Source organism: Variovorax paradoxus (assembly GCA_016806145.1).
Lineage (GTDB): Bacteria > Pseudomonadota > Gammaproteobacteria > Burkholderiales > Burkholderiaceae_C > Variovorax.
Genome location: CP063166.1, coordinates 5,743,545 through 5,799,229 on the forward strand (window position 1 = coordinate 5,743,545; position 55,685 = coordinate 5,799,229).

Below are 55,685 nucleotides of genomic sequence, written 5' to 3' on the forward strand. Positions count from 1 at the left end.
TCACGACCGGCACCCACGTCGCGCAGATCTGCATGTTCCTGCTGTCGGAGTCGCGCACCATCCCCGGCGTGCTGGCGCAGACCTCGCCGCCGCGGCGCCAGCGCGAGGGCGAGGCCGGCATGTGCGTGCTGATCGACCTCGACCTCTCGCGCTACGACGTCATCGCGCGCCGCTTCGATGCCGAGCAGCGCGATGCGGTCGCCTTCCTCAAGAGCGGCATCGCCACGCGCAACGCGCGCTTCAACGCACTGATCGATGAGATCGAGCGCGTGGCGGTGCGCTCGCGCGCGCCGATCCTGCTGGTGGGGCCGACGGGCGCGGGCAAGTCCTTCCTCGCGCGGCGCATGTTCGAGCTCAAGCAATCGCGCCACCAGGCCACGGGCGCTTTCGTCGAGGTCAACTGCGCCACCCTGCGCGGCGACGGCGCCGCCTCCACCTTGTTCGGCCACAAGAAGGGCTCGTTCACCGGCGCCGCGAGCGAGCGCGCCGGCCTGCTGCGCACCGCGCACCAGGGCGTGCTCTTCCTCGACGAGATCGGCGAGCTGGGCCTCGACGAGCAGGCCATGCTGCTCAAGGCGATCGAGGAGAAGCGCTTCTTCCCCGTGGGCGCCGACAAGGAGGTAGAGAGCGATTTCCAGCTCATCGCCGGCACCAACCGCGACCTGCGCAGCGACGTGGCCGAGGGGCGCTTCCGCGAAGACCTGTTCGCGCGCATCAACCTCTGGACCTACGACCTGCCGGGCCTCGCGCAGCGCCCCGAGGACATCGAGCCCAACGTCGACCACCTGATGGCGCTGCATGCGGCCGAGAACCACCGCGTGGTGCGCTTCAACGCCGAGGCGCGCGCCGCCTATCTGCGCTTCGCCCAGAGCCCCGAGGCGCCGTGGAGCGGCAACTTCCGCGACCTCTCGGCCAGCGTCACGCGGCTGGCCACGCTGGCCGACGGCGGGCGCATCCCGGTCGCCTTGGTCGAGGCCGAGATCGCGCGGCTGCGCTGGCTGTGGAAGCGCGCGCAACCGGCGCCGTTCGCGGGCGAGTCACGGGCTGTCGATCTCGACGCGCTGCTCGGCGAGGAGCGCGCCGCCTCGCTCGACCTGTTCGACCGGCTGCAGCTCGAGGCCGTGTTGCGCGTGTGCCGGAAGTCGCGCAGCCTGTCGGAGGCCGGAAGGCAGCTGTTCCAGGCCTCGCGGGCGCAGCGCAGCGTGGTGAACGATGCGGATCGGTTGCGCAAGTACCTCGCGAAGTTCGGACTCGAATGGGGTCTCGTTGCCGGCACCTGAGCGGCTATCCTCCGCCCGATGGCCATCTCCGCATTCGTCGTCAAGGTCCCCGCCGCCGAGCCGATGGTCGAGGACCTGCGGCGGCACCACGACGCAACGGTCGCGCTCGGCGTGCCGGCGCACATCACGCTACTGGTGCCCTTCATGGACCCCGCGCTGATCACGGCGGAAGTGCTGACACGCGCACGGCAGGTGCTCGACGGCACCCGCGCGTTCTCCTTCGTGCTCGGCAAGCTCGGGCGCTTTCCAGCGACGGCCTACCTCGCGCCCGAACCCGCGGCGCCCTTCATCTCGATGACATTGGCGCTCGTCGAGGCCTTTCCGGACTTCCGGCCCTACGGCGGCGAGCACCAGGGCGTGGTGCCTCATCTCACCGTGGCCCACGGAAGCGCGAGCAGCGCGGAAGCAGCCGCGGGCCAACTGCAGGCGCGGCTGCTGGCTTCGGGCGCCATTCGCGCGGAATGCACGCAGGTCGCGCTGATCGAGAACTCGACGGGACACTGGAAGGACCTGCATGTCTTTCGACTGCCCGGCCTCGCGCAAACCGCGCCTCCTAACGATCGAATCCCATGACCGAGATCTACATCAGCACCGACGTCGAATCCGACGGCCCCATCCCCGGCCCGCATTCGATGCTGAGCTTCGGCTCGGCCGCCTACACGGCCGACAAGAAGCTGGTGTCGACCTTCAGCGCGAACCTGCACACCCTGCCCGGCGCCGAGGCCGACCCGAAGACCGCCGCGTGGTGGCAAACGCAGCCCGAAGCCTGGGCCGCCTGCCGCAGCGACCTGCAGGAGCCGGCGCATGCGATGAAGAACTACGTGGCCTGGCTCAAGGGCCTGAAGGCGCGGCCGGTGTTCGTGGCCTACCCGGCGGGCTTCGACTTCCTGTTCGTCTACTGGTACCTGATGCGCTTCGCGGGCGAAAGCCCGTTCAGCCATTCGGCGCTCGACGTCAAGACCTTCGCCATGGCCCTGCTGAAGACCGACTACCGCGACAGCACCAAGCGCGCGATGCCGCGGCGCTGGTTCGATCCCGGGCTGCCGCACAACCACGTGGCGCTCGACGACGCGATCGAGCAGGGCGCGCTGTTCTGCAACATGCTGGCGGAAAGCCGCGCCGCCACGCCATGAGCGTTCCACGCCGTCTCGCGCGCCTGGCCGGCCGCGCGCTGCTCGCGCTGCCGCTGCTGCTGCTCGGCGGCTGCGTCGAGTCGATGTTCTACTACCCCGACCGCGTGCGCTACGAAACGCCCGACGCGCTGGGCCTGCGCTACGAACGCGTGCGCTTCCGGAGCACCGACGGCACCGCGCTCAGCGGCTGGTTCATTCCGGCCGCGGGCCGCGCCGATCCGCGCGAGGCCAAGGGCACGGTGATCCATTTCCACGGCAATGCGCAGAACATGTCCTCGCACTGGCGCTTCGTCGCCTGGCTGCCGAAGCAGGACTTCAACGTCTTCGTGTTCGACTACCGCGGCTACGGCGACTCCGAAGGCAAGCCCGAGCCCCGCGGCGTGTTCGAGGACTCGGGCAGCGCCATCGACCACGTGCGCTCGCGCGCCGACGTCGATCCCGCGCGCTTGCTGGTGTTCGGCCAGAGCCTCGGCGGCACCAATGCGATCGCGGCCGTGGGCGCGGGCAACCGCGCCGGCGTGCGCGCGGTGGCGATCGAGTCGACCTTTTATTCCTACTCGTCGATCGCCAACGACAAGGTCGCGGGCGCCGGCCTGCTCGTGGGCGACGGCTACGCCGCCTCGAAGTACGTGGCCGCCCTCTCGCCGATTCCGCTGCTGCTGATGCACGGCACGGCCGATGCCGTGATCCCCGTCGACCATTCGCGGCGCCTGCTGGCCGATGCGCGCGAACCCAGGCGGCTGATCGAGGTGCCCGGCGCCGGCCATCTCGAGCCGATGAGCGACGCCCGCTTCGGCACCACCTATCAGCGCGCGCTCGCGGAGTTCTTCGAAGCCGCGCTGGCCACCGCACCCATCGCACCCAATCCACCCGCCCGATGAAGCACTTCGACGCCGCCGCCACCCGTGCCCCGCTGGGCTTCGAGCACCTCGTGCCCGCGCTGCGCGCCGCCTTCGCGGCCGAGGCCCAGGTGCCGCCGCGCCACGTGCACGCCATCGACAACGCGAGCGGCGACAAGGGCACCGTGCTGATCATGCCGGCCTGGAGCGAGGCCGGCTTCCTCGGCATCAAGACCATCAACATCTTTCCGGGCAACGGCGCGCGCGGCCTGCCCGGCCTGCATGCCACCTACGTGCTGTACGACGCGCACACCGGCGTGCCGCTCGCGCTGATGGACGGCGACGAGCTCACGGCCCACCGCACCGCCGCGGCCTCGGCGCTCGGCGCCTCGTTCCTGGCGCGCGGCGATGCGCGGCGGCTGCTGGTGCTGGGCACCGGCCGTATCGCGCGCATGCTGCCCGCGGCCCATGCGAGCGTGCGCCCCATCGAGGAGGTGACGGTATGGAACCACCGCCCCGAAGGCGCCGAGGCGCTGGCCGCGCAATGGCGCGCGCAGGGCTGGAGCGGTGCGCGCGCGGCCGCGCCCGGCCCCGCGGGCCTCGAGGCCGCCGTGCGGCAGGCCGACATCGTCAGTTGCGCCACGCTGGCCACCGCGCCGCTGGTGCGCGGCGAATGGCTCGCGCCGGGTTCGCACCTCGACCTGATCGGCAGCTTCACGCCCGCCATGCGTGAGGCCGATGCGCAGTGCTTCGAGGGGGCGCGCACCTTCATCGACACGCCCGAGGCACTGATGAAGGCCGGCGATCTGCTCGACGCGATCGCGGCCGGCACGCTGCGCGCCGAGGCGGTGCAGGGCACGCTGGCCGCGCTGTGCCGCGGCGAATGCGGTGGGCGCACGAGCCCGGACAGCGACGAACGCACCGTGTTCAAGGCCGTCGGCAGCGCGCTCGAGGACCTGACCGCCGCCACGCTGGTGTGGCAATCGGCCGCAACCTCGCTGTAGACCTATGACTGCATGGCACGCCTAGTGCTTATGGCCAGTCGGCGCCTCGCGAGGGCGCGCGCATACGTCAAGCGACGGATGGCGCGCCGCGCGAACGGCCGTTAATCTGGCATTGCACACAGGGAGACCCACGCATGCTCACCATCGTTCAGAAAGCCGCCATCCTCGGCAAGGCCGGCATCGACGTGCCCGCGCGCCCCGAGGACGACCTGTCGACGCATGTCGTGACGGGCTCGCCGGTGAGGGCCGAGGGCGTTTCGCAGCAGGCCCACGACTGGGGCCGTGCCATCGAGACCCTGTACGTGAGCTACGTGGCGGCGCGCGCCGCCAAGAGCCTGCGCGACGCCGAGGAGGCGCGGCAGAACGCGATGCTGAGGCGCATGGCCTCGGGTTCGCCGCCGCGCGCCTCCTTCGCATAGGGAAGCACCGGGCCCTCGGCCCGGGCGTCCACTGCTTTGTCGCTTACTTGCCCTGCGCCGCGGTCAGCGCCGGGTTCTGCATCGTCGAGATCACCTTGCTGTTCACGCGCGAACCGCTCACCACGCTCTGGTCGGGCGCCGAGGCGGCTGCCACGGCGTCGTTGTAAACCTTCGCGGGGTCAGCCATCGGCTTCACCGTTTCCGGGCCGCGCGAGCCACGGGTCACGTTCTGGTCGGCCGCGTGCGCGGTGGCCACGGCCTGCTGGTACATCGCATCGACGTCGGCCATCGGCTTCACCGTTTCGGGGCCGCGCGAGCCGCGGGTCACGTTCTGATCGGGCGCGTGGGCCGTGGCGATGGCTTCGGCTTCGACGGCTTCGCGGCTGCGGCCGCCCGTGGTCTGGGCCTGGACGGAGGCCACGGCCATCACGGCGAAAGCGGCAGCGAGGGCGAGTTGGTAGGAAGTCTTCATGTCGGTTGGATGTCGGAGGAGTTGTTTGGACAGAGTTTTCTTCTAGGGGAAACCCTGGATCACGGTAGTCCTCCGGCAAGGCGGATTGATGACGACCCCGGGCGCGCGCAGGTTGCCGGGGAACGGCGAGCCGAATGGCGCCGGTTCTGCTAGTGGGGGTCGGTCGACGGCGAAAGCGGAGAATCGATCGTTCGCTTCGCATCGAAACCCCCATCCGCCTCGCAAGGAAAGCGCGCGCCATGCACCAGACTCAGACCTGCCATTTCTGGGTAGGCACCATCCCCGAGGATTTCCCGGCCTCCTACTTTGCCGAGGACTACAGCGACGAGCGTGGCGACGACGACCCGCTCTCGCCATTCGCGCGCGACCAGGGCGAGACCTGGTACGACCACGACTTCCTCGAATACGGCTGGGGCCTCGCGCCGACGATCGCGGAACTGGTGGCCGGCTATTCGTACAGCGAGCAATGGGCCGCGGAGTTGTCCCGCCGCGCCGAAGCCGCGGGCCTGCGCGGCATCAACTTCTTCGTGTTCATCGACGAGGCGCAGATCGCGGCGCCCCGCTCGGTGGAAACTCGCGATGGCACGCTGCACTACATGGGCACCATCGAATACAGCCTCTGAGACGCAGGCTCGTCGCGTCGGGCACCTCGGCTAGCGCGCCGCCTCCCGCTCACCCTTCCCGTACGTCGCCCGGCTCCCATACGCCGCCTTCGCCCGATCCACCTCCTTCTGCGGCAGCAACTGCAGCTTCTTGCAGTTCGCGCACTGGTACAGCCGCATCCAGGGAAAGAACCGCATCCAGCCCGAACGCTGGACCCGGCCGAGGTAGTGGATGCTGCAGTTGCAGGCGGAAAAGATGGAACTCATGAAAGCCTCGAGAGGTGCGCAATCGGTGATCGCGGCGAGGGTCGAATCGCACGGATCGCCGCATGTTTCGATGCTAGGAATCGAGCCCTCTCGATGCACGCGAGATCGCATTGCAACTGTGTGGCGGTTCACAGCTCGCACCAGACAACGCGGGAAAACAACGCGAACACGCAGCCTCACTTCGTGTCAGGTTCGTCCTCGCCCTCGGCCCGCAGCAGGTCGAGTTCGTCCGGCGCGATGAAGGGCGTGTCGCCCTCGCGCTCGTCGCCCGCCGCATGCGGCTCCAGCGACTCGAAACTGCCGTGATCGGTCGACGCGAAATCGGCCACCACGTGGATGCCGTGCTCGTCCTTCCACAGCAGGCCGCGGTTCTCCATCTCGCGCATGGTCTTGTTGACGACCTCGCGCGACAGCCCGGCATACGACGCGATCACGGCCTGCGAGATGCGCTTGTCGAAGCCGCCGGTGTCGGCCGGCGCGAGCTGGGTCAGCTCATAGAGCACGCGCGCGACCAGGGTCTCGGAGGTGAGCGAGGAGATGCGGCGCAACTGGCTGCGGATGATGGTCATGCGCTTGACCGTGAGCTCGAGCAGCTCGAGCGCCACCGACGGATGCCGGGCGCAGATGTCGTGCAGGGCCGCGGCGGGAATCAGGTAGACCGAGCTCGGCAGCGCGGCCACGAGGTTGGCCATCGACTGGTAGCGCGCCTCGTCGAGCGTGGGACTCAGGAACAGGTCGCGCGGGCGCACGAAGTCGGTGGTCACGGCCGCGGCGCCGCCATGGCCGCCGACCACCACGCGCAGCAGCCCCGAGGCGACGAAATAGACCTTGTCGGTCCACTCGTCCATGCGCAGCACGGTCTCGTTGCGCCGGAACGAGCGCAATTCGCTCTGCGCGACCAGCGCCACGCGCTCCGCCGCCGGGACGTTTCGAAAAAGGGAATGCAGATACATGGTCGGGAACGGGCTCCATCCGATTCGCTTCCTTCGGGCGGAACATGCGCGGCCGAAGGCGATGGCCTTGGGCCGGGGGATCGGCGCACCGCGCCATGGCGGATGCGGCGCTAGGCGAAGGAGTCGGGCACGCCATGAGGTCGCGCAGCTTCGGCGTCGGTGTCGCGCTCGGTCATCGCCAGCCCGGCCGGTTCGCGTGCATCCGCCTTGCACGCGGCGCAGGCCGAACGCGCGGCGCGCAGCGCGGGCGAGTCGCGCAGTTCCTGCTCGCGGATGGCGGCCTCGAGCGCCAGGTACTGGTCGCGCGCCAGCAGCTGCTCGCGCGCGCGCTCGCCATGCAGCAGGACGCCGTGGCGCATGACCTCCTGCAGCGTGTGCTGCAGCACGTCGATCTGCGCGCCCAGCCGCGCGAGCTGCAGCTGGAAGTCGGACGAGGCATTCACGCGCGCCCCCCGGGGCCGCGCGCGGGCGCGCCATCGTGCGGCGGTGCGACGGCGGACACGCCGCAGCCCTGCAGCCACTCGGCGCCGGCCTCGAGCGCCACGCGGATGTCCTCCTCGCGCTCGATGCCGTCGACCACGATCGAGGGCGCGAAGCTGCCGCACAGCGCGAGCATCTCCTCGAGCAGCTCGCGGCCGAAGCGGTCCTCGCGCGCGCGCCGGATGAAGACCGGGTCGAGCTTGATGATGTCGGGCCGGCAGACCTTGGCGGCGGCGAGGTTGCCGGAGTCGCCGCCGAAATGCTTGATGGCGACGCGGCAGCCGCAGAGCTGCAGCTGCAGGCAGAAGTCGCGCACCGCTTCGAGATCGGGCAGCGTGGGTTCGCCCGCGATCTCGACCACCAGGCGCGCCGCCAGCTCGGGCTCGCGCCGCAGCAGTGCCATCAGCGAGGCCCACCAGTGGTCGCGCCGCGCGCTCTGCGCCGAGATGCTCAGGCCCAGGCGCACGGTGCCGCCCAAACGCAGCTGCCGCACCACGCGGCCGGCCGCGAGATGGTCGAAGGTGCGCACCAGGCCCAGCCGCTGCAGGCAGGGCATGAAGAGCTCGGAGCGCAGCGAGGCGGCGGCGTGCGGCTCGCCCTCGGTGTGGAAGCGCGCCTCGTGATAGAGCGGCGCCGCGAAGGCGGCGGCCTGCGCGGGCGCGCCCACCACCGGATGCCATTCGATCGCGAGGCGCCGCGCATGCAGCGCGTCGCTGACCTGCAGCGCGACGTCCATGTCCTCGCGGTAGAGCCGCTGCCAGCCCTCGGTCTGCGCGAGCTGGAAGTCGGGCGCCGGTTGCGCGGCCCACAGCCGCAGCTCGACCTCGGCCTGGCTCATGCGCCCGGGGCTGGGCGCGTCGCTCCAGCCCACGTGCAGCTGCACCAGCGCGCGCGTGTCGCGCAGTTGCACCGGCATGCCGCCGAGGTCGGTGAGCAGGCGCTCGAGCCGGGCCGAGGCGCCCTGCCGCGCCTGCCCGTCCTCGACCGGAAACGCCGGGTTGCTCCACAGCAGGAAGCAGTCGTGCCGCAGCATGGCGAGATCGGCGTCGGCCAGGCTCACGAAGCTCGTCAGCAGGCGGTACTTGATCTCGATGCTGGCGTGCAGCGCGAACTCGGCGCCGTAGACCTCCATGAGCTGCGGCAGGTTCGCGATGAAGACGAAGGCGCAGGCGCGCAGCGGCGCGCCGGTGCCCGGCATGGGTGGCGCGGCGGCGGAGTGCACGGGAAGCTGTGCCGAGGGCCCGCCGCGCGTCAGGAACGGTGAAGAAGGCGCATGGCGCGGCACGGCCGGGCGTCGGCGCCGCATGCCGTCGAAGCCCGCCCGCAGGCGCGCGACCATGGGCGCGACGAGGGACCGCACGACATGACCAGGCCTTGGCGTCGGCAAGGCAAGCGCCACGGGGCTGGTGACGCGATCACGTACGGCCATCTGGTTTCCTCCGCTAGGTAAGTTCGCCGAAATCGCAACACGCCGGGATGGGTCCGCTGCCGACCCGAGGCCGGCCGTTGCACGTTCGCGAACGGGCGGTTATGCGAATTGCGCATGAGATGCTTAAACCGAAATGAATACTACGGATCACGGTAGCAACTCGCATTAACTTTCTGGTGACAAATGTGTCCTAGGTCACAGGCGCCGCGGGGCGGGGCCTCAAAAAACGGGCGGACCTGCCGAAAACACCGGGTCCGTGCGCGGACCCGCCCCGGCCGGGCTTCGCCGGCTGGCGCGATCCGCCGTTCGATCGGCGCGGTCGGATCGGCAGGCCCGTGGCGCGAGGTCGGCGCGTCGGCGAACCGGCGGCGCGCGGCAACGCGGCCGCCGCCGGCGCGGGTGAGGCTCGAGGAGGCCGGCACTAGCTACCAGCGCCTGCTCGACGAGGTACGCCAGCAGGCCGCGCGGCAACCGCTCGAGGACACGCCGCTCGAGGCCGGCGAGATCGCCTTCGTGCCGGGTTTCGGGGAACTGAATTCGTTCACGCGTGCCTTCCGCGGCTCGGAAGGGACGACGCCCGCGCGCTGGCGCACGGCGCAGGCACGCGCGTCCTGAGGTGCTAGAGCGCGCGCCCGCTCTCGCCCGGCGGCGTCACCACATCGCGCCGCAGGCTCCAGATGCAGGCCGCCAGCTTGAGCAGCCGCTCGACCTTGCTGTCGTGGAGCTCGTCCGCGGGGTTCTCCTGCGCGATCAATTCGGCGATCTGCTCGATGGCCATTGCCGGCGTGAAGCCCAGCCCCTTTCGCGCCATCTCCATCGCCGTCGCCATCACTTCTGTCTTTTTCATGGGCATGCGTAAGCAACGGCCGCGAGGCCGGATTCGAAATGTCCGTGTCCCGGTCCCGAGGTGGGCCGATGCGGCTCAGGCTCGGCGCTTGCGTACCGCCGTGCCCGAAGGCGTGAGCATCGCGGGTTCGGTGTCGAGGTCTGCCGCGTCGGTCACCCGGCCGTCGCGGTCGTGCTGCACCAGGAGGCGCCGCGCGCGCTGCCACAGCGTGAGGTGCTGCGGCGCGAGCGAAGTGTATTCGGCCAGTTGGGCCACGGTGCTGTCGGGCGAATGGCCACGACCTTCCTCGCCCGCGATGGCGCGCCGGCGCACGGGCGCGAGCAGCAGCATCACCAGCAGGATGACCAGCACCGAGGCCGCGTAGAGCGTGAGCAGGTCGGTGCCCTCCGCGGGTCGCCAGACCTGGAAGAAGTGGTGCCAGGCATAGAACACGACGCCGACCCAGAACGCGGCCAGCAGCAGCGGCCGCGCGATGCGCAGCCACACGAACATGAACACCGCGCCCTGCGGCGTCTTGTGGCGCATGAAGGCGCTCAGCGGCATGCGCGCGGCATCGAGCACCGGCACCTCGCCCTGCGGCTCGGCCCATTCGCGCTCGCGCGGCGGCGCCTTCTCGTTGGGGCGCGGCGGCGCGGCGCCCAGGCCCAGGTCTTCATTCATGCTCGATGGCACGGACGGATGCAGTCGATCGTTCATTCGCTATCACTCCTCTGTCGGGGCTGGTCCACCGGGCGCGCTTGCCCTTGCGCCGCAGGATCGTGGCCGGCAAGGCCACGACCGTGGTGAACATGTTGATCATCCAGAAGGCAAGCGGATACCAGATGGTCCAGACCAGGTAGCGCAGGATGTCGCGGTCGTAGTGGCGGTCGATCCACAGGCTCACGCCCATCTGCAGCATGCAGGTGATGCCCAGCAGCATCCCGTGCCACTCGGGCCAGAAGCCGACGTACTGCCACTCGGGCGGCAGGAAGCGCCGCACCAGCGCGAGGATCAGCACCGCGAACATCGCGTAGGCCCAGACCACGCTGGCCAGGTACTCGAGGAACACCGGCCACATCATGAAGTTGCGCGGCTTGAGCACCTGGCCCGTGTAGCGCAGCAGGGTCTGGATGCCGCCGGTGGCCCAGCGCTGGCGCTGGCGGTAGAGGCCGCGCACGGTCTCGGGCATCAGGATCCAGCACAGCGCGCGCGGCTCGTAGCGCACGCGCCAGTCCTTGAGCTGCAGCTTCCAGCTGATGTCGATGTCCTCGGTCATGACGTCGGGGCTCCAGAAGTCGACGTCGAGCAGCGCGTTGCGGCGGAACATCGAGAGCACGCCCGAGACCGTGAACAGCCGCCCGGCCAGCTGCTGGGTGCGCTTGATGAGGCCGATGTTGGAGGAGAACTCGCCCACCTGCATGCGCCCGAGCAGGGTGGTGCGGCCGCGGATGCGCGGGTTGCCGGTGACGGCGCCCACGCGCTCCGAATGCAGCATGTGGGTCAGCATCCAGGCGATGGCATCGGGATCGACCAGCGCATCGCCGTCCACGCCGAGGATGTACTCGCCGTTGGCCAGCACCGCCGCCGTGTTGAGCGCGACCGCCTTGCCCTGGTTGGTGGCGTGGTGCACCACGCGCAGCTGGCCGTAGCGCGTGGCCAGCGCATCGAGGATGGCGCCGGTGTCGTCGCTGCTGCCGTCGTTGACCGCGATGATCTCGTAGTTCGGATAGTGGCTGCGCATCAGCTGCTCGATCACCTCCTGCACGCGCTCGCCCTCGTTGAAGCAGGGCACGATCACGCTGACCAGCGGCCGCTCGGGCAACAGCGGCAGCGGATCGACCTTGCGGTGGCGGCCGCGCTCGAACACCAGCGCATGCGCGATGCCGCCGGCCATCCAGACGTAGGCCGCGAGGAAGGGGTAGTAGAAGACGTAGTTGAGCAGGGCCCGCACCACGTCGGAACCGAAGAAGTCGGGGTTCATCGCGCGGCTCCCGGTGCGGTCGGCGCGGAGGCGGCGGCCGGTTTGCTGGGCGCGAGCGCCGGCGGCGTCTCGAGGCCGTCGACCTTGCCGCCCGCGAGGTTGGCGCGCACCGAGAGGATGTCGCGCACCGTCACGAGCGGCGGCTGGCCCGCGAGGAAGTCGTCGGGATAGAGCGCGACGTGGCGCGCGCCCAGCCGGTGCAGCAGCGTCCACTGTGCGGCCAGCGTGTCCTTGTCGACCATGCGGCCGTTGCGCCAGTCGCGCGCCTGCAGCTCGAACACGGTGCGCGCCAGACCCTGCGGCTGCGCCGCCACCTGGTGGAACAGCGCGGTCAGCCAGGCCTGCGGATCGGCCGCCTGCTCCATGAACGGCATCGCCATCACGGCGGTGTAGTCGTAGGCCTGCAGCGACTGCGCGAGGTCCTGCGCGAACCACTCCTGCGCGGCCGGCTCGAGCACCGGGCGCGCATAGAGGTTGCGCGCGGTGAGGATGCGCGGCTGCCAGTCGCGGGCGCGCTGCGCGAGCTCGAGCGTGAAGTCGGTGAGCTGGCGCGTCTTCCACGCGGTCCAGCGCGCGCGCAGCGCCGGATCGGCGCGCACCGCGCCGAGGTCGGCCGGCAGGCCCTGCGCGGCGAGTTCGCGCAGCGCCGCGGGGCTCGCGTCCTCGTCGTCGCTGTAGGTGGCGTCGTCGTGGAACAGCAGGCCCGCGATCGGCGTGTTCTTCGCGAGGTCCTCGTAGATGTCGCCGATCAGGGCGCGCACGCGCGCATCGGCCGGCGAGAGGCGGTGGTAGCGCGTCTGGTCGCGCGCCGCGTCCGACGTGGGCGCGAGGTGCGTCACGCGCACGTCGGCCAGCGGGTTGTTCGCGGGCAGCTGGAACGCCAGCACCGGCATCCACGCATAGACCTCGACCCCGGTGCGCGTGCGCAGTTGCCAGGCGACGCGGTTGAACAGGTCGGCGCGCATCGGCAGGTGCCGGTTCGGGAAGTACAGCGCATCGGCCGCGCCGTCGCCGTCGGGATCGGCGAAGGCCTGCAGGTAGACCGCCGAGGGGCCGATGGCCTGCACCCGGTCGAGCAGGCGCGAGAGGTTGGCCTCCTGCTGCGCCGGATCGGGGTCGTAGATGTGGTCGAGGTCGATGTGCATCGCGCGGTGCAGCGCGCGCGGATCGGGCCGCGCGGGGGCGCGCAGCAGGCTGAGGTCGGGCACCGACATGTCGTAGGTGGCGAGGCCGCGGCGGATGGTCTGCAGCGGCACCTCGGGCGTGTTCGCGCCCTCGTCGAGCGTCAGGGTGATCGGCATGCCGGCGCGGTCGGCCGCGCGCAGCGCCTCCTTGTTGTAGGCGCCGTAGGGCCACACCATGGCGCGCACGCGGGTGCCGGTCTGGGCCTCGATCAGGCCGCGGCTGCGGCGCAGGTCGGCCTCGACGCGCGCGACCCAGGCCGCGTCGTCCTCGTAGCGGCCGGTGGCGCTGTCGTAGCGGTGCGTGACGGCCGCGGGCTGCAGGTTGCCCTGCGGATTGCCGGGCACGCCGGTGTGGATCGCGTCGCCGTGGCTCGCGAATTCGACCAGGCCCGAGGCGCCCATCTCGCGCGCCTGGCTCCAGGTGATGAAGGCCTCGCGCTTCAGGGGGTTGCGCGCGCCGTAGCCTTCGACCACCTGGCCCGGCGGCACTTCGAGCCAGCCCGTGACCAGCGCCATCACGGCTGGATAGCCGAATTGCTTCAGCAGCGGATAGACCTTCGAATAGAAGCTCTCGTAGCCGTCGTCGAAGGTCAGCAGCACGGCCTTCGAGGGCAGCGGCCGGCCGCCGGCGCGCGCGTCGACGATCTGCTGCAGGCTCACCGGGTGGTGGCCCGAGCTGCGCAGCCAGGCGAAGAAGTCGGCCACGGTGCGCTCGTCGAGCGCGGTGGGTTCGGGCTCGTCGACGAAGCTCTCGCGCACGTTGTGGCGCACGTCGTGCATCGCGATGGCGCGGAAGGTCTTGCCGTCGTCGACATCGGGCGCCGCCAGCGCGGTGGCGCGCGGCAGGCCCTGGGCCAGCGCGGCGCCGGCGAGCAGCGTGGCGAGCAGCAGCGCGGCCATCCGCGGGACCAGGCTGGTCGTCATGAACATCTTCTTCATTGGAACGGCACCGACAGATTGAGATAGACGAAGCGGCGGCGCTCGCGCACCCCGTCGTAGGGATGGCTCGCGATGCCCAGGCCGTAGGCCAGCGTGGCCGAACGGCCGAACACCCATTCGTGGCCGTAGCGCAGCGACCAGAGCGCGCCGCCGCCGAAACCCTGCTGCCGGTAGCCGCCGGCCTCGACGCCCAAGACATGCGAGAAGCGGCGGTCGTCGCGCTTCCAGCCCAGGTACTTGCCGGTCAGGCCGACCTGCAGCGCGCTCTCGCGGCGCGGCGCGAAGTAGTCGACGTCCTGGCGGTCATAGCGACCGGTCTCGCCCGAGAGCGTGCCTTCGAGCTGGAAGCGCGGGCCGCTCACGAGGCGCTCGCGCCAGCTCAGGCCGAAGCCGTCGCGCGCGTTGCCATCGCTGAAGTCCATGCGCTGGTAGCGGGCCTCGAAGGCGCGCGACTCGTTGACCACGTAGGTGGCGCCGAGCTCGGCCGAATGCGCGCCGACGTTCGCCAGCCGCGCCTTCCAGGGCGTGTCGAGGCTGTTCGAGTCGAAGCGCGCCGAGAAGCGCCAGCTGTCGCTGGCACGCCAGTCCACGCCGAGCGCGAGGCCGGTGCGGTAGCGGCCCTTGTCGGACTGGTGCAGCTCGGCGCTGGCGCGCCAGCGGCCCTGCAGGTATTCGACGCCGACGCCGGTGCGCGACAGGTCGATGTTGCCCAGCGAGGTGTCGCCGCGCGCGAACACCTGGCGGAAGAACAGGCGCCAGCGGTCGTCCCACAGCGGCGACGAGAGCTTGGAGTCGACGCGCCAGTCGCGGTCGGCCAGCACGCTGCTGCCGTGGCCCTGGCCGTAGTCGGCATCGACATCGAGCCGCGCCGCGTAGAGCGTGTCGCGCTGCGTGACGGCATTGCGCACGGCGATCGATTCGGGGGCCTCGGCCTGCAGGCTCTCGGTCAGTTCGCGGCCGGCGCGCATCTCGCCGGCATCGAACAGCGCGCCCGCGTAGCCGGCGCGCGCGGCCACGTCCCACGGATGGTCGACCAGCGTCTCGCGGTAGCGGCCCAGCGCCTCGTCGGGCTTGTCGCGCAGCTTCATGGTCTCGGCCAGGCCCGAGCGGAAGCCCGCGTTGAGCGGCGCGAGCGAGGTCAGTCCGCGGAAGCTGGTCTCGGCCTGCCAGGGCCGCTCGGTGTAGAGCTGGTAGAGCGCGCGCAGGTTGCGCACCTCGGCGTACTCGGGGTTGGGCCGGCCCTGCTCGGGCGTGAGCCGCAGCAGCGGCGGCGTGGCCTGCTCGAGCTTCTGCAGCAGGGCCTCGGCGTCCTCGAAGCGCGCGGTGTCGAGGTAGGCATAGACCAGGCCGGTGTGGGTGTCGCTGGGCACGGGGATGGCATCGCCGCCGCTGCGCAGCGCCTCCTCGTAGATCGGCACGGCGAGGTCGGAGCGGCGCTGCTGCTGGTAGGCGCCGGCCACGTCGGACAGCGCGTAGTAGGGCAGCGGCTCCTGCGGATGCTCGACCTGCCAGCGCTCGTAGGCGGCCGTCACTTCGGGGAAGCGGCCGCGCGCGGAGACGGCGAGCAGCTGGTCGGCATAGAGGCGCAGGTACAGCGCCCTCCAGCGCTCGAGCGCGTCGGCTTCGTTGGACTGCGTGGCGCGCTGCACCGCATCGGCGGCCCCCTGCAGCTCGTTCGGATAGAGCGGCAGCAGTGCGTCGATGGACTCGAAGCGCTCGGGGCCCTCGCCGCCGCGCTGGTCGCGTTCCGCGATGGCCCAGCGCAGCCGCTGGCCCAGGGCCTGCTGGCGCAGGCTCGCGAGTTCGAAGGCATTGAAGCTGCCGGGCGCGGCGCGCTCGGCGGCCTCGGCCTGCGCCAGGGCCTCGGTCAGCGAGCCCTGGTCCTCGAGCGCGAAGGCGTTCTCGCGCCGCACGATGCGCTGCGTGGGCTGCAACGCGGTGAGCTGCAGTTGCAGGATGCGGTCGTCGACGCGGCGCGCGGCGACGAACGCGGACTCGAAGGCATAGCCCGCGAGGCAATCGAGCGGCACGGCGCGCGCCCAGCCCACGGATTCCCGTGGGTTGTCGGCCTGCAGTGCCCACACCACGCCGTCGGACGCGATGCGCTCGCGCTGGGCCGCGGTCGCGGCGCGCGGGAACCAGGCCCGCAGCGCATCGAGCGCAGCGGCCGGTGTCGCGCTGCCGGCGCGCACCCGTTCGACGAGCGCGTCGTGGGCGGAGGTTTCGTAACCCGCGGCGGCGGCGTCAGCCGAGGGGCGGGAAGAGGATGTCGAGACACCGGGGCGCTCCACCACCTGTGCCCTGACCTGCGGGCTCGCACCGGCCCACCCCGCCGCGACAAGCAATGCCGCGGCGGAGAGGGGGAAGGTGGAACGAAGGAAGGTCGGGTGAGGTTGGGTGCGTGCGGGGTGTGTGACAGCGTGGTGAGGTTTCTTTCTCAAGGTCCAGATGCGATTGGTTATTCGGTTGAACCTTATCGCCGGGCCTCCGAGCCACGCTGTAGGAAATAGTCAAAAGACCTCGCCGATCCGTAAGGGAGCGTAAAAGGCCGAGGTCCCTGAATCCAGGGGCTTCAACGCTGCGTACGCCATGGGCGTACGCAGCGTCACGCGGCCTCGGTGCGGCGATACGTTCGCTTTCCGAATGACATCCATGAAACGGAAGGTGTCGGCTGCGACGAAGCCTTTGGTTTAACAGCGCCGGCCCTTCCCGGGCGCGCCCATGCGCCCCGGCCAAAAAAAAACCATCGGGCCGCGGGTGCGGCTGCCGATGGCGTCAAGTCGATCGATCGCGCGGTTGTTGTTGTCGGGTGTGGCCGATCGATCGACGGGGGTAGGGTTCAGGTCGGACGCGGGATCAGACGCGCTCGAGGATCAGCGCGATGCCCTGGCCGACGCCGATGCACATGGTGCACAGCGCATAGCGGCCGCCGCTCTTGTGCAGCTGGTTGACCGCGGTCGTCGCGAGGCGCGCGCCGCTGGCACCCAGCGGATGGCCCAGCGCGATCGCACCGCCGTTGACGTTGACGCGCGCGTCGTCGTCCGAAAGGCCCAGCAGGCGCAGCACCGCGAGGCCCTGCGCGGCGAAGGCCTCGTTGAGCTCGATCACGTCGATCTGGTCGAGCGTGAGGCCGGTGAGCGCCAGCACCTTCTGCGTGGCGGGCGCCGGGCCGATGCCCATGATGCGCGGCGCGACGCCGGCGGTGGCCATGCCCACGATGCGCGCGCGCGGCGTGAGGCCGTGCTTGGCGGCGCTGGCCTCGTCGGCCAGCAGCAGCGCGCAGGCGCCGTCGTTCACGCCGCTGGCATTGCCGGCGGTGACGGTGCCGTCGGGCCGCACCACGCCCTTGAGCTTGGCCAGCGCTTCGAGGCTGGTCTCGCGCGGATGCTCGTCCTTGTTCACGACGATCGCATCGCCCTTCTTCTGCGGCACGCTCACCGGCACGATCTCGGCGTCGAAGAAGCCGGCCTTCTGCGCGGCCACGGCGCGCAGCTGCGAGTTCAGCGCCATCAGATCCTGCGCCTCGCGCTCGATCTTGTAGTCGGTGGCCACGTTCTCGGCCGTCTCGGGCATCGAGTCGACGCCGTACTGCGCCTTCATGAGCTTGTTGACGAAGCGCCAGCCGATGGTGGTGTCGTAGACCGCGTTGTTGCGGCTGAAGGCGCTCTCGGCCTTGGGCATCACGAAGGGCGCGCGGCTCATGCTCTCGACGCCGCCCGCGATCATCAGGCCGGCCTCGCCGGCGCGGATGGCGCGCGCCGCGCTGCCCACGGCATCGAGGCCCGAGCCGCACAGGCGGTTGATGGTGGCGCCCGGCACCTCGATCGGCAGGCCGGCCAGCAGCGAGGCCATGCGCGCGACGTTGCGGTTGTCCTCGCCGGCCTGGTTGGCGCAGCCGTACAGCACGTCGGTCACGGCCTGCCAGTCGACGTTCTTGTTGCGCTCGATCAGCGCCCTGAGCGGCACCGCGCCGAGGTCGTCGGTGCGCACGCTCGAGAGCGCGCCGCCGTAGCGGCCGAAGGGGGTGCGCACGGCGTCGCAGATGAAGGCTTGGTTGGTCATGGTGTGTCTCTATGAAGGTGAAATGAATTCGGGTTGCCGGACGCAGAGGACGCGAAGGTTCCGCAAAGGACGCGAAAGAAAGACAAAATTATTTCTGAAGTTCTTTTCGCGCTCTTCGCGGAATCTTCGCGTCCTTCGCGTCCGGAAGTCCGTATCAGGCGGCGATCGGCAGGCCCACGAGCTTCTCGAGCTCCGCATGCTCGAGCCCGTCGACCTTGTCGACCAGCTTCAGGCCCTGCGGCGTGCATTCGAGCGTGGCGAGGTCGGAGTACACGCGCTTCACGCAGCCGATGCCGGTCAGCGGGTAGCTGCAGGTCTCGACGATCTTGCTCTCGCCCTTCTTGGTCAGCAGGTCCATCATGACCCAGGTCTGCTTGGCGCCGATCGCGAGGTCCATCGCGCCGCCCACCGCGGGAATGGCGCCGGCCTCGCCGGTGCTCCAGTTCGCGAGGTCGCCGGTGGCCGAGACCTGGAAGGCGCCGAGCACGCAGATGTCGAGGTGGCCGCCGCGCATCATCGCGAAGCTGTCGGCATGGTGGAAGAAGGCGCCGCCGGGCAGCAGCGTGACCGGCTGCTTGCCGGCGTTGATCAGGTCGTAGTCCTCCTCGCCGGCCTCGGGCGCGGGGCCCATGCCGAGGATGCCGTTCTCGCTGTGCAGGATGACCTCGCGGCCGGCCGGCAGGTGGTTGGCCACCAGCGTGGGCTGGCCGATGCCGAGGTTGACGACGGCGCCGTCGAAGATGTCCTGCGCCACGCGGGCGGCCAGCTGGTCCTTGGTGCGACGGGTGTAGCTCATGGTCATGCCTCCTTCTTGAAACCGCCGGCCTGCGTGGCGACGCGTTCGATGCGCACCACCTTGTGCACGAAGATGCCGGGGGTGACGATGGTTTCGGGGTCCATGGTGCCGAGCTCGGCGATGTCGTGCACCGTGGCGATGGTCTTCTTCGCGGCCATGGCCATCACCGGGCCGAAGTTGCGCGCGGCCTTGCGGTAGACCAGGTTGCCCCAGCGGTCGCCGCGCTCGGCCTTGATCAGCGCCACGTCGCCGTGGATCGGGTACTCGAGCACGTACTGCTTGCCGTCGATCTCGCGGGTTTCGCGGTTGCCCGCGAGCTCGGTGCCGTAGCCCGTGGGGCAGAAGAAGGCGCCGATGCCGGCACCGGCCGCGCGGATGCGCTCGGCCAGGTTGCCCTGCGGCACCAGCTCGAGCTCGAGCTTGCCGCTGCGGTAGAGCGCGTCGAAGACGTGGCTGTCGGCCTGGCGCGGAAAGCTGCAGATGATCTTGCGCACGCGGCCGGCCTTGAGCAGCGCGGCGAGGCCGGTGTCGCCGTTGCCGGCGTTGTTGTTGACCACCGTCAGGTCGCGCGCGCCCTGCTCGATGAGGCCGTCGATGAGTTCGCCGGGAATGCCGGCGGTGCCGAAGCCGCCGATGAGAACGGTGGCGCCGTCGGCCACGCCCGCGAGGGCGTCGGCGATGGAGGGCGCGATCTTGTCGATCATGGATCTGTCTCCGAAGAAGGATGGTGCAGAGGCGGGAAGACGGTTGTCGCTGCGCGTCTTTGGGAAATCTATTTTGTTCGTATATCGAACATCTGTTCGTATAATGAATTCTAGAGAGGATCGATACCCATGGCAACCCGCCCCCTTGCGCCCCCCGAGACGCCCGCCCCCGGCGACAGCTACGTGCAGTCCTTCGCGCGCGGCCTGCAGGTGATCCGCTCGTTCAGCGCGAGCGCGCCGCACCAGACACTCAGCGAGGTGGCGGCCGCCAGCGGCCTCACGCGCGCGGGCGCGCGCCGCATCCTGCTCACGCTGCAGACGCTGGGCTACGTGGTCAGCGACGGCAAGCTGTTCACGCTCACGCCGCGCATCCTCGACCTGGGCTTCGCCTACCTGTCGTCGATGCCGATCTGGAACCGCGCCGAGCCGGTGATGGAGGCGCTGGTGCAGCAGGTGCAGGAGTCGTGCTCGGCCGCGGTGCTCGACGCCACCGACATCGTCTACGTGCTGCGCGTGCCGACGCAGAAGATCATGCGCATCAGCCTCGGCGTGGGCTCGCGACTGCCGGCCTACTGCACCTCGCTGGGCCGGCTGCTGCTGGCCGACCTGCCCGACGAGGAGGTGCGCGCTCGGCTCGAGGCCTCGGCGATCGAGCCGCTGACCAAGCACACGGTGACCGACATCGACGCGCTGCTGGCCAAGGTGGCGCAGGCGCGGCGCCAGCAGTGGTGCCTGGTGAACCAGGAGCTGGAAGAAGGCCTGATCTCGGTGGCCGCGCCGATCGTCGACCGCGCGGGCCGCATGGTGGCCGCGCTCAACATCAGCGGCCAGGCCAACCGCACCAGCGCGAAGGTGATGCAGGACAGCATGCTGCCCGCGCTGCGCGAGGCGGCGCAGCGGATCTCGAGCCTGCTGTGAGCCGGCGCTGCGCTCTCAGGCGCCGCCGTCCTCCCCCTCCTCCATCTCGAAGGGCGCGACCTGCCGCCCGTCGATGTCGGTGAAGCCGTACTCGCGCGCGAGGTCGCCCACGCGCAACGCGCGGCCGGTCTTGTGCATCACGTTCGCGTCGCCGGCCAGCGCCACGATGGCGCGCCCGATGTAGCGCGGCGATTCGGTGCGCGCGAGCGCGGGCCGCTCGTGCCAATGCGCCTCGTCGGTCTGGTGGCCGGCCAGCACGAACTCGGTGCGCATCCAGCCCGGCGACACCGCCACCGAGGCCACGCCGTGCGCGCGCAGGTCCTGCGCCATGCCGAAGGCCAGCCGCGTCATCGCGGCCTTGGCGAGGTCGTAGAACAGGCTGCCGCGCAGGTAGCGGTCGCGGTCCCAGAAGGTGGTGGTGGCGATCAGGCCATGGCCCTGGCGCACCAGCAGCGGCGCGGCGCAGCGGCTGGCCACGAGGTGGTTGCGCACGCCGCGGTCGAACATGGCCTCCCAGTTCGACAGCGGATGCTCCCAGAACGGCGCCTCGAACACGCCGTTGAAGCTCTCGTGGCCGCCCCAGGCGTTGTTGACCAGCAGGTCGAGCCGGCCGGCCTCGCGCTCGACGCGCGCGAACAGCTCGCGCACCTGCGCTTCGTCGGTGTGGTCGCAGCGCACGGCCACGCCCTGCCCGCCCAGGCGCGCGACCTCCTCGGCCGTGTCCTCGATGCTGCCGGGCACGCGCTGCAGGCCCGACAGCGCGAGGATCTGGCCATAGCTGTCGGCGGGCTCGGCGCGCGTGCTGCGGCCCGTGACGTAGACGGTGGCGCCGGCCGCGCCGAGTTCGAGCGCGATGCCGCGGCCCGCGCCGCGGCTCGCGCCCGTGACCACGGCCACGCGGCCTTGCAGGGAGGGCAATGCATTCGGCTGGTCGTTCATCGTTCGGCTCGCTGAAAAGGAAAGAAGCGCCGAAGGTAGCGCCGCCTCAGGCCGGCGTCTTGGAAGAACCCGCAATCGCGCGGCCCAGGAACTCGGTGGGCGTGACGCCGCACAGCGCGCGGAACTCGTTGACCATGTGCGACTGGTCGTAGAAGCCGCTGTCGACCGCCACCTCGGCCCAGGCCGGCATCGGTGTCGCGCGCAGCGCGCGCAGGCAGCCATGCATGCGCGCGAGCCGGCGCCAGGCGCGCGGCGAGAGGCCGACCTGCGCATGGAACAGCTGCTGCAGCCGGCGCTCGCCCAGGCCCACCGCCTCGGCCACCTCGCGCAGCGGACGCCGGCCGGCCGAGGCCGCGATCAGCTGCGCGGCCTGCAGCGCGCCCGGATGCAGGCCCAGCCTTGACTGCGCGCGGCCGTCGGCCTCGGCGAGGCGGCGGCACAGCGCGGCATCGAGCAGCGCGACGCGCGCGGCGTCATCGGGCGCCTCGGCCATGCGCTCGAGCAACTGCGCGCCGGCGCCGCGCCAGAGTTCGTCGAGATGGAGCACGCGGCCCGCGAGCTCGCCCGCGGGCAGGCCGAGCAGCAGGGCCGCGGCACCGGGCCGCAGGGTGATCGACAGGCCTTCCATGCGCTTGCGCAGCCGCACCAGCACGGCCTCGGCCGAGGCGCCGATGGCCTCGACGGCCAGCCCCTCGGCGCCGTTGGCCGAGGGCGCGTCGCCGAGGTTGAAGACCAGCCGCGCGGCACCGTCGGGCAGCACGCGCTCGAGCACCTCCTCGCCCTCGGCGAAGCGCTCTCTGTAGACGAGGATGTTGGCGACATGCGGACGCAGCGGCGCGCTGGCGGCGAAGGAGCGCACCGCGCTACCGGGCGCGTCCATCGGCGGCCCCAGCACGGGGCCGTCGTCGAGATGGAGGAAAAGGCGCTCGCTCATGCCGGTCGGTCCGGTATCGGGCCGGCCAGCATGCCACAGGCGACGCTCAACCCTCGGCGTGGATGCCCTTCATCAGGATCACGCCGCCCAGCCGCGCGGTGTCGGCGCGCATGCGGCGCGCCAGCGCGTCGGGCGAACCGGGCTGGGCCTGCCAGCCGGTCTTGAGCAGCGCCTCGCGCACCTCGTCCGTGCTGATGACCTCGACCAGCGCGGCATTGAGCCTGGCCAGCGCGGCCTTGTTCATGCCCGCGGGCGCGGCCAGCGCGGTCCAGATCTCGAGGTCGGCGCCGCGCACGTCGGCATCGCGGATGGTCGGCAGATCGGGCACCAGCGGGCTGCGCTCGGGCGAGGTCACGCCGATGGCCTTGAGCTTGCCCGAACGCACGTGCGGCATCGCGAGCGCGGGCGGCAGCAGCGCGAGCTGGATCTCGCCCGCGAGCAGGCCCGCGATCACCTGCGGATTGCCGGTGTAGGGCTTGTGCTGCGCGGTGATGGCCGAGCGGCTCTTGAGCAGTTCCATGCCCAGGTGGCCCACCGTGCCCACGCCCGGCGTGCCGTACTTGCCGCCGCTGCCGAGGTTGCGCACCCACAGCAGGTGGTCGGCCGCGGTCTTGCCGGTGGCATTGCCCGACACGGCCAGCACCAGCGGCGCGGTGCCGACCATGCCGACCGGCGCGAAGTCCTTCTCGGGATCGAAGGAGATCTTGGGATTGAGCAGCTTCGCGATCGTGAGGTTGCCGTTGATCAGCGCGCCGATGGTGTGGTCGTCGGTGGCCTTGGCGACCTGGTCGGCCACGATGTTGCCGCTCTCGCCGGGCTTGTTCTCGACCAGCACCGGCTGGCGCAGGATCTTGGCGAGCGGCTCGGCGATGGCGCGCGCCAGCAGGTCGGGCGAGGCGCCGGTCGGGAAGCCGACCAGCAGTTTCACGGGCTTGGTGGGCCAGGCGGCTTCGCCGGCGCGCGGCTTGTCCTGGGCCAGGGCGAACGGGGGAAGCAGCGAGGCGGCCAGCGCGGCGGCGCCGCCCTCGAGCAGGCGGCGTTTGGTGATCGTCACGGGAGGAACTCCGGGTGGAAGCGGCGGAGTCCGAATTGTAAACAGATCGTTACAAGAATGCTGCATCGCAGCGCGAAATCACGGCTTGCCGGCGACCAGCCTGCGCTGCGTGGGAAACAGCGACCAACCCCAGCGCTGCTGCGCGAAACCCCAGAGCCCCTGCTTGAAGAACAGCGTGGTCACGATCGCGAGCAGCCCGAGCCCCAGCAGGTACCAGGTGCCGTAGTCGCTGAGGAACTTGTTGAGCGCCCAGAAGACCAGCGCGCCGACCAGCGGCCCTTCGATGCGGCCGATGCCGCCGATCACCACCATGAAGATCGCGAACGCGCTCCAGTTGACGCTGAAGGCCGCGTCGGGGCTGATGCGCAGGTTGCCGACGAAGTACAGCGCGCCCGCGAGCCCCGCGCCGAAGGCCGCGACGCCGTACACCGCGAGCTTCATGCGCGCCACCGGCACGCCCTGCGACTCGGCCGCCACCTCGTTGTCGCGGATCGCCAGCAGCGCGAGGCCGCGCTTGCTGCGCAGGAACAGGTAGACCAGCGCCACCGCCGCCACCACGCAGCCCAGCACCATCCAGTAGGTGACGCTCTCGCGCGTGGCCTTGTCGATGCCGCGCAGCGCCGTCAGCGTGGTGCCCGAGCCGCCGCCCACCGCCGACACGTTGGCGAAGCTCAGGCGGAACACCTCGGCGATGACCCAGGTGCCGATCGCGAAGTAGCCGCCCGAGAGCCGGAACGCGAGGAAGGAGACCGGTATCGCGACCAGCCCCGCGGCCAGCGCGCCGAGGGGGATGGCGACGAAGGGGTTGAGCCCCGCGAAGTTGCCGAGCACCAGCATCGCGTAGCCGCCGAAGCCGAAGAAGGCCTGCTGCCCGATGCTGACCATGCCGCCATAGCCCGCGAGCAGGTTCCACATCATCGCGAAAATGAAGTAGCAGGCGATCTCGACGAACTCGCGCATCCAGCTCGACTCGCCCCAGAAGGGCAGGCTGGCGGCGACGAGGACCAGCGCGATGCCGACGGCGAGCGCGCCGCGGCTCGCGGCGGTGGCGCGTTCGACCGCGACGAAGGAAGGGGTGGCGGGGGTCGTCATCGGCGTCATCCGCGTGTCTTGGGAAAAAGGCCCTGCGGCCGGAACACGAGCACCGCGAGGAACACGATGTGCCCGAACCAGATGCCCCAGCCCGGATCGAGGCGGAAGCCCACCTGCTGCGCGATGCCGAGGATCATGGCGCCGGCCAGCGTGCCCCAGAACGAGCCCATGCCGCCGATGATCACGGCCTCGAAGGCGAACAGCAGCAGCAGCGTGCCGTCCGACGGCGACACCGTGGTGCGCATGCCCTGCAGCGCGCCTGCCAGCGCGATCAGCACGAAGGCGATGGCGGTCGCGAAGGCATAGACCTTCTTCGCGTCGAGCCCCATGAGCTCGGCGATCTCGCGGTCGTCCGACACGGCGCGGAACGACCGGCCCAGCGCCGTGTGCGCGAACAGCCATTGCAGCGCGCCGGTGGCCACGAGCGCCACGGCCAGCACGATCAGCGGCAGCACGCCGAGCGACAGCGATTCGCCGAGCGCCAGGCCGCGCGTGCCGAGGCCGCCGGTCTCGATGGCGCGCGGGTCGGCCGAGAACAGCTCGAGCAGCAGGTTCTGGATCACGATCGACAGGCCGAAGGTGACGACCAGCGAGGGCAGCGGGTCCTTGCCCAGCGTGCCGTTGAGCACCCAGCGCTGCAGCGCGTAGCCGAAGCCGAAGGCCACGGGCAGCACCGCGAGCGCGACCAGCCACGGCGCCGCGGCGCCGGCCAGCGACACGCCCGCGATCACCGCGAAGGCGCCGAGGATGATGAAGTCGCCCTGCGCCGTGTTCGTGAGCCGCATGACGCCGAACATCAGCGACTGGCCGAGCGCGAACAGCGTGTAGAGGCCGCCGAGCAGCACGCCCTGGAGCAGGGTCTCAAGCATGGGCCGCCTCGATGCCGAAATAGGCCTGTGCGATCCGCTCGCGCGTGAGATCGGCCGACAGGCCCTCGAGCGACACGCGGCCTTCCTGGAAGCAGTAGACACGCCGCGAGACCTGGCGCGCCATCGTCACGTCCTGCTCGACGATCACCACCGTCATGCCCTCGGCCGTGATGCCGGGCATGGCCGCGTAGATCTCGCGGATGACGACCGGCGCGAGGCCCAGCGAGAGTTCGTCGCACAGCAGCACGTCGGGATTGCTCATGAGCGCGCGGCCCAGCGCCACCATCTGCTGCTGGCCGCCCGACAGCGAGGTGCCGGGCTGGCGGCGCTTCTCGGCCAGGATGGGGAACAGGCCGTAGAGACGCTGCAGGTTCCACGGGCCCGGGCGCCCCGCGGTGGCGCCCATCAGCAGGTTCTCTTCCACGCTGAGGCTGGGGAACAGCCGGCGGCCCTCGGGCACCAGCGCGAGGCCGCGCCGCACGATCTCGCCGGGCGGCAGGCCGCCGATGGGCTCGCCCCTGAAACGGATCGCCTCGCGCGGCGCGCGCACCAGGCCCGTGAGGCTCTTGAGGAAGGTCGACTTGCCCGCGCCGTTGGCGCCGATGATCGCGACCAGTTCGCCGGCGGCGAGCGCGAAGTCGATGCCGAACAGGGCCTGGGCGTCGCCGTAGAAGGCCTGCAGGCCGTGGGTGGTGAGCAAGGCGGTCATGGTCTTTGCTCCCTCCCCCTCTGGGGGAGGGTCGGGGTGGGGGCAGGCGGCGTTGGACGGGTGGCGCCGTCGTGCCCCCATCCCAGCCTTCCCCCAGATGGGGAAGGAGCCATGCGGTGCGCGCTCATGCTTCCATCCCCATGTACACGCGCCGCACCTCCGGATCGTTCATCACCGCGCGCGGCTCGCCCTCGGCCAGCTTCTGCCCGAAGTTGATGACGAACAGCCGGTCCGCGAGCGACAGCAGCGCATGCACCACGTGCTCGATCCAGATCATGGTCACGCCGCGCGCCTTGATGCGCCGCAGCTCGCCCACCAGCACCGCGGCCTCGGGCTCGGTGAGCCCGCCCGCGATCTCGTCGAGCAGCAGCAGCCGCGGCTTCGTCGCAAGCGCGCGCGCGAGCTCGAGCCGCTTGCGGTCGAGCAGCCGCAGCCCGCCGGCCGGCGCATTGGCCTGCGCCATCAGTCCGGTCTGCGCCAGCACCTCGTGCGCCGTGCGCCAGGCCTCGCGCTCGGTCTGCTGCCCGCCGAAGCAGGCCGCGGTCACGAGGTTCTCAAACACGCTCATGTTCCCGAAGGGCTGCGGCACCTGGTAGCTGCGGCCGATGCCGGCGCGGCAGCGCTGGTGCGGACGCAGCCGCGTCACGTCGCGGCCCGCATAGTCGACCCGGCCCGCGTCGGCGCGCACGTCGCCCGAGATCAGATTGAACAGCGTGGTCTTGCCCGCGCCATTGGGGCCGAGGATGCCCAAGGTCTCGCCCTCGGCCACCGCGAGCGTGATGCCGTCGGTGACCTTGAGCGCGCCGTAGGACTTGCTCACGCCATGCAGTGCCAGCAGCGCCATGGCGGTCAGAGCGCGCGCAGCTTGCCGCCGGTGGGAATGGCCGGCGCGGCTTCGTTGTTCACGAGGGTGAGTTCCACCTTGTACTTCGTTCCCTTGCCCCACTGGCCGAGCACCAGCGGCGTCTTGCTGACGTTCCTGAACGGCCCCTGCCCGCCCCACTTGACCGGGCCGACCACCGACTGGATCGACGTCGCGGCCACGGCATCGCGCACGTCGGCGGCCTTGAGCGACTTCGCGCGGCCCAGCGCGTTGGCCGCCACCTCGAACAGCGCATGCGCGAAGCCGATCGGCTGCGTCCACTGCTTCTTCGTGCCGGCCTCGTAGGCCTCGGCCAGCGCCTTCGCGCTCTGCTTCGTGAGACTCGACGCGAAGGGATGCGAGGGGCTCCACCAGACCTCGGTCGAGAGGCCGTCGCCGAGCTCGCCCAGCGCCTCGATCGCGCCCGGGAACAGCAGCGCCTTGCCGAGCGTGATCGCCTTCGGCCTGAAGCCTTGCTGCCGCGCCTGCGTGAGGAAGGTCTTGGCATCGGGCGGGATCACCACGCCGGTCACGATCTCCACGCCCTCCTTCTTGAAGGCCGCGATCTGCGCGCTGAAGTCCTGCGTGCCGTTCTGGAAGCGGCCCGGGTCGGTGAGCGTGAAGCCCATCTGCGCGAGCGGCTTCGGAAAGCCCAGCTCCTTGTCGCCCCAGGCGTTGCCGTCGCCGTCGTTCGGGAACAGGCCGCCCACCTTCTTGTTGGTGGCCAGCGTCTTCCAGCCGCTGGTGAAGTTGGCGATGACATCCTCGAGGCCCCAGAACAGGTGGTAGGTCCAGTCGAAGCCCTTGGCCGGATCGCCCTTGCGGCCGAAGAACCAGGGCTGCCACGGCACCACGCTCGAGATGCAGGGCACCTCGTTGAGCTCGCAGGCATCGCTGACCGGGTTCGCGGTCTCCGGCGTGCCGGCCGTGAGCACCAGCGCCACCTTGTCCTTGAGGATCAGGTCGTTCGCGACCTCGCCCGCGCGGTTGGGGTTCGACTGGCTGTCCTTGAGCACGATCTGCACCGCGTACCTGCGGCCGCCGATCGCGATGCCGTCCTTGAAGGCGGCCTTCATCTGGTCGATGACCCATTTGTCGGCCTCGCCGAAGGGCGCGAGCGGGCCGGTCTGCGGCGACACGTAACCGATCTTGAGCGTGTCGGCCGCGAACGCCAGCGGTGTCGCGCCCGCGGCGACGAGGGCCGCGGTGGCCTGGGTGAATTGCCTGCGATTGAATGTCATGGCTGTCTCCTTTTCTTGTGCCTGCGGAAACTCAGCGCGCGAAGTGCGGCGGTATCCGCGCGTCGACGTTGACCCACACGCTCTTGACCTGCGTGTACTCGCGCATCGCGTCGAAGCCCATCTCGCGGCCGTAGCCGCTCTGGCCCACGCCGCCGAAGGGCGAGCCGGGGTTCACGCGCTTGTAGCTGTTGATCCAGACCATGCCGGCGTGCAGCTCGCGCGCCACCTTGTGGGCGCGCTGCAGGTCCTTGGTCCACAGGCCCGAGCCCAGGCCGTAGTCGGTGCCGTTGGCGATGCGCATCGCCTCCTCGTCGTCCTTGAAGGTCAGCACGGTGACGAAGGGGCCGAAGACCTCTTCCTGCGCGACGCGGTCGCGGTACGACTTCGCGCGCATCACGGTGGGCTCGACATAGCAGCCTTTCGCGAGATCGCCGCCCGGCGACCGGCCACCCGCGAGCAGCTCGCCGCCCTCGCCTCGTGCCACTTCCACGTAACTCAGAACACGCTCGCGATGCTGGGCGCTGGTCAGCGGGCCCATCTCGGTGTTCTCGTCGAGCGGGTTGCCGAGGCGGATCGACTTGGCGAGCGGAACGAACTGCGCGAGGAACTCGTCGGCGATCCGCTCGTGCAGCATCAGCCGCGAGCCCGCGATGCAGGCCTGGCCCTGGTTGTGGAAGATGGCCCAGGCGCTGCCGTTGACGGCGGCCTGCAGGTTCGCGTCCTCGAACACGATGTTGGGCCCCTTGCCGCCGAGCTCGAGCTGCACCTTCTTGAGGTTGCCCGCGCTGGCCTGCACGATGCGCCGGCCCGTCGCCGTGCTGCCCGTGAAGGCGATCTTCGCGATCTCGGGATGCCCGGCGATGTACTGGCCCGCCACGCTGCCCAGGCCCGGCAGCATGTTGACCACGCCGGGCGGCAGGCCCGCCTCGGCCATCAGCTCGGCGATGCGCAGCGAACTCAGCGGCGTGATCTCGGCCGGCTTCATCACGATGCAGTTGCCGGCCGCGAGCGCGGGCGCCATCTTCCAGCTCGTGAACATCAGCGGGAAGTTCCACGGCACCACCTGGCCGACGATGCCCACGGGCTCGCGCAGCGTGTAGTTGAGGAAGCCCTCTTCCACCGGAATGGTCTCGCCCTGGAACTTGTCGGCCATGCCGCCGAAGTAGCGGAAGCACGCGGCGGTGCGCGGCACGTCGAGCCGGCGCGAATCGCGGATCGGGTGGCCGGTGTCCAGCGATTCGAGGCGCGCGAGTTCCTCGGCGTTGGCCTCGATCAGGTCGGCGAGCCTGAGCAGGATGCGGCCGCGGTCGGCGGCGGCCATGCGGCGCCATGCCGGGAACGCGCGCTTCGCGGCGGCGACGGCCTTGTCGACGTCGGCCTTGCCGGCCAGCGCGACGTCGACGATGGGCGTGTTGTCGTGCGGGTTCAGGGTGGCGAGGGTCTCGCCGGATTCGGCGTCGACGAAGCGGCCGTCGATGAAGAGTTGGTGGCGGATGGACGTGCGCAGGCCTGCCGCGCCGGCAATGTCGTTGGGCTTCATGTTGTTGCCTTGCTCCCTCTCCCCTTGGGGAGAGGGCGGGGGTGAGGGGGAGGTTCGTGGCGCGTCGGCCACCCTCACCCCAACCCTCTCCCGCGCGCGGGAGAGGGAGCCATTCAGAACTGCACGGGAATCTCGTGCGACTCGCCCTTCTGGATCTCGTACACCAGGCTCGGCGAGCCGTTCTCCCACACCAGCAGCATCGAGCGCTTGGGGCTGAAGCCCTGGTGGCGGCAGTAGGCGGGCATGGCGGCCATGTCGCCGGCCTTCATGATCACGCGCGCCATCGGCTTGCCGGTGTTCTTGTCGCCGCAGTCCCAGTGGATCTCGTCGGTCATCTGGAAGAACCACTCGACGCGGTCGTTGCCGTGGATGATCGGCAGGATGTGCTCCTCGGTCGTCGGGCACATGTAGCTGTGCTTCACCACCGAGGTGAAGCTCGGGTTCCAGGTCACCTGCGAGCGGCTCAGGAAGCCGAAGAGATTGAAGGCATGCACCTCGTTCTCGAAGCCGGGCTCGGGATGCAGCTCGGGCTGGTCCTGCGGCACGTCGGCGAAGGCGCGGTTGACCGGCGCGCCGCGCTCGTCGCTGCGCAGGTCGAGGTCGCCCTTCAGGCCCACGCAGCGCGTGGCGAGTTCGCGTGCCCGCGTGATCTTGGCCGTGTTGTTGCCGTTCTTGCGGCCGTAGGGCGAGCCGGTCTCCTGCGGCGCGGCGAAGGGATCGAAGCTCGCGTTGGTCCAGTCGTCGAGCATGGCCTCGAAGGTGGCGCGGATCTGGGCGCTGGGGAAGTTCTCGAGCAGGTCGATGCCCGCGTCCTTCATGGTGCCGTTGAAGCTGCCGGCATAGAGGTCGACCGAGTCGTAGTGGTTGACGGTGCCGAACACGCTGTCGAAGTTGACCCAGCCGTAGAAGAAGCCCCAGGCGACGTCGCGCATCAGCGCGCGCAGGTAGTTGCCGGCATCCATGGTGTGGCTCATCGGGCGGCCGTCGCGGGTCTGCCAGCCGATGTGGACGAAATACTCGTCGCGGCGGAAGCGGAAGCTGCCGAGCGAGAAGTCCTTGTAGCCGAGCGTGGCGTCGGGTTGCGAGGCGATGACTCGGGCGAGTTCTGCGGGTGCGTTCATGGCGTGTGCTCCTCGTTCGTTCAATGCGACTGGCAGATCTCGGCCCACTTCTCGACCGACAGCTCGCCCTTGCAGGTCTGCAGCACGATCACGCCGGGGCGCGCGCTGCGGAACTGGTAGGCGGTGTTCTTCGGCAGCAGGCCCTGGTGGCCGCGCGAGAGCTTCATCCAGCCCATCTTCTGGCCGCGCGGCTCGCCCTCGACCCGCACGGCGCCGTTCTTCTCGGGGTCGGCCACCTTTTGGGTCGCGTCGAGCTGCACCAGGTGCACCTCGACCTCGCCGTCCATCACCAGCGCGAACTCGTCGTGCGCGCAGGTGAACCAGGGCGAGTGGCCCTCGGCGCGCAGGGTCTCGAGCACGTAGATCTGGTTCTGGCCGAACACCACCTTCTCGTAGGGCCGACTGTTGTTCGCGATCTCGAAGCAATTGGAGAAGGCGTAGTGGCGCACGTCGTCGGCGATCGGCTCGACGTGGCCTTTCTCGTAGTGGGCGAGCGAACCGAAGCGGGTGCGGTAGGCGGGCGCGTCCTGGGTCTGGGCGGTCTGGGTCATGGCGGTCTCCTTGGTTCTGGCTTGGACCGAACTCTAGGAAACAACCGGGGCCGCCGGTAGGGACCAGATTGGAAGAGGATTATTCGCAGACTCCGAATAATCGCTGGGGTTTACCCGGGAACGCGCGCCCTCACTCGATCAATTCGGCCGGGATCATTCCGCGCTCGATCAGGGTGGCGTCCCAGGGCGGAACGCGCGTGAAGCGGGTGGCGATGTGCTCGATGAACAGCCGCAGCTTGAGCGCGTTGCGCGAGGTGCCCGCATAGACGGCGCTCAGCGAGAACGACGAGAGCTGGTGCTCGGGCAGCACCACGCGCAGCTCGCCGCGCGCGATCGCGTCGCCCGCCACCAGCGTGGGCAGGCAGACGATGCCCGCGTGCTCGAGCGCGTACTCCCGCAGCAGGTGCACGCTGTTGGTCAGCAGCGCGGCCGCGAGGTAGATGGTGGTCTGCTCGCCCTGGTGGTGGAAGGTCCAGCGGTCGCGCGTGGGATAGCCCGAGTACAGGCCCAGCTTGTGGCGGTGCAGCTCGCGCGGGTTGGCGGGCATGCCGTGGCGCTCGAGGTACTCGGGCGTGGCGCACAGCAGCCGGCGCACCGGGAACAGCGGGCGCGACACCAGTTCCTCGGAGGCGGCCGGAAAGATCTGCAGCGCGCAATCGACGCCGGCCTTGACCGGATCGACCACCGCGTCGCTCACGATCAGCTCGAGGTGGATGTCGGGATAGATGGTGTGGAACTCGCGCAGCAGCGAGGCGAAGCGACCGAGCACCATGCCCGTGAGCGCATGCACGCGCAGCACGCCCGAGGGTGTGCCGCGCGCGTCGCGCATCTGGTCGACGATGTCGTTGGCGCGGCCCACGAGCTCCACGCAGTCGCGCAGGAAGGCCTGGCCCACGTCGCTGAGCCGCACCACGCGCGTGCTGCGGTGGAACAGCGGCGCGCCGAGGAACTCCTCGAGCTGCTTGACGCGCGTGGTGACCACCGAGTTCGCCACCCGGAGCTGGCGCGCCGCCTCCGCAAAACTCTGCGTCTGCGCGACGCGCACGAAGGCTTCGATGCTCTGGAGGCGGTCCATGGCGGCACTGTACTGTGCGGGCCGCGCGGCCGTACCCCGGGGCGACGCGGGGGTGCGCGCAGGGCCGCACTTATGATCGCCGCCACCTCGCGCGGGCCTCACGGTCCGCGCGGGCTCATACGGGAGAACACAACGACATGGCAACGGACTCCACCGCGCCCACCCTCGCCTCGCGCACCGCCGCCGAGGAACCCACGCTGCGCCGCGCGCTCGGCACGCGCCACCTGACGATGATCGCCATCGGCGGCTCGATCGGCACCGGCCTGTTCGTGGCCTCGGGCGCCACCGTGTCGCAGGCCGGCCCGGGCGGCGCGCTCGCGGCCTACCTGCTGATCGGCGCGATGGTCTATTTCCTCATGACCAGCCTCGGCGAGCTCGCGGCCTGCATGCCGGTGTCGGGCTCGTTCGCGACCTACGGCGCGCTCTACGTCGACGAGGGCTTCGGCTTCGCGCTCGGCTGGAACTATTGGTACAACTGGGCCGTGACCATCGCGGTCGAGCTCGCGGCCGCGCAGCTGGTGATGCAGTACTGGTTCCCGGGCACGCCGGCCATGCTGTGGAGCGCGCTGTTCCTCGGGCTGATGTTCCTGCTCAACGCGATCTCGGTGCGCGGCTTCGGCGAGGCCGAGTTCTGGTTCGCGCTGGTCAAGGTGGTGACGGTGATCGCCTTCGTCGCCATCGGCCTCCTGATGATCTTCGGCATCCTGCGCGGCGACCGGCCCGCCGGCTTCGGCAACCTCACGCTCGGCGACGCGCCCTTCGTGGGCGGCCTGCCCGCGATGATCGGCGTGGCCATGATCGCGGGCTTCTCGTTCCAGGGCACCGAGCTGATCGGCGTGGCGGCCGGCGAATCGGCCAACCCCGCGAAGAACATCCCGCGCGCGGTGCGCCAGGTGTTCTGGCGCATCCTGCTGTTCTACGTGCTGGCGATCGGCGTGATCGGCGTGCTGATTCCCTACACCGACCCGAACCTGATCAAGACCGACCTGCACGCCATCGGCGTGAGCCCGTTCACGCTGGTGTTCCGCCACGCCGGGCTGGCCTTCGCGGCCAGCGTGATGAACGCGGTGATCCTCACGGCCGTGCTGTCGGCCGGGAACTCGGGCATGTACGCCTCGACCCGGATGCTGTTCAACCTCGCGAAGGACGGCCGCGCGCCGCGCTGCTTCGCGCGGCTCACGCGCGCGGGCGTGCCGCTCAATGCGCTGCTCGCGACCACAGCGGTCGGCGCGCTGTGCTTTTTGACCTCGCTGTCGGAGAGCCAGGGCGTGTACCTGTGGCTCTTGAACCTCTCGGGCATGACCGGCTTCGTGGCCTGGCTCGGCATCGCGGTGAGCCACTACCGCTTCCGCAAGGGAATGATGGCGCAGGGGCTGGACCTGTCGCTGCTGCCGTACCGCTCGCCCTTCTTCCCCTACGGGCCGCTGTTCGCCTTCGGCCTGTGCCTGGTGGTCACGCTGGGCCAGAACTACGCCGCCTTCACGGGCGGGCGCATCGACTGGATCGGCGTGTTCTCGACCTACATCGGGCTGGTGCTGTTCGTGGCGGTCTGGTGGGGCTACCGGCTGGCGCGCGGCAGCCGCTTCGTGGCCTACCGCGACATGCATTTCCCGGCCCTGCTGCGGCCGGCGCCGGGGCATGGGCTGGCGGATGCGGCCGGGGAGCGGGAGCGCGGCGGCGCCTGAACGTGCTTTCCACCGGTTTCCGTGGGAAAAGGCACAGCCCGTTGCCTCGAGGAATGGAACGGCGTTGCAGGCACGCCGCAGTGTGTCTGGAGGTTAACCGCCCCACTTACAATCCCCGGCGCATCCCCTTCCCTCTCCCTCACGAGGCCTCGTCCGCCATGCCCAAGAGCTCCCTGCGCACTCCCTTCAGCCTGACGCCCGTCGTGCGCGCCCTGTTCCTGGCCGCCGCGGTCGGCGCCACGGCGCTGTCCGCGCTGGCGGCGCCCGAGCACGAGGAGGTCGACCGCCTGATGCAGGCCGGCAAGCTCGAGGAAGCCTCGACCAAGGCCGACGCCTTCCTCAAGGACAAGCCGCGCGACCCGCAGATGCGCTTCCTCAAGGGCGTGATCCAGCTCGACACCGGCAAGCGCGCCGAGGCGATCGCCGCCTTCACCCAGCTCACGCAGGATGCGCCCGAGCTGCCCGAGCCCTACAACAACCTCGCGGTCATCTACGCGAGCCAGAACCAGTTCGACAAGGCGCGCAACGCCCTCGAGAGCGCGATCCGCACCAATCCGAGCTATGCCACCGCCCAGGAAAACCTCGGCGACCTCTATGCGCGGCTCGCGAGCCAGGCCTACAGCAAGGCGCTGCAGCTCGACCAGAACAACACGGCGGTCGCGCCCAAGCTGGCGGTGATCCGCACGCTGTTCGTGCCGGCCGTGCCCGGCGCCAAGCCGACCCTGCTGGCGGCGGCTCCCGAGGCACCGCGTGCGGCACCGGCGGCGCCTGCGCCCGCGCCCGCGCCGGTCGCGAAGGCCCCCGCTCCCGCACCGGCACCCGCCGCGGCCCCCGTGCCGGCCCCGGCGCCCGCACCGGTGGCCAAGGCACCCGCGCCCGCTCCGGCCCCGGCCCCCGCCGTGGTCGCCAAGGCACCCGAGGCTTCGGCGCCGGCCGCCGCACCGGCCGCGCCCGCCGCTTCGTCGAGCGCCAACGCGGAGGTCGAATCGGCCGTGCGCGGCTGGGCCGCCGCCTGGGCCGGCCAGGACATGGACCGCTACCTCGCCGCCTACGGCAGCGACTTCACGCCCGGCGGCGGCCAGAGCCGCAAGAGCTGGGAAGAAGAGCGCCGCGCGCGCATCGTCGGCAAGTCCAGCATCAGCGTGAACCTCGAGAACCTCGTGATCCAGGTCAATGGCCAGTCGGCCACCGCCAAGTTCCGCCAGGTCTACCGCGCCGACAACCTCAACATCTCCAGCCGCAAGACGCTGGAACTGCAGCGCTCCGGCGGCCAGTGGCACATTCGCAAGGAAAGCGTCGGCGGCTAGTGGCAGACATCGTCCGGCAGGGCCGGCCCCAGACCCCAGAATTCCGGCGCGGCGGGAGCCTCCTGGCCGCGCTGATGGCCGCATCGGCCCTCGTGCTCGCACTGCCCGCGGGCGCCGCCAGCCATTCGGGCAAGGCCTCGCATGCCAAGACGGCCGGCGCCAAGTCCGGCAAGGCTGCCGTCGGCGCCAGCCGCTCGGCGCAGAAGGAAAAAGCCGGCGCCAGGGAAGCGCGCGGCAGTCGCGAATCGCGCAGCGTGCGCGAAGCCCGGGAGGCACGTGAAGCCCGCGACGCCAGGGGCGCCAAGGCCCAGGCCCGCCTGAAGAAGGGGGCCGTGGCGACCGCGGCCGCCGCGGCGGCCGGCACCGCCGCCGTGGCCGAAGCCCGCGGCACGCGCAAGGCGCCGCCCGCGGGCGCGATCCAGGAAGCCAGCAACGCCGAGGCGCGGCTGATCGCGATCTACGAACTCTTCGGCCGCGGCCAGGCGCGGCCCGCGTTGGCCAAGGCGCGCGAACTGGTGCGCGACTACCCGAATTTCCAGCTCGCGCAGCTCGTGTACGGCGACCTGCTCGCCTCGCAGGTGCCCGCCGCGCACAGCCTCTCGGACGCCGCCAGCGTGGCGCGCCTGAAGGGCAACCCGGCCATGGCCGAGCTGCAGGAAGAATCGCGCCGCCGCCTGCAGGCGCTGCGCGAACGGCCGCCGCCGAACACCGTCCCGTCGCAGTTCCTCGAGCTGTCCACGCGCAGCCGCTACGCGATCGCCATCGACGCCTCGCGCTCGCGCCTGTACCTGCTCGAGAACGGCGACAAGGGCCTGAAGCTCGTGGCCGACTACTACATCTCGGTCGGCAAGTCGGGCATCGACAAGTCCGTGGAGGGCGATGCGCGCACCCCGCTGGGCGTGTACTTCATCACCAGCAGCCTCGATCCGAAGTCCCTCAAGGACCTCTACGGCGCCGGCGCGCTGCCGATCAACTACCCCAACGCCTACGACCAGCGCCGCGGCAAGACCGGCGGCGGCATCTGGCTGCACGGCACGCCCTCGCAGCAGTACGCGCGCGCGCCGCTGGCCAGCGACGGCTGCGTGGTCATGGCCAACCCCGACCTGCGCCAGTTGCTGCGCAAGGTGCAGATCGGCGCCACGCCGGTCGTCACCGCGCGCAGCCTGCAATGGATTTCCCAGCCCCAGGCCGAAAAGGACGCCCAATCCTTCACCAGCGCGATCAATGCCTGGAAAGACGCCCGGGCCCAGGGAAATGAAGCGCAATTGAAGAAATTCTATTTGCCGGATTTCCAGCGTCAGGCGAAAAAATCGGCCGACGGAATTTCAATTGTCCGCGACGAGATGGAATACGCCCAGGGCCGGCGTATTCAGTTAAAGGATGTTTCCTACCTCCATTGGCGCGACAGCGAGGACACCATGGTCGCCACCTTCGGCGAGGTGTTCGAGGGGGAACGCAGCGGTCGCATGCGTCGCCAGTACTGGCTGCGCCAGGCCGGCGAGTGGAAGCTGTTCCACGAGGAAATCCTGGGCTGATCCCCCTTCGCAAGCAGGGTCAGACCCCTCAACTTGTGATTTTTTGCGCACGGTCCAACCCTTTCTGGACTGTTACATCTTTACCGTTCCGGGTCGTGTCACGTAACACGTAACACGCTTGTACCCGTAACGCGCCCCTCGCGCGCACCCCTGTTCCGTAACACTCCCTCCCGTCTTCATGGGATGTCGGTGCACGCCTACAGAGGGAAAAATCGTTTCCGAACTGTTACTCAGCGTCTCTGACCGACCGGTCAACCGATGTCCGTGGGAGCTGGCAGCCATCGTGCTAGCCATCCTCGGCTAGCACAGCGGAACACCCTTCCATCGGGTTTGCCTTGTTGATACACAGAGTTACGCCGGATAACATTCGCACCGCCAGCCCTTGTTAACGACTTTTTCTGAAAGGTTAATCATGCTCAACGCTATTGCCCGTTTTATTCGCGACGAAGAAGGTGCGACCGCCATTGAATATGGCGTGATCGCCGGCCTGATCACCATTCTTCTGGTGGTTCTTTTCAATCCCGCAGCAACGACCGGGTTCGCTGGCGCCATCAAGTCGCTGTTCACTAATTTGAGCACCCAACTGACCAAGGCTGTTCCCGCGAGCTGAAAAATGGCTGGGATCGAGCTGATCTGGCTTCTCCCGGTTGTGGTTTATGACTTCTACCAACGTCGTGTTCCGAACTGGCTCGTCCTCGTGGGGGCCGCGTTGGCCATGACAGTCCTTTTCCTCGGACGTTCGCCCATGGGCATCGGCTGGTCCGATGCCCTGGGCGGTGCCGCCCTGGGATTCGGCTTCCTTCTTTTTTTTCACATCGCCGGGCTGATGGGTGCCGGCGATGTCAAGTTCGCCGGTGCACTGGGCCTGTGGGTCGGATGGCAAGGCCTCTTTCCGATTTGGATCATCGCCAGCCTCCTGACGGGTGCGCACGCCGTCGCGTGGCTCGTGCTCCAGCGATGGCCCTGGTTTCCCCGCATCGCCCTTGCCCTGTCCGGCAAGGCGGCATCCAAAGACGCGGCGACAGCGAAGCAGCGTCGACGAGTCATCCCCTATGCAGCGTATCTCGCCATCGCCTCGGCCTTGTGGATCGTCCTCTGGGGTCGACAGAGCTGACCGGGTGCACCCATGCAGGTTGACCGTCCTGTCGTATCGATGACCTGTTCCACCGCCCATCCCCACCGCCCATGATCCACCTCACAAAAATCATCGCTGCCATCCTGGTACTGATCGCCATTGCCCTGGGCGGCTACGCTTGGGTTCTCAGCCGTCAGCCGGCACCGAGCGTCGCGGCCACGCCCGCTGCCTCCGCGCCGGCGCGATCGGAAGCCAGGGCAACCTACGCGGTGGTGGTCGCGAGCAAGCCTCTTCCCGCGGGCAAGGCCATCGCCGCCGACGCCGTTCGTGTTGAGCAGTTGCCCGTCAATCCGAGCGACGCCTTCAAAGAGACGAGCATCGTCGCCGGTCGGGTCCCCGTTCTCGACCTGAGCGAAGGCACACCGATCCAGGAAGGCCAGCTCGTGTCCGGCCTCGCCCTGCGGATCGGCGAGGGGGAGCGTGCCGTTGCGGTCAAGGCCGACGAGGTGATGGGGGTAGGCAACAAGGTACAGCCCGGCGACTTCGTCGACGTCTTCGTGATGCTGAAGTCCGAAGGAAAGGACATCGATCGCAGCCAGGCACGCCTGCTTCTAGCGCGCAAACGCCTGCTCGCCTACGGCAGCCTCTCGGTGGACGCCCTGGCCACGAAGGCGGCCGACAACGGTGCGACGGCCGCCCAGCGGGCCGAAGCGGCACGCACCGCGGTCCTCGCGATCCCCGTCGACGACGTAAACCGGCTCACGTTGGGCGAATCCAGCGGGCGCCTGCTCCTTGCACTGCGCAACCCCGCCGACACGACGGAGCCCGATCCCTCGCTGTTCGCGGAACTGCCGACCGCGCTGCAGCCAGCACCGGCGAAGCCCGGCGAACCGCGCCGCCCGCCCCTGGCGGGCTTGGACAAGGCGCAAGCCGGCCTGACGGTTGCCGACCTGGTGAACGGTGGAGCGACACCGGCTACCAGCCGGCGCGTGGCAACCACCGGGCTGCCGATCGCAGGCACGCGACCTGCGGGCATCGCAAGACCGGGCATGGAGGTCGAGGTCATCCGTGGCGACCGCAGCGAAACCGTGCGCTATTGAGCCGGATCACCCCACACCCATACCGCTTACGCACCCGTTTCAGAAAGAAGACCATGCCCCTGCCCCGAGCAAAGACCAAAAGGGCTGACCGCCTCTTCAGGACCAGCCTCGGCCACATCGCCATTGGCTGCGCACTCGCCATCGGCCCCAGCGTGCCCCTTTTCGCGGCCAGCGTTGCCGCCACACCCCAGACGCTCGTGACGTTGGGCGCCGGCACCCAGCAGGAACTCGTGTTCGACAAGGGCGTGGATCGCATCGCGCTGGCTAACGAAGCGGTTGCCGGTGTGACCGTCACCCGCAAGACGCCGGGCTCCCCCGCCGCGCGACTGATCCTGACCGGAAAGGTGCCGGGCAGCACGACCTTGATGGTGTGGGAGAAGGGGCGGCCCGCCGCAACCATCTACGTGCTGGAGGTTCAGCGGCGCGACGCCAAGCTCGATGGCACGCTCGACAGCGTGCCGGCATATCAGCAGGCGCGCGAAGCGGCTCTCGCGAGTCAGCCAGAGAAGGCGGTCGTGAGCGACCGTTCCGTCGTGAACGTGCGCAGCCACACCGTACAGGTCGAGGTCAAAGTCGTCGAATTCAACCGCAGCGTGCTTAAGCAGGCCGGACTGAACATCTTCAGCACCCGTGCCAACTCGAGTGGCTTCAGCTTCGGCGTCTTCACGCCCGCCTCGCTGAAGAGCGCAACCTTCAACTCCAACGGGTCTATCACCGGCGAATACAACAATCCGCTCGCGCAGGCCTTCAGCCTGCTGCTCAACTTCGGCAAGGCTGGCATCGGCCTGAACGTCGGCTTCCTCGAAGGCAACGGCATGGCACGCGTCCTGGCCGAACCCACGCTGGTGGCCATGTCGGGGCAAAGCGCCAGCTTCCTGGCCGGGGGCGAACTGCCCGTTCCCGCGCCCCAAGGCCTCGGAACGACGAGCATCGAGTACAAACCCTTCGGCATCGGCCTGACGCTCACGCCGACCGTGCTTTCCAACGACCGAATCGTGCTGAAGGTTGCCCCCGAAGCCAGCGACCTGGACTATGCCAACGCCTTGAGCATCGGCGGCGTCGCGGTTCCCGCGATCAGCACGCGCCGCGCGGACACCACGGTCGAGCTCGGCGATGGCGAGAGCTTCATCATCGGCGGCCTAGTGAGCCGCACGACGTCGTCCAACGCGGACAAGATCCCGCTGCTCGGCGACCTGCCGGTGCTCGGCACCTTCTTCAAGCAGAGCAAGTACCAGATGAGCGAGAAGGAACTGGTGATCCTGGTCACGCCCCACCTCGTGAAGCCGATCGCGCGCGACACCGACCTGAGCCCGTTTCTTCCGGGCGCGGCCGAGCAGCGCGACGGTGCCGTCTGGCGCTCAATCTTCCTGAGCACGCCGGGTAACGCGACGGTCCCCGGTTTTTCGCGTTGAGCAGAAATCCTGGACATGAGCACCAGGGCAGCACCATGAACGCTCCCCGCGACAGTCTCCCGGAAACAGGGACGGAAACCTATCTGTTCGCGTCGAACGATGGAGCCCGCATCACCTGGCTGACCGATGCGCTCAGTCGACTCGGGTCCGTGGTCACGCTGAGCCTCGATGCCAAGTCGATCGACGAACGCATCACCTTGCTGGGACCGGCAGCGGTCTTCATCGACTTTTCGCCCGACCAGGGCACGGAAGCGGCAGGCCAGCTCCACCAACGACTCAAGCGCGACTGGTCGACGCTGCCGGTGCTAGCGACGGGCAACTCCGTCGAACCGGCAGGCATGCTCGCCGCCCTGCGCGCCGGTGTCGACGACTTCATCGACATGGCCGCTCCTCCTGCGGATGCGGTGCATACGTTGCAAGCCCTGCTCGACAGGCGCGGCAATCTGCAAACCGGAACCCGGGGCAAGACACTTGCGCTGCTGGGCGCACGCGCCGGCCTGGGCGTCACGACGCTCGCATCGAACCTCGCCCTGGCGCTCAGCGACCAACTGGAACACGGGCAGGCCACCCCCCAGGCGCGCAATCCCCGTCACGGCGTGGCACTGCTCGACCTCGGACTGCCCGCACGCGATGGATTGCTCTATCTCGACACCCAGAGTGGCTTCAGTTTCGTCGACGGCGTGCGCAATCTCAGGCGACTCGACCAGACCTTGCTGCATACGGCCCTCGCCCATCATGCAAGCGGCGTGGCGGTCCTGCCGTTGCCAGCGAATCTCGCCCAGATCCGGGAGATTTCGCATGCGGATTCGGTTGCGCTGATCAAGAGGCTCGGGGACTTCTTCGATTTTCAAATCGCTGACCTAGGCGGGTTCTCCACGATCGATTTCGTTGCACAGACGGTGCGCGAGACGCATCGCGCCTGGGTGGTCTGCGACCAGAGCATCGGCGGCATCGTGTCAACCGCGAGCATGCTCAAGGAGCTGTACACGCGCGGGGTGGAAGCCGAGCGGCTGGCGCTGGTCGTCAACAAGTTCGACAGCCACGTCAACCTCGCCGCCAAGGACATCGCTGACCGGCTCGAATTGCCGCTGCACCATGTGCTGCCCGCGCGCAGCGCGCAACTCATGTCCGCGGCCAGCCGCGGCGAAATGCTCGTGCGCACAGCGCGCGGCGACCCCTACTCGCAAGCGGTCGCGGGACTTGCCCGCGGCCTCCACCAGGAACTCACGGCCGCCACCGGCCAGGCTCCGGCCAAATCCCCGCTGTGGGGCGCGCTCACGTCGCGCTTCTCGAGCCCTCGGAAGAGATCCAGTCAAGGTTGAACAGCCCATGTCCACCGATATCGAATTCGCCGACGACGACCAGGCGTTCATCACCTCCCAGCAGTTCCAGGACATCAAGAGCTGGACGCACGATCACCTGCTCAGCCGCATCGAGGAGCTGGGCGCGGAGTTCGGCCGCTGGTCGCGCGCCTCGATCCAGCAGTTCGTTGAGCTGGAGGTCGACAGCTTCGTGCGCCTGCGCCGCGTGCCGATCAACGACCGCGAGATGCAGCTCATCTCGGATGCGCTCACGAAGGAACTCGCGGGCTTCGGCCCGCTGGAAGACCTGCTCAACGACCCCGCGGTCGAAGACATCCTGATCAACGGCTACCAGAACGTCTACGTATCGCGCCACGGCATCCTGGAGCGCGAGACCCTGCGCTTCGCCGACTCCGAGCACGTGATGCGCATCGTGCGCCGCATCCTCGCGCCGCTGGGTCGCCGGCTCGACGAAGCCAACCCCATGGTCGACGCGCGCCTGCCCGACGGCGGGCGCATCAACGTGATCATCGAGCCGCTCGCGATCGACGGCCTGTCGGTCTCGATCCGCAAGTTCCGCAAGGACCCGCTCACGCCGGCCGACCTGGTCAAGCTCGGCACTTTCGACGCCGGCATGGCGCAGTTGCTCGAAATCGCCGTGCGCGCGCGCTGCAACGTGCTAGTGAGCGGCGGAACCAGTTCCGGAAAGACCTCGCTGCTCAACGCGCTGGCGAGCTTCATTCCTTCCACCGAGCGCGTCATCACGATCGAGGACACCGCCGAGCTGTCGCTGCGGACTAGCCATGTGGTGCGTCTGGAGAGCCGCCCCGGCGGATTCGACGGCACCGGCGTCGTCTCGATCCGGGACCTGCTGCGCAACAGCCTGCGCATGCGGCCCGACCGCATCATCGTGGGCGAAGTGCGTGGCGCCGAGGTGATCGAAATGATGCAGGCGATGAACACCGGCCATGAGGGCTCGATGGGAACGATCCACGCTAGTTCGCCCCGCGAATGCCTTTACCGCCTCGAAATGCTAGCGGGCTTCGCGGGCTATCAGGGTAGCGAAGTCAGCCTACGCCGCCAGATCGCGAATGCGATCGACTTCATCGTTCAGATCGGCCGACTCTCGAATGGACAGCGCCGCATCCTCTCGCTCAGCGAGGTGACGGGTGTGAACGACAACGTGGTGGCCATGCAGGAGCTGTATCGCTACGAACCGGTCGTCTCTCCGGACGGCGAGGAACGCGATCGCTGGGTGTCGCTCGGCATCGCGCCGCACTCGCCGAAGATCACGCGGTTCCGGCAATCGCTCGCTAGAGCGCACGGAGATCAGCGTGCGTGAAGGCCTGCTGATCGTTGCGGCGGTCGCCCTGCTTCTTGCAGCGGGCGGCCTGTTGCTGTGGCAATGGTCCACAAGCTTGCAACGCCGGCGCGTCTCCGGCCGCTACGTGGCCCAGCAGCTTCAACCGAAACCGGCGCCGGAGGCGTCTATGCCTGCTCCCGCACAGGCCGGGGCGACCATGGCGACCGGCCTTCTGAAGGACCCATGGGCCGAAGCGGCCGCGGCCGAAGTGGCCGCCATGCCGCGGAAGAACTGGACGCAGGCGCTGGTGCCGGGTTGGCTCGAGGGCGTCGTTTCGTCTCGGCTGCTAGCGCTCGGCGGGATCACGATCGTTGCCCTGAGCGCCGTGGGCGCCTCGCTGGGTGGCTGGCCAACCGCGCTCGGCGCACTGGTCCTGCTCGTAGTCATGGCATCTTTCGCCATCTGGCTGCGGCTGCAGAAGCACCGGAAGACGCTCGTCGGGCAACTGCCGTCCTATATCGATGCCATGGTGCGCCTGATAACCATCGGCAACTCGACGCAAGCAGCTTTTCAGCTGGCGATCGCCACGACGGATGCGCCCCTGCGGATCTATCTTGAGCGCGCGGCCAGCCTCGTTCGCGCGGGGATGGACCTCGACCGCGCACTGCACCAGATGGCCACGCACGCACGGATCGAGGAGATGTACCTGCTCGCATCGATCCTCGGCCTCGGCGTTCGCTACGGCGGGCGCTCCGACCTTCTGCTGGAGCGGGTCGCGAACTTCATGCGCGATCGTGAACAGGCCGAACACGAACTGGTCGCCATGTCCTCCGAGACCCGGCTCTCGGCCTGGATACTGGGCGTACTTCCGGTCGCGGTGGGCATGGCCATTGTGATGCTCAATCCGGACTACTTCATGCGGATGTGGGACGACACTACGGGGCAGCTGCTGGTGCTCGGCGCCATCGGGCTGCAGATGCTCGGGGCCGCGCTGCTCTATCGCCTGGCGAGGCTCTCATGAATCTCACGCCATCCCAATTGATCACCTGGAGCCTCGCCCTGCTGGCGATCGCGCTGCTCGTCGCCGCAGGCACGCTGATCGTCAACGAGGTCATCCGCGCGCAGCGCAACCGGACCATCGGGCGAGCCATCCTGCGCGGGGTTGCCGCGGCGTCCGCTGAAACACCTCCCGTGCAGCAGGAGACCGAAGAGGTGGCGGGCAATCGCCTCTCGGACATCGAACTTCCCCTGCACTGGCTGAACACGCGAATCGGCAAGGCGCTGGTCACTGACGAGGACCGCCGGCTGATCGACCAGTGCGGCTTCTCCACGCAGCGAGCGCAACTCGTTTTCCTTGTGTCCCGCATCGCGCTCGCCGTCTTGCTTCCGGTGATCGTTCATCTGTTTTGGGGAACTAGCCTTTCCGAGCGCTACAACATCGCGGCACTGGCGTGCGCCTTCGTCGTTGGATTCATGGCGCCCAAGTGGACGCTCGGATGGCGTGCTGGCAAGCGGCGCGAGAGCGTGGGACGCGAGCTGCCATTGTTCGTCGATCTGCTGCGCCTGCTCCAGGGCGTCGGCTTGAGCCTCGACCAGAGCCTGCAAATCATGGCAACGGACTTCTCGCATGTGCTGCGCGTCCTCGGCTATGAACTCACGCTCGCCAACAGGCAGTACGCGCGCGGCCGCACCCGCGAACATTCGCTGCAGCGCCTGGCCACGCTGCACAACAACGAGAACCTGCGAGGACTGGTCTCCCTGCTGGTACAGGTCGACCGGCATGGCGGCGCGGTCCAGGAACCGCTGCGCCAGTTCAGCGAACGTCTGCGCGAGCATCGCCGTTCGGAAATGAAAGAACGCATCGGAAAGATCACCGTGAAGATGACCGGCATCATGGTGACCACGTTGCTGCCCGCGCTGGTCATCGTGACCGCGGGACCGGGCTTTCTCGCCGTCATCAGATCTCTGGGAGCTCTCACACGATGAACGCCTCACATTCTCCGCGGCGTCCGAGCGGCCTGCTCCCGGTGTCGCGCCGCGCCGGCCGGGGCGCGCACATGGTCTTCGCGATCATGCTGAGCGCCGTCGTCGCTGGCTGCTCGACACCCAAGGACCAGTACCTGGGAGCGGCCGAGGCTCAGCAACGGGCCGCGGCGGACGATGCGGCTTCGTCGAAGGCCGGCGCGGCTGCGGATTCGCAGGCGACCTATGTCAGGTTGGTCGAGCAGATGCAGCGCGAAGGACTTTGGTTTGCTTCGCTGGCCCACATTGATGCCCTCGAACAACGCTGGGGCTCGTCGCCGGACACGCAGCGCGCCCGCGCGGATGCCTTGCGAAACACCGGGCAACTGGCGCAGAGCGAAGCCTTCTATCGAAAGCTGCTGGGTACGCCGCTGGAAGGTGCCGCCTACCATGGCCTTGGCTTGGTCGCGGGAGCGCGCGGAGACTACGCCGAAGCCATGGACTTCCTGAAGCGCGCGCAGCAACGTAGTCCTACCGACGCGGTGCTGCTCAACGATCTGGGCTATGCCAGCCTGCGCGCGGGCCGCTTCGCGGACGCTCGCCTGCCGTTGATGCAGGCCATGCAGCTGCAACCGGAGAATTCGCAAGCACAGGCCAATCTGGCGCTCTATCTCGAGGTAACGCAGCAGAGCGACCAGGCGTCGGCATTGATGGAAGCCCGCCGGATGTCGCCCGCCACACGGGCGGCCATCCGGGAAGCGGCTCGGCAGCTGACCTCCGCGGCCTCGACCGCACCGATGGCCGTGCCCGCTCCGGCCGCGCCCCTCAACGAAGCCGCAGCGCCGCTGGCGCTCAAGCCCTCGCGCAGGTCCAGCCTGTTTCGCGTCGCGCCCCGTGACGAGCCAGCACCGGTCGCAGCCGCACTGACACCCCTGCCGTCCAATTCCATTCAACAAGGCCCACCATGATCTACCGCCCTACCCTTCGCGATATCCTGACGCAGGCCTGCTTCGCCGCCTCCGCCCTCGGGCTCGCGCAGGCGTCCGTCGCGCAGGAGCCGCCCCGCGCAGCTTCGGCGTCAGCCGTGCCGCTGCAGGCTGACAAGGAGACTCCCGCCTCCGCGGCCACCGAACCGGCCCTACCGGAAGACGCCATGGCCGATGCGGAGCAGGCGCTTCCGCCGCCCGAGGTCGGGGACGCGACGCTGTCACTGCTCCACTGGCAGCGCAGCGGAGCGATCGGCTCGACGACGCCGCGACCCATTCCAGGGCCGGTTGCCAACCGCAGCTACGAGCGCTACCTGAAGAGCTTCGAGCACCCGATTCCGGAGTTCTTCAACTCCACGGTCAAGACCAAGAGCAGCAACTGAAGCCAAGCTGCAACGGGAAAGAACATCATGACCTCCGCGAACGGCAGAAGGAACGGCGCGCATCGGCGCGCGCCGGCGAAGGCCCGCCTGCAGCGGGGGATCTATGCCGTCGAGTTCGGCATCGTGTTCCTGATCTTCTTTACCGTGCTCTACGCCATCATCTGCTTCGCCATCATCTTCACCCTGCGCTTCGGGCTGCAAAACGCCGCCGAGGATGGCGCTCGGGCCGCGCTGCGCTACCAGACCAGCCTGGGCGCGCGCGAGACCGAGGCCCGCAGCGTCGCGCGGCAGCGGGCAAGCGGTTGGCTGCCCGTGGCGCCCAGCATCGATGCCAAGGTATGCCAAGTCGGAACCACGAATTGCACTGAAGCGACGCGAAGCTGCGGCGCCCAATGGACGCAACGCTGCCAGATCGTGGTGACCGTCAAGGTCCAGGGCATGCAGGCGGTCCTCCCTCCGTTGCCGAGCTTCGCGGCACCGGACACGCTGGTCGGGAGAGCCAGCATGCTGTTGGACGGGAGGTCGCCATGACATGCAGCCCCGAATCTCGTTCGAACCGCGGTCGCAGTGCGGCGCGCCTGCAGCGTGGCGTGGCTGCGATCGAGTTCGCGCTCGTCTTTTCTCTGCTGTTCCTGCTGCTCTACGTCATCGCGACCTTCGGTGCGGTCCTCTACACGCAGCAGGCGCTGTCGCGCGCAGCCGAGGATGGGGCACGCTCGGTTACGCTGCAACCCGTCTCCGCGCAGCTCCAGCAGAACGTGGTGGATGCCGTGCGCGATTCGCTGGCAGAAGCGCTGGTCGTGCCCGCGCTGCAGAGCAGCTCGACGGCACTTCGGCGCACCTGGATCGCCAACAACGTCAACGTCACCGTGACATTGAGCGGCAATCCGAATCCCCAGGCCATCGTGCTGGTGAAGTACCCGTACAGCGCCAACCGGCTCCTTCCCACGCTACCGCTGCTGGACACGAGCCGCTGGATGCCCGACGAGCTCCAGGGCCAGGCCACCGCCGCACGCCGGCTTTAGGAGGTCATTTGCCATGAGCAAGCCATCCAACGCCCGCCACGAACGCCGCCGGCTCGAGGCGCGCCCGCACAGAAGAGCGCGTGGCTCCGTGCTGGTGAATACGCTGATCGCCCTGAGCCTGATCGTGATCACCCTGATCGGTACCGAGCTGGGCTATCTTTTCTTTCTCAAGCGCGAGTTCCAGAAGACAGCCGACCTCGCGGCGCTCGCGGCCGCACAATCGCTCAAGCCCGGCAGTTGCACCGAGGCAACCGCGGCCGCCATTGCCAATGCGGCCCAGAATCTGCCCACCGGATTCACCCTCTCGGCGGCCGACGTCACCTGCGGGCGCTGGGATCCATCCACGCGGCCCACCCAGCCCCACTTCGGTCCATTGGCTGGCAGCGAGAAGTACAACGCCGTCCGGGTGACGATCGCACGCACGCCACCGCTTCTTTTTTCCAGCATTCCCGGCAACCAAGCGCGACCGATCAGCGTGGAAGCCCTCGCGGCGCAGCGCCACCCGATGGCCTCGCTGACGATACGCAGCACGCTGCTGACGGTCGACCCGACTCAGGTGTCACTGCTGAATGCCGTCTTTGGCGGACTGCTCGGCGGCTCGCTGTCGCTCGATATCGCGGGCTGGCGGGGGCTCGTCAACACCGACATCAAGCTGCTCAGCTTCCTCGATCAGCTCGGCATCGACCTGGGAATCGGGGCCGGGAAGTACGACCAGATCCTGGGAACCGACGTCAGGGTCGGGGTATTGATCCAGGCCATGATCAACGCGCTGCAGAAAAGCGGAGCGACGGCCACCGCCGCCATCCAGGCACTGGGCTTGATACAAGCGGCCGCGGAGATTTCGCCGACCGTCGTGAAGCTGGGCGATCTGCTCGGTGTCCAGACGGGATCGGATGCGGCAGGGCTGAACCTCGATCTTCAGCTGTTCCAGTTGTTGCAGGGCGTGGTCCAGGTGGCGAATGGCAAGAACGCTCTGGTCGCCAGCGTCCCACTCACGGTTCCCGGCGTGCTGTCGGTCACGGCGAACATCCGGGTCATCGAGCCTCCGCAAATCTCCGCCGTCGGCGATCCCACGCTGGCCAAGCTCGATCCGACCGGACCCAACCAAATCTACGTGCGAACCGCGCAGATCCGAACCTTGATTTCCGTGGAACTGCCCGCGTTGAATGGAGTGTCGAACCTGGTCAATGCCGTGACGACCCTGGCGTCGCCGGTGACCACCCTTCTCAACAATCTGCTGAGCTTCAAGCTGAATCTTCTCGACGACGTTCTGGGCTGCGTTTTCGCCTGCACCAGGGATGTCACCGACGTGGACATCCTGCCCGCGCCGATTCGCCTCGACATCAACCTCGATGCGGGCGGCGGCGAATCGCGCGTGAACAACTTCAGCTGCCCGGCGGATGCGAAGACCCTGTCGGCACAAACCAGCACGGCCGCGGCTCAACTGCGGATAGGCAAGATGGGCACCTCCGCGGCCGATGCAAAGAGCAAGGTGTTCGCCTCCAACGCACCGCCTGTGGTCGATCCAATCCCGGTGATCGACATCGGTTCGCTCCAGTGCAAGCGCCTGCTGCTCGGACTGATCCCCGTCGAGTGCGACGAAGCGCATCGCAAGGCTTTCTATGGCGGCGGCCTGGGCCTCAAGGCCGACGTGCCGGTCGCCAAGTCCGACGCCTCGCAAACCTTCATCGATCCACCGGATCTCGCCGACGTGGAGCACGAGACGCCGTTCCTGCCCGTCAGCTCGCAGAACATCATCAACAGCCTGACGTCGACACTCGGTGGACTCAACATGCTGAGTGTCATCACGCCAACGGGCAGCCCCAACGGGGGACTTCAGAACGTGCTTACCGCCCTGACGAATACCCTGGGCACCGTCATCGGTGCCCTCCAGGACATCGTCAAAGGTGTTCTCTCGCCGCTGCTCGACCCCCTCGTGAACACCTTGATCCGCGACGTGCTCGGTGCCAATCTCGCTCAGACGGAAGTCGGCGGGCGTCTCACATGCGACGGGAGCGCGGAGCTTGTTTATTGAAATGCTGATTCCCTAGATGAGCGCCTCCCCCAATTTCGACGAACTCGACCTCTTTGTCTGGGAAGGTAAGGCCGACATCCTCGACCGCATCGCCCGCTGCATGGCGAGCTTCGATGTCGAGGTGATCCGGGCCGACGGCATGCCGCCGCCCTCGCAGGACCGCGCGGCGGCGATGCGGCCGTCGGTGGCGATCATCAGCGTCACGGTCATCGATGGGGGCGGGCTGCCTCAGGCGACCGAGCTGCTGCAGGGCATGCCGGTGATCTGGGTCGCGGCGGCCTCGCGTGAGCGCGATTCGCGCACCTATCCGCCCGAATACCTGCACGTGCTGCCCTACGACTTCACCTGCGCCGAGCTGCGCACGATGGTCGCGAAGCTGGTGCGGCAACTGCGCGCGCGCGACGTGGCGCCGCAGCCGCTCGACGAGCTGGTGGCGCACTCGGAAGCGATGAAGTCGCTGCTGGCCGAGGTCAATGCCTTCGCCGATTGCGACCACAGCGTGCTGGTGCGCGGCGAAACCGGCGTGGGCAAGGAACGCATCGCGCAGCAACTGCACCTGGGCCACCAGACCTACTGCAAGGGCGCGTTCGTGGCGGTGAACTGCGGCGCGATTCCCGACGGGTTGTTCGAGTCGCTGTTCTTCGGCCACGCCAAGGGCTCGTTCACGGGCGCGGTGCATGCGCACCGCGGCTACTTCGAACAGGCCACGGGCGGCACGCTGTTCCTCGACGAAATCGGCGACCTGCCGAAGTACCAGCAGGTGAAGCTGCTGCGCGTGCTCGAGGACGGCGCGGTCACCCGGCTCGGCGCGACCTCGCCGATCCGGGTCGACTTCCGGCTGGTCGCGGCGACCAACCGCAACCTGCGCGAGATGGTGGCCAGCGGCGAATTCCGCGCCGACCTGTTCTACCGCCTCGCGGTGATCGAGCTGCACGTGCCCAGCCTCGAGGAGCGTGGCGAGATCGACAAGATCGCGATCTTCAAGGCGCTGCTGGCCAACGTGCTGGGCGACCAGCTCGAGGTGCTCGGCGAAACGCCGCACTGGCTCAGCGACGCGGTGGCCGAGACCTACTTCCCCGGCAACGTGCGCCAGCTGCGCAACCTCGCGGAACGCGTGGGCGTGATCGCGCGGCAGCTGCACAGCTGGGACCAGCACCTGATCCAGCGCGCGATCGCGCTGACCCGCGGCACGCCCTCCACCGGCGCGGGCGGCGGCATGGGACTGGGCGCGAACGCGGTGGGCACGAGCAGCGCCTTCGAGGCCGCCGGCGGCGACCAGCGCAAGGGCTGGAACGGCAGCGAGCGCAACCGCATCATCGCGGCGCTCGAGATCAACGACTGGAAGCGCCAGGACACGGCGCAGCACCTGGGCATCAGCCGCAAGGTGCTGTGGGAGAAGATGCGCAAGTACCAGATCCTCGACGGCGAACCGGGCATTCCGGAAGACGCCTGAGCGGCATCGCGGCCGCGCGCTGACGCGCCGGCCGCCCGCTTTCCTTCTTCGTCAGTTGGTGGTGGTCGGCAGGCGCTCGGCGCGCCGCAGGGTCACGGGCTGCGCGTTCTGCGAGCGGTCCACCGACGCCTCGTTCGCGCAGGTCGAGTTGCTCGCCAGGCACGGGCCGCTGAGCAGGCCGTCCTCGGTCAGCACGGTGCGGCTCGGCGCACCGAAGACGCGGTCGACCCATTCGTTGCCACCCTCGGGGTCGATGCGCAGTTCGCCGGTGGTGCGCGCCAGGCGCAGCTCGTTGACGCGCAGATCGAACACGGCATCGACGTAGTCGAACAGCAGGTTGTAGTACTCGAGCTGGGCATCGAGCACCTGCGGCAGGGTGTCGCGGCCGAACTCGAGCAGACGGCGGCGGCCGCGGAAGGCCTGGCCCGAGGTGCTCACGGCCTCCATCAGCTGGCGCTCGCGCTCGCGGCCCGAGACGGTGCGCGACCACGAGGCGCTGGTGAGCTCGAACAGGTTGAGCTTCACGCCCTCGAGCTTGGCTTCCTGGTTCTCGACCTCGGCCATGGCGGTGCGCACGCGCAGCTGGCGGTCGAAGCCGCTGCCGAAATTCCAGCTCAGCTCGAGCGCGGTGCGCGTGGGGTCCTGCGGCGACACGCCGCGCGGGTCCTTGCTCTTCACGATCACGGCATCGACGGTGGGCCAGATGCTGGCCTCCTGCTGCTCGACCAGCGCCTTGGCCTTGTTGATGCGGCCCTGGGCCTCGGCGATCTCGGTGCTGCGCTCCTCGGCGCGGCGCAGCGCCTCGGCCTGCGAGTCGATGCGCCACTGCGGCGGCGCGGCCAGCACCGGCAGGTTGCGCGTGATGGGCGTGAACTTGAAGTAGCTGCGGAACTTGGCGATGGCCTCGTCGCGCTGGGCCTCGAAGTCGGCCTCGCGCGCGGCCACGCTGGCGCGGCGCGCGCTGGCCATGTTGAGGTCGTTCTCGCCGGTGGCGCCGAGCGCGACGCGGCGCGCCTCGGCCTTCGAGAGCTCGGCCACGATCTCGGTGGAGCGGTGCGCGATCTCCTTCTTGAGGTCGAAGCGCTGCACCTGCAGGTAGGCGGTCAGCGCATCGAGCACCACCTTCTGCGAGGTGGTGGTGACGGCCTGGCCGTCGGCCTCGTTGCCGGCCTCGGCGGCACGGATCGAGGCGCTGATCGCGCCGCCGTCGATCAGGCTCATGCGCGCCTCGGCGGTGATCACGTTGTAGCTCTGGGTCTGCGCGTTGGCGGCGCCGCTGTTGTAGTTGCCCGAGGAGGTGCCGACCTTGAAGCGCGGATAGCGCGCCTTCTTGGCCTGGTCGATCTGGAAGCCGCTGGTATTGGCGGCCGCCTGCGCGGTCTGCACTTCGGGGTAGTCCTGCGACAGCACGACCAGCGCCTGCTTCACGCGCTGCACGTAGCCGGCGGTGCCGATCGAGGGCGCCGTGAGGCGCCGCGCGAGCATCAGCGAGGGCGGCGGATCCTGTGCCTCCTGCGCCATGGCAACAGGCGGCAGCGCGAAGCTGGCGGCGAGCGCCGCGCACAGCACGCCGGTGCCCGCCGGGCGCCGGCTGTGGGTCGGGCGGCGCTTCATGGTTCGCGGAAGGCTTCGCGCCGCAGCTTGAGCACAGGACGAAGGATGTACCAGATGAAGGGATCGGTGCCGACCTTGAGGTCGACCTCGGACTCCATGCCGACGGTGATGCGGTTCTCCTTGTGGCCGACGAAGGACTTGTCGGTGCTGATCAGCAGCCGGTAGTACGGCGCGCCGCTGGCGATCGCGGGGTCGCGGTCGGCATCGGCCGCCACCAGCGTGACCTTGCCCTCGACGGCGCCGTAGCGCAGGTAGTCGTAGGCGGTGATCTTCACGGTGGCCGCCTGGCCGATCTCGACGAAGCCGCGGTCGTTGGGATTGAGCCGCGCCTCGATCATGATCTCGTCCTTGTCGGGCACGACCTCGAGGATGGCCTCGCCGGGCTTCACCACCCAGCCGGGGCTGCCGCTGCGCAGGCCCTTGACGATGCCGTCCGACGGCGCCTTGACCTCGGTGCGCGAACGCTGCGTGCGCGCGCGCGCGAGGTCCTCGCTCAGGCTCGCGAACTGGCGCTCGACGGTGGCGAGCTCGTCCGAGGCGCGGCGCCGGAAGCGCCCCTCGGCCTCGGCCATCTTGGCCTGCGCCTCGGTGATCGCGGCATTGGCCGAGATCACGCCCTGGCGCGCCACCGCGAGTTCGCTGCGCGCGGCCTCGGCCTGGCGGCGCTTCTCGAGCACCTCGACCTGGCCCACCAGCTTCTCCTTGAGCAGCTGCTCCGACACCTCGAGCTCCTTCTGCATCAGGTCGAGCCGGTCGCTCAGGCCCTTGACCTTGGCCTGCTGCTCGAGCTGCCGGCTGCGCGCGGCCTCGAGGCTGGAGATCGCGCCGGCCATCACGCCGCGCTGCTCGAGCGCGCGCGCGTCGTAGGCACCGGTCTCGCCGGCGTACACGCCTTCGTCGATGTCCTTGGCGAAGGTGTCGCGCTTGAGCGGCTGGCCGCGGCTCTCGGCCATCAGGCGCACGCGCGTGGCCTGGGTGGCGGCATAGCGCGCGGTCAGTTCCTCGAGGTTGAGGCCGCCGCCGCCGAGGTCGATCTCGACCAGCGACTGGCCCTGCTTGACGTGGTCGCCTTCCTTCACGAGCACGGCGCTGACGATGCCGCCTTCCAAGTGCTGGATCGACTTCACGCGATCGGAGGGAATCACGCGCCCGGGCGCGACCACGACGGTCTCCATCGGGAAGCCCAGGCCGATCACGGCGAACACGCCGATCAGGCCGCCGAGCAGCCACTGGCGCCGCCGGCCCTCGGGCGTGATCTGCGCGGCGCGCTTCTGGTCTTCGGTCTGCAGGACCTGCGGCAGATCGGCTTTCAAGATCTCGCCTCCCTTGCGGTCACTCGGTCGTCGCACTCGGTCATCGGTCGCTCGGTCCAATCCATAAACAAATTCGCCGCCTCAGGCGATCGAACGCGCGGCGGACTCGCCGTCCTCGCCGCCTTCGGGCAGCGCCACCAGCGCCTTCTTCACGCCGAACAGCTTGGGCACCATCAGCGCGGCGGTGCCCTGTTCGACCGTGCCTTCGCCGGTCACGTGGTAGACATGGCTGGCGGCCGAGACGATGCGCAGCGAATGCGTGACCACCACCACGGTGCGCACCTTGGCCACCGCCAGCAGCGTGGCCAGCAATGCGCGCTCGCTCTGGAAGTCGAGGTCGTTGCTGGGCTCGTCGAGCACCAGCACCGAGGGCTTGCGCAGGAAGCTCATGGCCAGCGCGAGCTTGCGGCGCTCGCCCACCGACAGGCCGGTGCCGCCCTCGCCCACCGTCGAGCGGTAGCCATCGGGCAGCCGCGAGATGAAGTCGTGCGCGCCCGAGAGCTTGCAGGCCGCGACGATCTGCTCGTCGCTCTGGCCCGGCGCGGTGCGGCGCATGACGTCGATCAGCGAACCGCCGAACCAGTAGACCTCCTGCGAGAGATAGCTGATCCAGCGCGACAGCTCCTCGCGGCCGAACTGCGAGAGGTCGTACTCGCCGATGCTGACCACGCCGTGCGTGGGCGTGTACAGGCCCGAGAGCAGCTTGACCAGCGTGGACTTGCCGGCGCCGTTGCGCCCGACGATGACGTGCAGGCCGCCGGGGCCGATGTCGAGGTCGAGGTGCTCGATGACCGCCTTCTGCGCGTTCTCGGTGAAGCTGAAGCTGACGTCCTTGAGCGTGATGCGACCCAGCGGCTGCGGCAGGGCCATGCCCACGGGCGGCTTCTCCACCGGCTCGCCGAGCACGGTCTCGAGGCGCTTGGCGGCTTCCTTGGCGGTCGCCAGCGAGCGCCAGTTCGACACCAGGCCGGCGATCGGCTGCAGCGCGCGCAGCGCGAGCATGTTGGAGGCCACGAGGCCGCCGACCGTCATCCACTGCTCCATCACCGAGATGGCGCCCACCGTGACCACGATCACCGAGAACACGGTCAGCAGCACCGTGGTGCCGTCGCGCGCGGTCTCGATCTGGCCGTTCTTGGTGAAGCTCTCGGTGAGCCAGGCGTTGTAGGTCTGCTGCCACATCTCGATGATGGGACCGTCGTTGGCCTGCGACTTGAGCGTCTCGCGCGCATGACAGATCTCGGCCGTCATGCGGTCGAGGCCGCGGCCGCGCTGCACTTCCTCGACGCGGCCGGCGCGAACCTCGTCGGCCCACCACCAGGCGAGGAAGGAAAGGATCGCGAGGAAGGCCACCACCACCGGCAGCACCGGCAGCGCGACGATGCCGATCACCACCAGCCCGAACACCGCCATCGGCAGGTCGAAGATCGATTGGGCGAGGCCGCCGGTGACGGTGCCGCGCACCGAGCCGACGTCGCGGAAGTACAGGTGCCAGGACGAGGCCGGCCGCGCCTCGAGCGCGCGCAGCGGACGACCGAGCATGGAGCCCATCAGCGCGCCCGAGACGCCGTGGTCGATGATCGCGCCCGCGTTGCGCAGCAGGCGCGAACGGCGCGTGCGCAGCCAGAACTCGATGCACAGGAAGAACAGGATGCCGCTGACCAGTGCCGCCAGCGTCGACACGCCGCTGCGCGAGAGCACGCGGTCGTAGACCTGCAGCAGGAAGATCGAGGGCAGCAGCCCGAACAGGCTGATCGGAATGGAGCGCCAGGCCGCGCTTTTTATCAGCGGGTAGGCATCACGGAACGCGGCATGGAGGGCGCCCGCATAGGGACTGGCACCGGGCTCCACGGGCCGCTCGGCGACCAGTTGAGTGGGCAGGAGAAACTTGATCATGGGCGAAAGCCGATCCCGTCAGGCG

General features: G+C 69.2%; 54 protein-coding genes (1 of these 54 only partly in view). 26 read left to right on the forward strand and 28 right to left on the reverse strand.

Translation table 11 applies throughout. The annotated features are described in order from the left end of the window. From INQ48_26925 to INQ48_26950, 6 genes are all read left to right on the forward strand, one after another. A protein-coding gene (locus INQ48_26925; protein ID QRF56913.1) for a sigma 54-interacting transcriptional regulator crosses the window boundary here: on the forward strand, window positions 1–1,280 show its 3' portion. Its footprint begins 331 nt before the window's first position; the window shows 1,280 of its 1,611 coding nt (coding positions 332–1,611); the start codon falls outside the window, past its left edge; the stop codon is at window positions 1,278–1,280. Window positions 1,281–1,298: 18 nt separating this feature from the next. Further along, window positions 1,299–1,853, forward strand: coding sequence for a 2'-5' RNA ligase family protein (locus INQ48_26930; GenBank protein ID QRF56914.1), 555 nt, complete (start codon window positions 1,299–1,301; stop codon window positions 1,851–1,853). Further along, a complete protein-coding gene (locus INQ48_26935; GenBank protein ID QRF56915.1) occupies window positions 1,850–2,413 on the forward strand; it encodes an exonuclease in 564 nt (187 codons plus the stop codon). The genes INQ48_26930 and INQ48_26935 overlap by 4 nt, the downstream gene beginning before the upstream one ends. Then, entirely contained in the window at window positions 2,410–3,294 is an 885-nt protein-coding gene (locus INQ48_26940; protein QRF56916.1) for an alpha/beta hydrolase, read from the forward strand. Before INQ48_26935 ends, INQ48_26940 begins: the two co-directional genes overlap by 4 nt. Then, window positions 3,291–4,256, forward strand: coding sequence for an ornithine cyclodeaminase family protein (locus INQ48_26945; protein QRF56917.1), 966 nt, complete (start codon window positions 3,291–3,293; stop codon window positions 4,254–4,256). The genes INQ48_26940 and INQ48_26945 overlap by 4 nt, the downstream gene beginning before the upstream one ends. A gap of 134 nt (window positions 4,257–4,390) precedes the next feature. Further along, the gene (locus tag INQ48_26950; protein QRF56918.1) at window positions 4,391–4,675 is read left to right on the forward strand and encodes a hypothetical protein; all 285 of its coding nucleotides are present in this window, start codon (window positions 4,391–4,393) and stop codon (window positions 4,673–4,675) included. A gap of 43 nt (window positions 4,676–4,718) precedes the next feature. Here INQ48_26950 and INQ48_26955 read toward each other — a convergent pair whose 3' ends face one another. Further along, complete coding sequence (locus INQ48_26955; protein QRF56919.1) at window positions 4,719–5,147, reverse strand: hypothetical protein; 429 nt, start codon at window positions 5,145–5,147, stop codon at window positions 4,719–4,721. A gap of 239 nt (window positions 5,148–5,386) precedes the next feature. On the opposite strand from INQ48_26955, the gene INQ48_26960 reads away from it, so the two are divergent. After that, on the forward strand, window positions 5,387–5,770 hold the full coding sequence (locus tag INQ48_26960; protein QRF56920.1) for an immunity 22 family protein: 384 nt from the start codon (window positions 5,387–5,389) through the stop codon (window positions 5,768–5,770). Window positions 5,771–5,800: 30 nt separating this feature from the next. On the opposite strand, the gene INQ48_26965 is transcribed toward INQ48_26960, so the two are convergent. The 4 genes from INQ48_26965 to INQ48_26980 all read right to left on the reverse strand — a co-directional run bounded on the left by INQ48_26965 (window position 5,801) and on the right by INQ48_26980 (window position 8,647). Further along, entirely contained in the window at window positions 5,801–6,016 is a 216-nt protein-coding gene (locus INQ48_26965) for a hypothetical protein (protein ID QRF56921.1), read from the reverse strand. A 176-nt stretch (window positions 6,017–6,192) separates the two neighbouring features. Continuing rightward, window positions 6,193–6,969, reverse strand: coding sequence for a Crp/Fnr family transcriptional regulator (locus tag INQ48_26970; GenBank protein ID QRF56922.1), 777 nt, complete (start codon window positions 6,967–6,969; stop codon window positions 6,193–6,195). A 110-nt stretch (window positions 6,970–7,079) separates the two neighbouring features. After that, complete coding sequence (locus tag INQ48_26975) at window positions 7,080–7,412, reverse strand: hypothetical protein (GenBank protein QRF56923.1); 333 nt, start codon at window positions 7,410–7,412, stop codon at window positions 7,080–7,082. Then, window positions 7,409–8,647 carry an EAL domain-containing protein gene (locus INQ48_26980; GenBank protein QRF60915.1) on the reverse strand — a complete coding sequence of 413 codons (1,239 nt, stop codon included), beginning with the start codon at window positions 8,645–8,647 and terminating at the stop codon, window positions 7,409–7,411. The genes INQ48_26975 and INQ48_26980 overlap by 4 nt, the downstream gene beginning before the upstream one ends. Window positions 8,648–9,061: 414 nt before the next feature. Between INQ48_26980 and INQ48_26985 the strand changes: the two genes are divergently transcribed. After that, entirely contained in the window at window positions 9,062–9,493 is a 432-nt protein-coding gene (locus tag INQ48_26985; GenBank protein QRF56924.1) for a helix-turn-helix transcriptional regulator, read from the forward strand. 4 nt (window positions 9,494–9,497) lie between these two features. Here the strand turns inward: INQ48_26985 and INQ48_26990 are convergent, their stop codons facing one another. The 8 genes from INQ48_26990 to INQ48_27025 all read right to left on the reverse strand — a co-directional run bounded on the left by INQ48_26990 (window position 9,498) and on the right by INQ48_27025 (window position 19,370). Further along, the gene (locus tag INQ48_26990; protein QRF56925.1) at window positions 9,498–9,725 is read right to left on the reverse strand and encodes a hypothetical protein; all 228 of its coding nucleotides are present in this window, start codon (window positions 9,723–9,725) and stop codon (window positions 9,498–9,500) included. 75 nt (window positions 9,726–9,800) lie between these two features. Continuing rightward, the gene (pgaD, locus tag INQ48_26995) at window positions 9,801–10,421 is read right to left on the reverse strand and encodes a poly-beta-1,6-N-acetyl-D-glucosamine biosynthesis protein PgaD (GenBank protein ID QRF56926.1); all 621 of its coding nucleotides are present in this window, start codon (window positions 10,419–10,421) and stop codon (window positions 9,801–9,803) included. Further along, window positions 10,378–11,685, reverse strand: coding sequence for a poly-beta-1,6 N-acetyl-D-glucosamine synthase (pgaC, locus tag INQ48_27000; protein QRF56927.1), 1,308 nt, complete (start codon window positions 11,683–11,685; stop codon window positions 10,378–10,380). The genes pgaD and pgaC overlap by 44 nt, the downstream gene beginning before the upstream one ends. Beyond that, a complete protein-coding gene (pgaB, locus tag INQ48_27005; protein QRF60916.1) occupies window positions 11,682–13,799 on the reverse strand; it encodes a poly-beta-1,6-N-acetyl-D-glucosamine N-deacetylase PgaB in 2,118 nt (705 codons plus the stop codon). Before pgaB ends, pgaC begins: the two co-directional genes overlap by 4 nt. Before the next feature lie 5 nt (window positions 13,800–13,804). Further along, window positions 13,805–16,000 (reverse strand): poly-beta-1,6 N-acetyl-D-glucosamine export porin PgaA, encoded by a 2,196-nt coding sequence (gene pgaA, locus INQ48_27010; GenBank protein QRF56928.1) that lies wholly within the window; start codon window positions 15,998–16,000, stop codon window positions 13,805–13,807. 664 nt (window positions 16,001–16,664) lie between these two features. After that, window positions 16,665–17,870: a 3-oxoadipyl-CoA thiolase gene (pcaF, locus tag INQ48_27015; GenBank protein QRF56929.1), complete on the reverse strand. Its 1,206-nt coding sequence runs from the start codon at window positions 17,868–17,870 to the stop codon at window positions 16,665–16,667. Window positions 17,871–18,024: 154 nt separating this feature from the next. Then, window positions 18,025–18,666, reverse strand: a complete 642-nt coding sequence (locus INQ48_27020; protein QRF56930.1) for a 3-oxoacid CoA-transferase subunit B — start codon at window positions 18,664–18,666, stop codon at window positions 18,025–18,027. A 2-nt stretch (window positions 18,667–18,668) separates the two neighbouring features. Further along, window positions 18,669–19,370 (reverse strand): 3-oxoacid CoA-transferase subunit A, encoded by a 702-nt coding sequence (locus INQ48_27025; protein QRF56931.1) that lies wholly within the window; start codon window positions 19,368–19,370, stop codon window positions 18,669–18,671. A gap of 129 nt (window positions 19,371–19,499) precedes the next feature. Between INQ48_27025 and INQ48_27030 the strand changes: the two genes are divergently transcribed. After that, window positions 19,500–20,288, forward strand: coding sequence for a helix-turn-helix domain-containing protein (locus INQ48_27030; protein ID QRF56932.1), 789 nt, complete (start codon window positions 19,500–19,502; stop codon window positions 20,286–20,288). Between the two features lie 15 nt (window positions 20,289–20,303). On the opposite strand, the gene INQ48_27035 is transcribed toward INQ48_27030, so the two are convergent. From INQ48_27035 to INQ48_27090, 12 genes are all read right to left on the reverse strand, one after another. Beyond that, entirely contained in the window at window positions 20,304–21,227 is a 924-nt protein-coding gene (locus tag INQ48_27035) for an SDR family oxidoreductase (protein QRF56933.1), read from the reverse strand. Between the two features lie 46 nt (window positions 21,228–21,273). Next, window positions 21,274–22,161 carry a helix-turn-helix transcriptional regulator gene (locus INQ48_27040; protein ID QRF56934.1) on the reverse strand — a complete coding sequence of 296 codons (888 nt, stop codon included), beginning with the start codon at window positions 22,159–22,161 and terminating at the stop codon, window positions 21,274–21,276. Window positions 22,162–22,207: 46 nt separating this feature from the next. Then, window positions 22,208–23,215: a tripartite tricarboxylate transporter substrate binding protein gene (locus INQ48_27045; GenBank protein QRF56935.1), complete on the reverse strand. Its 1,008-nt coding sequence runs from the start codon at window positions 23,213–23,215 to the stop codon at window positions 22,208–22,210. A 78-nt stretch (window positions 23,216–23,293) separates the two neighbouring features. Continuing rightward, the gene (locus INQ48_27050) at window positions 23,294–24,307 is read right to left on the reverse strand and encodes a branched-chain amino acid ABC transporter permease (protein ID QRF56936.1); all 1,014 of its coding nucleotides are present in this window, start codon (window positions 24,305–24,307) and stop codon (window positions 23,294–23,296) included. Window positions 24,308–24,312: 5 nt separating this feature from the next. Next, window positions 24,313–25,176, reverse strand: coding sequence for a branched-chain amino acid ABC transporter permease (locus INQ48_27055; protein ID QRF56937.1), 864 nt, complete (start codon window positions 25,174–25,176; stop codon window positions 24,313–24,315). Next, on the reverse strand, window positions 25,169–25,885 hold the full coding sequence (locus tag INQ48_27060; GenBank protein ID QRF56938.1) for an ABC transporter ATP-binding protein: 717 nt from the start codon (window positions 25,883–25,885) through the stop codon (window positions 25,169–25,171). Before INQ48_27060 ends, INQ48_27055 begins: the two co-directional genes overlap by 8 nt. A 124-nt stretch (window positions 25,886–26,009) precedes the next feature. Then, a complete protein-coding gene (locus INQ48_27065; protein QRF56939.1) occupies window positions 26,010–26,729 on the reverse strand; it encodes an ABC transporter ATP-binding protein in 720 nt (239 codons plus the stop codon). Window positions 26,730–26,734: 5 nt separating this feature from the next. Continuing rightward, window positions 26,735–27,988 carry an ABC transporter substrate-binding protein gene (locus INQ48_27070; protein ID QRF56940.1) on the reverse strand — a complete coding sequence of 418 codons (1,254 nt, stop codon included), beginning with the start codon at window positions 27,986–27,988 and terminating at the stop codon, window positions 26,735–26,737. Between the two features lie 31 nt (window positions 27,989–28,019). Continuing rightward, on the reverse strand, window positions 28,020–29,483 hold the full coding sequence (locus INQ48_27075; protein QRF60917.1) for an aldehyde dehydrogenase family protein: 1,464 nt from the start codon (window positions 29,481–29,483) through the stop codon (window positions 28,020–28,022). A 158-nt stretch (window positions 29,484–29,641) separates the two neighbouring features. Further along, window positions 29,642–30,649, reverse strand: a complete 1,008-nt coding sequence (locus INQ48_27080) for a hydroxyquinol 1,2-dioxygenase (protein QRF56941.1) — start codon at window positions 30,647–30,649, stop codon at window positions 29,642–29,644. Window positions 30,650–30,669: 20 nt separating this feature from the next. Beyond that, window positions 30,670–31,200 (reverse strand): hydroxyquinol 1,2-dioxygenase, encoded by a 531-nt coding sequence (locus INQ48_27085; GenBank protein ID QRF56942.1) that lies wholly within the window; start codon window positions 31,198–31,200, stop codon window positions 30,670–30,672. A 130-nt stretch (window positions 31,201–31,330) separates the two neighbouring features. Further along, window positions 31,331–32,275 (reverse strand): LysR family transcriptional regulator, encoded by a 945-nt coding sequence (locus INQ48_27090; protein QRF56943.1) that lies wholly within the window; start codon window positions 32,273–32,275, stop codon window positions 31,331–31,333. Window positions 32,276–32,412: 137 nt separating this feature from the next. On the opposite strand from INQ48_27090, the gene INQ48_27095 reads away from it, so the two are divergent. From INQ48_27095 to INQ48_27175, 17 genes are all read left to right on the forward strand, one after another. Further along, window positions 32,413–33,960 (forward strand): amino acid permease, encoded by a 1,548-nt coding sequence (locus tag INQ48_27095; GenBank protein ID QRF56944.1) that lies wholly within the window; start codon window positions 32,413–32,415, stop codon window positions 33,958–33,960. Between the two features lie 158 nt (window positions 33,961–34,118). Then, window positions 34,119–35,267, forward strand: a complete 1,149-nt coding sequence (locus INQ48_27100; protein ID QRF56945.1) for a tetratricopeptide repeat protein — start codon at window positions 34,119–34,121, stop codon at window positions 35,265–35,267. Further along, the gene (locus INQ48_27105) at window positions 35,234–36,802 is read left to right on the forward strand and encodes a L,D-transpeptidase family protein (protein QRF56946.1); all 1,569 of its coding nucleotides are present in this window, start codon (window positions 35,234–35,236) and stop codon (window positions 36,800–36,802) included. Before INQ48_27100 ends, INQ48_27105 begins: the two co-directional genes overlap by 34 nt. 412 nt (window positions 36,803–37,214) lie before the next feature. Beyond that, a complete protein-coding gene (locus tag INQ48_27110) occupies window positions 37,215–37,412 on the forward strand; it encodes a Flp family type IVb pilin (protein QRF56947.1) in 198 nt (65 codons plus the stop codon). A 3-nt stretch (window positions 37,413–37,415) separates the two neighbouring features. Further along, window positions 37,416–37,916 (forward strand): prepilin peptidase, encoded by a 501-nt coding sequence (locus tag INQ48_27115; protein QRF56948.1) that lies wholly within the window; start codon window positions 37,416–37,418, stop codon window positions 37,914–37,916. Window positions 37,917–37,987: 71 nt separating this feature from the next. After that, window positions 37,988–38,977 carry a Flp pilus assembly protein CpaB gene (gene cpaB / locus INQ48_27120; GenBank protein ID QRF56949.1) on the forward strand — a complete coding sequence of 330 codons (990 nt, stop codon included), beginning with the start codon at window positions 37,988–37,990 and terminating at the stop codon, window positions 38,975–38,977. Between the two features lie 53 nt (window positions 38,978–39,030). Continuing rightward, window positions 39,031–40,389: a type II and III secretion system protein family protein gene (locus INQ48_27125; GenBank protein ID QRF56950.1), complete on the forward strand. Its 1,359-nt coding sequence runs from the start codon at window positions 39,031–39,033 to the stop codon at window positions 40,387–40,389. 35 nt (window positions 40,390–40,424) lie between these two features. After that, complete coding sequence (locus INQ48_27130; protein ID QRF56951.1) at window positions 40,425–41,711, forward strand: histidine kinase; 1,287 nt, start codon at window positions 40,425–40,427, stop codon at window positions 41,709–41,711. 7 nt (window positions 41,712–41,718) lie between these two features. Then, on the forward strand, window positions 41,719–43,032 hold the full coding sequence (locus INQ48_27135; GenBank protein ID QRF56952.1) for a CpaF family protein: 1,314 nt from the start codon (window positions 41,719–41,721) through the stop codon (window positions 43,030–43,032). Then, the gene (locus tag INQ48_27140; GenBank protein QRF56953.1) at window positions 43,025–44,014 is read left to right on the forward strand and encodes a type II secretion system F family protein; all 990 of its coding nucleotides are present in this window, start codon (window positions 43,025–43,027) and stop codon (window positions 44,012–44,014) included. Before INQ48_27135 ends, INQ48_27140 begins: the two co-directional genes overlap by 8 nt. Then, window positions 44,011–44,979 carry a type II secretion system F family protein gene (locus INQ48_27145; GenBank protein QRF56954.1) on the forward strand — a complete coding sequence of 323 codons (969 nt, stop codon included), beginning with the start codon at window positions 44,011–44,013 and terminating at the stop codon, window positions 44,977–44,979. Before INQ48_27140 ends, INQ48_27145 begins: the two co-directional genes overlap by 4 nt. 71 nt (window positions 44,980–45,050) lie before the next feature. After that, complete coding sequence (locus INQ48_27150; GenBank protein QRF60918.1) at window positions 45,051–45,923, forward strand: tetratricopeptide repeat protein; 873 nt, start codon at window positions 45,051–45,053, stop codon at window positions 45,921–45,923. Continuing rightward, entirely contained in the window at window positions 45,920–46,324 is a 405-nt protein-coding gene (locus INQ48_27155; GenBank protein QRF56955.1) for a DUF3613 domain-containing protein, read from the forward strand. The genes INQ48_27150 and INQ48_27155 overlap by 4 nt, the downstream gene beginning before the upstream one ends. A gap of 27 nt (window positions 46,325–46,351) precedes the next feature. After that, a complete protein-coding gene (locus INQ48_27160; protein ID QRF56956.1) occupies window positions 46,352–46,855 on the forward strand; it encodes a pilus assembly protein in 504 nt (167 codons plus the stop codon). Then, on the forward strand, window positions 46,852–47,349 hold the full coding sequence (locus tag INQ48_27165) for a pilus assembly protein (GenBank protein ID QRF56957.1): 498 nt from the start codon (window positions 46,852–46,854) through the stop codon (window positions 47,347–47,349). The genes INQ48_27160 and INQ48_27165 overlap by 4 nt, the downstream gene beginning before the upstream one ends. Before the next feature lie 13 nt (window positions 47,350–47,362). Continuing rightward, entirely contained in the window at window positions 47,363–49,384 is a 2,022-nt protein-coding gene (locus INQ48_27170; GenBank protein QRF56958.1) for a hypothetical protein, read from the forward strand. 16 nt (window positions 49,385–49,400) lie between these two features. Next, complete coding sequence (locus INQ48_27175; protein ID QRF56959.1) at window positions 49,401–50,837, forward strand: sigma-54-dependent Fis family transcriptional regulator; 1,437 nt, start codon at window positions 49,401–49,403, stop codon at window positions 50,835–50,837. A gap of 51 nt (window positions 50,838–50,888) precedes the next feature. Here the strand turns inward: INQ48_27175 and INQ48_27180 are convergent, their stop codons facing one another. The 3 genes from INQ48_27180 to INQ48_27190 all read right to left on the reverse strand — a co-directional run bounded on the left by INQ48_27180 (window position 50,889) and on the right by INQ48_27190 (window position 55,660). Next, the gene (locus tag INQ48_27180; protein QRF56960.1) at window positions 50,889–52,451 is read right to left on the reverse strand and encodes a TolC family protein; all 1,563 of its coding nucleotides are present in this window, start codon (window positions 52,449–52,451) and stop codon (window positions 50,889–50,891) included. Further along, window positions 52,448–53,764 carry an HlyD family type I secretion periplasmic adaptor subunit gene (locus tag INQ48_27185; GenBank protein QRF56961.1) on the reverse strand — a complete coding sequence of 439 codons (1,317 nt, stop codon included), beginning with the start codon at window positions 53,762–53,764 and terminating at the stop codon, window positions 52,448–52,450. The genes INQ48_27180 and INQ48_27185 overlap by 4 nt, the downstream gene beginning before the upstream one ends. An 81-nt stretch (window positions 53,765–53,845) precedes the next feature. After that, window positions 53,846–55,660, reverse strand: a complete 1,815-nt coding sequence (locus tag INQ48_27190) for an ATP-binding cassette domain-containing protein (GenBank protein QRF56962.1) — start codon at window positions 55,658–55,660, stop codon at window positions 53,846–53,848. Window positions 55,661–55,685 lie beyond the last annotated feature (25 nt).

Bases quoted from the DNA above. Each gene is read 5' to 3' on its own strand.
- INQ48_26930 (QRF56914.1), top strand. From the start codon at position 1,299: ATGGCCATCTCCGCATTCGTCGTCAAGGTCCCCGCCGCCGAGCCGATG.
- INQ48_26935 (QRF56915.1), top strand. From the start codon at position 1,850: ATGACCGAGATCTACATCAGCACCGACGTCGAATCCGACGGCCCCATC.
- INQ48_26940 (QRF56916.1), top strand. From the start codon at position 2,410: ATGAGCGTTCCACGCCGTCTCGCGCGCCTGGCCGGCCGCGCGCTGCTC.
- INQ48_26945 (QRF56917.1), top strand. From the start codon at position 3,291: ATGAAGCACTTCGACGCCGCCGCCACCCGTGCCCCGCTGGGCTTCGAG.
- INQ48_26950 (QRF56918.1), top strand. From the start codon at position 4,391: ATGCTCACCATCGTTCAGAAAGCCGCCATCCTCGGCAAGGCCGGCATC.
- INQ48_26955 (QRF56919.1), bottom strand. From the start codon at position 5,147: ATGAAGACTTCCTACCAACTCGCCCTCGCTGCCGCTTTCGCCGTGATG.
- INQ48_26960 (QRF56920.1), top strand. From the start codon at position 5,387: ATGCACCAGACTCAGACCTGCCATTTCTGGGTAGGCACCATCCCCGAG.
- INQ48_26965 (QRF56921.1), bottom strand. From the start codon at position 6,016: ATGAGTTCCATCTTTTCCGCCTGCAACTGCAGCATCCACTACCTCGGC.
- INQ48_26970 (QRF56922.1), bottom strand. From the start codon at position 6,969: ATGTATCTGCATTCCCTTTTTCGAAACGTCCCGGCGGCGGAGCGCGTG.
- INQ48_26980 (QRF60915.1), bottom strand. From the start codon at position 8,647: ATGCCGGGCACCGGCGCGCCGCTGCGCGCCTGCGCCTTCGTCTTCATC.
- INQ48_26985 (QRF56924.1), top strand. From the start codon at position 9,062: ATGTGTCCTAGGTCACAGGCGCCGCGGGGCGGGGCCTCAAAAAACGGG.
- INQ48_26990 (QRF56925.1), bottom strand. From the start codon at position 9,725: ATGAAAAAGACAGAAGTGATGGCGACGGCGATGGAGATGGCGCGAAAG.
- pgaD (QRF56926.1), bottom strand. From the start codon at position 10,421: ATGAACGATCGACTGCATCCGTCCGTGCCATCGAGCATGAATGAAGAC.
- pgaC (QRF56927.1), bottom strand. From the start codon at position 11,685: ATGAACCCCGACTTCTTCGGTTCCGACGTGGTGCGGGCCCTGCTCAAC.
- pgaB (QRF60916.1), bottom strand. From the start codon at position 13,799: ATGTTCATGACGACCAGCCTGGTCCCGCGGATGGCCGCGCTGCTGCTC.
- pcaF (QRF56929.1), bottom strand. From the start codon at position 17,870: ATGACCAACCAAGCCTTCATCTGCGACGCCGTGCGCACCCCCTTCGGC.
- INQ48_27020 (QRF56930.1), bottom strand. From the start codon at position 18,666: ATGAGCTACACCCGTCGCACCAAGGACCAGCTGGCCGCCCGCGTGGCG.
- INQ48_27025 (QRF56931.1), bottom strand. From the start codon at position 19,370: ATGATCGACAAGATCGCGCCCTCCATCGCCGACGCCCTCGCGGGCGTG.
- INQ48_27030 (QRF56932.1), top strand. From the start codon at position 19,500: ATGGCAACCCGCCCCCTTGCGCCCCCCGAGACGCCCGCCCCCGGCGAC.
- INQ48_27035 (QRF56933.1), bottom strand. From the start codon at position 21,227: ATGAACGACCAGCCGAATGCATTGCCCTCCCTGCAAGGCCGCGTGGCC.
- INQ48_27040 (QRF56934.1), bottom strand. From the start codon at position 22,161: ATGAGCGAGCGCCTTTTCCTCCATCTCGACGACGGCCCCGTGCTGGGG.
- INQ48_27050 (QRF56936.1), bottom strand. From the start codon at position 24,307: ATGACGACCCCCGCCACCCCTTCCTTCGTCGCGGTCGAACGCGCCACC.
- INQ48_27055 (QRF56937.1), bottom strand. From the start codon at position 25,176: ATGCTTGAGACCCTGCTCCAGGGCGTGCTGCTCGGCGGCCTCTACACG.
- INQ48_27060 (QRF56938.1), bottom strand. From the start codon at position 25,885: ATGACCGCCTTGCTCACCACCCACGGCCTGCAGGCCTTCTACGGCGAC.
- INQ48_27065 (QRF56939.1), bottom strand. From the start codon at position 26,729: ATGGCGCTGCTGGCACTGCATGGCGTGAGCAAGTCCTACGGCGCGCTC.
- INQ48_27070 (QRF56940.1), bottom strand. From the start codon at position 27,988: ATGACATTCAATCGCAGGCAATTCACCCAGGCCACCGCGGCCCTCGTC.
- INQ48_27080 (QRF56941.1), bottom strand. From the start codon at position 30,649: ATGAACGCACCCGCAGAACTCGCCCGAGTCATCGCCTCGCAACCCGAC.
- INQ48_27085 (QRF56942.1), bottom strand. From the start codon at position 31,200: ATGACCCAGACCGCCCAGACCCAGGACGCGCCCGCCTACCGCACCCGC.
- INQ48_27090 (QRF56943.1), bottom strand. From the start codon at position 32,275: ATGGACCGCCTCCAGAGCATCGAAGCCTTCGTGCGCGTCGCGCAGACG.
- INQ48_27095 (QRF56944.1), top strand. From the start codon at position 32,413: ATGGCAACGGACTCCACCGCGCCCACCCTCGCCTCGCGCACCGCCGCC.
- INQ48_27100 (QRF56945.1), top strand. From the start codon at position 34,119: ATGCCCAAGAGCTCCCTGCGCACTCCCTTCAGCCTGACGCCCGTCGTG.
- INQ48_27110 (QRF56947.1), top strand. From the start codon at position 37,215: ATGCTCAACGCTATTGCCCGTTTTATTCGCGACGAAGAAGGTGCGACC.
- INQ48_27115 (QRF56948.1), top strand. From the start codon at position 37,416: ATGGCTGGGATCGAGCTGATCTGGCTTCTCCCGGTTGTGGTTTATGAC.
- cpaB (QRF56949.1), top strand. From the start codon at position 37,988: ATGATCCACCTCACAAAAATCATCGCTGCCATCCTGGTACTGATCGCC.
- INQ48_27125 (QRF56950.1), top strand. From the start codon at position 39,031: ATGCCCCTGCCCCGAGCAAAGACCAAAAGGGCTGACCGCCTCTTCAGG.
- INQ48_27130 (QRF56951.1), top strand. From the start codon at position 40,425: ATGAACGCTCCCCGCGACAGTCTCCCGGAAACAGGGACGGAAACCTAT.
- INQ48_27135 (QRF56952.1), top strand. From the start codon at position 41,719: ATGTCCACCGATATCGAATTCGCCGACGACGACCAGGCGTTCATCACC.
- INQ48_27145 (QRF56954.1), top strand. From the start codon at position 44,011: ATGAATCTCACGCCATCCCAATTGATCACCTGGAGCCTCGCCCTGCTG.
- INQ48_27150 (QRF60918.1), top strand. From the start codon at position 45,051: ATGGTCTTCGCGATCATGCTGAGCGCCGTCGTCGCTGGCTGCTCGACA.
- INQ48_27155 (QRF56955.1), top strand. From the start codon at position 45,920: ATGATCTACCGCCCTACCCTTCGCGATATCCTGACGCAGGCCTGCTTC.
- INQ48_27160 (QRF56956.1), top strand. From the start codon at position 46,352: ATGACCTCCGCGAACGGCAGAAGGAACGGCGCGCATCGGCGCGCGCCG.
- INQ48_27165 (QRF56957.1), top strand. From the start codon at position 46,852: ATGACATGCAGCCCCGAATCTCGTTCGAACCGCGGTCGCAGTGCGGCG.
- INQ48_27170 (QRF56958.1), top strand. From the start codon at position 47,363: ATGAGCAAGCCATCCAACGCCCGCCACGAACGCCGCCGGCTCGAGGCG.
- INQ48_27175 (QRF56959.1), top strand. From the start codon at position 49,401: ATGAGCGCCTCCCCCAATTTCGACGAACTCGACCTCTTTGTCTGGGAA.
- INQ48_27180 (QRF56960.1), bottom strand. From the start codon at position 52,451: ATGAAGCGCCGCCCGACCCACAGCCGGCGCCCGGCGGGCACCGGCGTG.
- INQ48_27190 (QRF56962.1), bottom strand. From the start codon at position 55,660: ATGATCAAGTTTCTCCTGCCCACTCAACTGGTCGCCGAGCGGCCCGTG.